The organism is Candidatus Ulvibacter alkanivorans, assembly GCF_003333325.1.
GTDB lineage: Bacteria > Bacteroidota > Bacteroidia > Flavobacteriales > Flavobacteriaceae > Ulvibacter_A > Ulvibacter_A alkanivorans.
This window is the reverse complement of the sequence record NZ_QOLC01000098.1, coordinates 1-57,671: the sequence shown is the minus strand read 5'-3', so window position 1 is coordinate 57,671 and position 57,671 is coordinate 1. Positions and strand designations below refer to the sequence as shown.

General features: G+C 40.7%; 60 protein-coding genes (1 of these 60 running past the window's edge). 31 read left to right on the top strand and 29 right to left on the bottom strand.

The features are described 5' to 3' along the window. The 18 genes from rplR to ctlX all read left to right on the top strand — a co-directional run. Positions 1-325, top strand: partial view of a 50S ribosomal protein L18 gene (gene rplR, locus DWA30_RS10965; RefSeq protein ID WP_114492587.1) — the 3' portion only. 32 nt of this gene lie to the left of the window's left edge; only the last 325 of its 357 coding nucleotides appear in the window; its start codon lies off the left edge, out of view; its stop codon occupies positions 323-325. Between the two features lie 5 nt (positions 326-330). Beyond that, positions 331-855 (top strand): 30S ribosomal protein S5, encoded by a 525-nt coding sequence (gene rpsE, locus DWA30_RS10960; RefSeq protein ID WP_114492586.1) that lies wholly within the window; start codon positions 331-333, stop codon positions 853-855. A gap of 12 nt (positions 856-867) precedes the next feature. Beyond that, positions 868-1,047: a 50S ribosomal protein L30 gene (gene rpmD, locus DWA30_RS10955; protein ID WP_114492585.1), complete on the top strand. Its 180-nt coding sequence runs from the start codon at positions 868-870 to the stop codon at positions 1,045-1,047. A 10-nt stretch (positions 1,048-1,057) separates the two neighbouring features. After that, entirely contained in the window at positions 1,058-1,510 is a 453-nt protein-coding gene (gene rplO, locus DWA30_RS10950; protein WP_114492584.1) for a 50S ribosomal protein L15, read from the top strand. Between the two features lie 13 nt (positions 1,511-1,523). Continuing rightward, positions 1,524-2,867 (top strand): preprotein translocase subunit SecY, encoded by a 1,344-nt coding sequence (gene secY, locus DWA30_RS10945; protein WP_114492583.1) that lies wholly within the window; start codon positions 1,524-1,526, stop codon positions 2,865-2,867. A 2-nt stretch (positions 2,868-2,869) separates the two neighbouring features. After that, positions 2,870-3,085 (top strand): translation initiation factor IF-1, encoded by a 216-nt coding sequence (infA, locus tag DWA30_RS10940; protein WP_034259287.1) that lies wholly within the window; start codon positions 2,870-2,872, stop codon positions 3,083-3,085. Positions 3,086-3,090: 5 nt separating this feature from the next. Next, positions 3,091-3,207, top strand: coding sequence for a type B 50S ribosomal protein L36 (ykgO, locus tag DWA30_RS10935; RefSeq protein WP_013305171.1), 117 nt, complete (start codon positions 3,091-3,093; stop codon positions 3,205-3,207). A 3-nt stretch (positions 3,208-3,210) separates the two neighbouring features. Further along, positions 3,211-3,585 carry a 30S ribosomal protein S13 gene (gene rpsM / locus DWA30_RS10930; protein WP_114492582.1) on the top strand — a complete coding sequence of 125 codons (375 nt, stop codon included), beginning with the start codon at positions 3,211-3,213 and terminating at the stop codon, positions 3,583-3,585. An 11-nt stretch (positions 3,586-3,596) separates the two neighbouring features. Beyond that, positions 3,597-4,007 (top strand): 30S ribosomal protein S11, encoded by a 411-nt coding sequence (gene rpsK, locus DWA30_RS10925; RefSeq protein WP_114492581.1) that lies wholly within the window; start codon positions 3,597-3,599, stop codon positions 4,005-4,007. A gap of 90 nt (positions 4,008-4,097) precedes the next feature. Next, the gene (gene rpsD, locus DWA30_RS10920; RefSeq protein ID WP_114492580.1) at positions 4,098-4,703 is read left to right on the top strand and encodes a 30S ribosomal protein S4; all 606 of its coding nucleotides are present in this window, start codon (positions 4,098-4,100) and stop codon (positions 4,701-4,703) included. 21 nt (positions 4,704-4,724) lie between these two features. Next, entirely contained in the window at positions 4,725-5,717 is a 993-nt protein-coding gene (locus DWA30_RS10915; RefSeq protein WP_114492579.1) for a DNA-directed RNA polymerase subunit alpha, read from the top strand. An 84-nt stretch (positions 5,718-5,801) separates the two neighbouring features. Next, entirely contained in the window at positions 5,802-6,278 is a 477-nt protein-coding gene (gene rplQ / locus DWA30_RS10910) for a 50S ribosomal protein L17 (RefSeq protein WP_114492578.1), read from the top strand. A 163-nt stretch (positions 6,279-6,441) separates the two neighbouring features. Next, positions 6,442-7,566: a glutamine-hydrolyzing carbamoyl-phosphate synthase small subunit gene (gene carA / locus DWA30_RS10905; RefSeq protein WP_114492577.1), complete on the top strand. Its 1,125-nt coding sequence runs from the start codon at positions 6,442-6,444 to the stop codon at positions 7,564-7,566. Between the two features lie 81 nt (positions 7,567-7,647). After that, the gene (eno, locus tag DWA30_RS10900) at positions 7,648-8,934 is read left to right on the top strand and encodes a phosphopyruvate hydratase (protein ID WP_114492576.1); all 1,287 of its coding nucleotides are present in this window, start codon (positions 7,648-7,650) and stop codon (positions 8,932-8,934) included. A gap of 152 nt (positions 8,935-9,086) precedes the next feature. Then, positions 9,087-10,373 (top strand): citrate synthase, encoded by a 1,287-nt coding sequence (locus DWA30_RS10895; protein ID WP_114492575.1) that lies wholly within the window; start codon positions 9,087-9,089, stop codon positions 10,371-10,373. A gap of 63 nt (positions 10,374-10,436) precedes the next feature. Continuing rightward, the gene (locus DWA30_RS10890; protein WP_114492574.1) at positions 10,437-11,351 is read left to right on the top strand and encodes a dimethylarginine dimethylaminohydrolase family protein; all 915 of its coding nucleotides are present in this window, start codon (positions 10,437-10,439) and stop codon (positions 11,349-11,351) included. Between the two features lie 54 nt (positions 11,352-11,405). Beyond that, positions 11,406-12,221, top strand: coding sequence for a transporter (locus DWA30_RS10885; protein WP_114492573.1), 816 nt, complete (start codon positions 11,406-11,408; stop codon positions 12,219-12,221). Positions 12,222-12,413: 192 nt separating this feature from the next. Next, positions 12,414-13,319: a citrulline utilization hydrolase CtlX gene (gene ctlX / locus DWA30_RS10880; protein ID WP_114492676.1), complete on the top strand. Its 906-nt coding sequence runs from the start codon at positions 12,414-12,416 to the stop codon at positions 13,317-13,319. Here ctlX and DWA30_RS10875 read toward each other — a convergent pair. Further along, a complete protein-coding gene (locus tag DWA30_RS10875; protein ID WP_114492572.1) occupies positions 13,316-14,740 on the bottom strand; it encodes an SDR family oxidoreductase in 1,425 nt (474 codons plus the stop codon). The genes ctlX and DWA30_RS10875 overlap by 4 nt on opposite strands. A 116-nt stretch (positions 14,741-14,856) precedes the next feature. Here DWA30_RS10875 and DWA30_RS10870 point away from each other — a divergent pair, with 116 nt between their 5' ends. Beyond that, positions 14,857-15,063 carry a hypothetical protein gene (locus DWA30_RS10870; RefSeq protein WP_114492571.1) on the top strand — a complete coding sequence of 69 codons (207 nt, stop codon included), beginning with the start codon at positions 14,857-14,859 and terminating at the stop codon, positions 15,061-15,063. Here the strand turns inward: DWA30_RS10870 and DWA30_RS10865 are convergent, their stop codons facing one another. Both DWA30_RS10865 and DWA30_RS10860 read right to left on the bottom strand, forming a co-directional pair. Beyond that, on the bottom strand, positions 15,064-15,495 hold the full coding sequence (locus DWA30_RS10865) for a hypothetical protein (RefSeq protein WP_114492570.1): 432 nt from the start codon (positions 15,493-15,495) through the stop codon (positions 15,064-15,066). It lies immediately after the preceding gene. Then, the gene (locus DWA30_RS10860; protein WP_210725405.1) at positions 15,496-15,849 is read right to left on the bottom strand and encodes a bleomycin resistance protein; all 354 of its coding nucleotides are present in this window, start codon (positions 15,847-15,849) and stop codon (positions 15,496-15,498) included. It abuts the gene before it with no gap. Positions 15,850-15,959: 110 nt separating this feature from the next. Between DWA30_RS10860 and argS the strand changes: the two genes are divergently transcribed. After that, complete coding sequence (gene argS / locus DWA30_RS10855) at positions 15,960-17,738, top strand: arginine--tRNA ligase (RefSeq protein WP_114492568.1); 1,779 nt, start codon at positions 15,960-15,962, stop codon at positions 17,736-17,738. A gap of 32 nt (positions 17,739-17,770) precedes the next feature. On the opposite strand, the gene DWA30_RS10850 is transcribed toward argS, so the two are convergent. The 3 genes from DWA30_RS10850 to DWA30_RS10840 are packed head-to-tail and all read right to left on the bottom strand — an operon-like array spanning position 17,771 to position 21,780. After that, on the bottom strand, positions 17,771-20,326 hold the full coding sequence (locus DWA30_RS10850; protein WP_114492567.1) for a TonB-dependent receptor domain-containing protein: 2,556 nt from the start codon (positions 20,324-20,326) through the stop codon (positions 17,771-17,773). After that, positions 20,307-21,215: a FecR family protein gene (locus DWA30_RS10845; RefSeq protein ID WP_114492566.1), complete on the bottom strand. Its 909-nt coding sequence runs from the start codon at positions 21,213-21,215 to the stop codon at positions 20,307-20,309. Before DWA30_RS10845 ends, DWA30_RS10850 begins: the two co-directional genes overlap by 20 nt. Positions 21,216-21,270: 55 nt before the next feature. Next, on the bottom strand, positions 21,271-21,780 hold the full coding sequence (locus DWA30_RS10840; protein WP_114492565.1) for an RNA polymerase sigma factor: 510 nt from the start codon (positions 21,778-21,780) through the stop codon (positions 21,271-21,273). A 114-nt stretch (positions 21,781-21,894) separates the two neighbouring features. Between DWA30_RS10840 and DWA30_RS10835 the strand changes: the two genes are divergently transcribed. Together DWA30_RS10835 and DWA30_RS10830 are read left to right on the top strand one after the other, a co-directional pair. Continuing rightward, a complete protein-coding gene (locus DWA30_RS10835) occupies positions 21,895-23,643 on the top strand; it encodes a hypothetical protein (protein WP_114492564.1) in 1,749 nt (582 codons plus the stop codon). 337 nt (positions 23,644-23,980) lie between these two features. Continuing rightward, entirely contained in the window at positions 23,981-25,516 is a 1,536-nt protein-coding gene (locus DWA30_RS10830; RefSeq protein ID WP_114492563.1) for a hypothetical protein, read from the top strand. Positions 25,517-25,822: 306 nt separating this feature from the next. Here the strand turns inward: DWA30_RS10830 and DWA30_RS10825 are convergent, their stop codons facing one another. The 7 genes from DWA30_RS10825 to DWA30_RS10795 form a co-directional block, all read right to left on the bottom strand. After that, a complete protein-coding gene (locus DWA30_RS10825; protein WP_114492562.1) occupies positions 25,823-27,295 on the bottom strand; it encodes a M28 family peptidase in 1,473 nt (490 codons plus the stop codon). Between the two features lie 46 nt (positions 27,296-27,341). Further along, complete coding sequence (locus tag DWA30_RS10820; protein WP_114492561.1) at positions 27,342-28,028, bottom strand: DUF4919 domain-containing protein; 687 nt, start codon at positions 28,026-28,028, stop codon at positions 27,342-27,344. A gap of 269 nt (positions 28,029-28,297) precedes the next feature. Further along, complete coding sequence (locus DWA30_RS10815) at positions 28,298-28,723, bottom strand: VOC family protein (RefSeq protein WP_114492560.1); 426 nt, start codon at positions 28,721-28,723, stop codon at positions 28,298-28,300. Between the two features lie 31 nt (positions 28,724-28,754). Next, a complete protein-coding gene (locus DWA30_RS10810; RefSeq protein WP_136073189.1) occupies positions 28,755-29,240 on the bottom strand; it encodes a hypothetical protein in 486 nt (161 codons plus the stop codon). 268 nt (positions 29,241-29,508) lie between these two features. Further along, entirely contained in the window at positions 29,509-29,859 is a 351-nt protein-coding gene (locus DWA30_RS10805) for a DUF2200 domain-containing protein (RefSeq protein ID WP_114492558.1), read from the bottom strand. A 126-nt stretch (positions 29,860-29,985) separates the two neighbouring features. Next, entirely contained in the window at positions 29,986-31,377 is a 1,392-nt protein-coding gene (locus DWA30_RS10800; protein ID WP_114492557.1) for an NAD-dependent succinate-semialdehyde dehydrogenase, read from the bottom strand. 13 nt (positions 31,378-31,390) lie between these two features. Then, positions 31,391-32,509 carry an alkene reductase gene (locus DWA30_RS10795; RefSeq protein ID WP_114492556.1) on the bottom strand — a complete coding sequence of 373 codons (1,119 nt, stop codon included), beginning with the start codon at positions 32,507-32,509 and terminating at the stop codon, positions 31,391-31,393. Between the two features lie 303 nt (positions 32,510-32,812). Here DWA30_RS10795 and ffh point away from each other — a divergent pair, with 303 nt between their 5' ends. After that, positions 32,813-34,141, top strand: a complete 1,329-nt coding sequence (gene ffh, locus DWA30_RS10790) for a signal recognition particle protein (RefSeq protein WP_114492555.1) — start codon at positions 32,813-32,815, stop codon at positions 34,139-34,141. 65 nt (positions 34,142-34,206) lie between these two features. Continuing rightward, on the top strand, positions 34,207-35,085 hold the full coding sequence (locus DWA30_RS10785) for a bifunctional 5,10-methylenetetrahydrofolate dehydrogenase/5,10-methenyltetrahydrofolate cyclohydrolase (RefSeq protein ID WP_114492554.1): 879 nt from the start codon (positions 34,207-34,209) through the stop codon (positions 35,083-35,085). 18 nt (positions 35,086-35,103) lie between these two features. Here the strand turns inward: DWA30_RS10785 and DWA30_RS10780 are convergent, their stop codons facing one another. The 10 genes from DWA30_RS10780 to DWA30_RS10735 form a co-directional block, all read right to left on the bottom strand. Continuing rightward, positions 35,104-35,541: a YkvA family protein gene (locus DWA30_RS10780; RefSeq protein ID WP_114492553.1), complete on the bottom strand. Its 438-nt coding sequence runs from the start codon at positions 35,539-35,541 to the stop codon at positions 35,104-35,106. Between the two features lie 62 nt (positions 35,542-35,603). Beyond that, positions 35,604-36,089 carry a thiol-disulfide oxidoreductase DCC family protein gene (locus DWA30_RS10775; RefSeq protein WP_114492552.1) on the bottom strand — a complete coding sequence of 162 codons (486 nt, stop codon included), beginning with the start codon at positions 36,087-36,089 and terminating at the stop codon, positions 35,604-35,606. A 2-nt stretch (positions 36,090-36,091) separates the two neighbouring features. Further along, entirely contained in the window at positions 36,092-37,111 is a 1,020-nt protein-coding gene (locus DWA30_RS10770) for an AI-2E family transporter (RefSeq protein WP_114492551.1), read from the bottom strand. 4 nt (positions 37,112-37,115) lie between these two features. Next, a complete protein-coding gene (locus DWA30_RS10765) occupies positions 37,116-37,544 on the bottom strand; it encodes a VOC family protein (protein WP_114492550.1) in 429 nt (142 codons plus the stop codon). 6 nt (positions 37,545-37,550) lie between these two features. Further along, on the bottom strand, positions 37,551-38,261 hold the full coding sequence (locus tag DWA30_RS10760; RefSeq protein WP_136073188.1) for a hypothetical protein: 711 nt from the start codon (positions 38,259-38,261) through the stop codon (positions 37,551-37,553). Positions 38,262-38,271: 10 nt separating this feature from the next. After that, positions 38,272-39,210, bottom strand: coding sequence for a YybH family protein (locus DWA30_RS10755; protein ID WP_114492548.1), 939 nt, complete (start codon positions 39,208-39,210; stop codon positions 38,272-38,274). A gap of 86 nt (positions 39,211-39,296) precedes the next feature. Further along, entirely contained in the window at positions 39,297-39,536 is a 240-nt protein-coding gene (locus tag DWA30_RS10750; protein ID WP_114492547.1) for a Rho termination factor N-terminal domain-containing protein, read from the bottom strand. 22 nt (positions 39,537-39,558) lie between these two features. Beyond that, positions 39,559-39,756: a hypothetical protein gene (locus tag DWA30_RS10745; protein WP_114492546.1), complete on the bottom strand. Its 198-nt coding sequence runs from the start codon at positions 39,754-39,756 to the stop codon at positions 39,559-39,561. A gap of 153 nt (positions 39,757-39,909) precedes the next feature. Beyond that, positions 39,910-40,476, bottom strand: coding sequence for a hypothetical protein (locus DWA30_RS10740; RefSeq protein ID WP_114492545.1), 567 nt, complete (start codon positions 40,474-40,476; stop codon positions 39,910-39,912). A gap of 8 nt (positions 40,477-40,484) precedes the next feature. Further along, entirely contained in the window at positions 40,485-42,017 is a 1,533-nt protein-coding gene (locus DWA30_RS10735) for a helicase HerA-like domain-containing protein (protein WP_114492544.1), read from the bottom strand. 91 nt (positions 42,018-42,108) lie between these two features. Here DWA30_RS10735 and DWA30_RS10730 point away from each other — a divergent pair, with 91 nt between their 5' ends. Together DWA30_RS10730 and DWA30_RS10725 are read left to right on the top strand one after the other, a co-directional pair. Next, the gene (locus tag DWA30_RS10730; RefSeq protein ID WP_114492543.1) at positions 42,109-42,615 is read left to right on the top strand and encodes a RidA family protein; all 507 of its coding nucleotides are present in this window, start codon (positions 42,109-42,111) and stop codon (positions 42,613-42,615) included. Between the two features lie 53 nt (positions 42,616-42,668). Further along, a complete protein-coding gene (locus DWA30_RS10725) occupies positions 42,669-43,298 on the top strand; it encodes a 7-carboxy-7-deazaguanine synthase QueE (RefSeq protein WP_114492542.1) in 630 nt (209 codons plus the stop codon). A 53-nt stretch (positions 43,299-43,351) separates the two neighbouring features. On the opposite strand, the gene DWA30_RS10720 is transcribed toward DWA30_RS10725, so the two are convergent. Then, positions 43,352-43,897: a DUF2911 domain-containing protein gene (locus DWA30_RS10720; protein ID WP_114492541.1), complete on the bottom strand. Its 546-nt coding sequence runs from the start codon at positions 43,895-43,897 to the stop codon at positions 43,352-43,354. Positions 43,898-44,124: 227 nt separating this feature from the next. Between DWA30_RS10720 and gyrB the strand changes: the two genes are divergently transcribed. The 4 genes from gyrB (at position 44,125) to secDF (ending at position 51,310) form a co-directional block, all read left to right on the top strand. Further along, complete coding sequence (gyrB, locus tag DWA30_RS10715; RefSeq protein WP_114492540.1) at positions 44,125-46,065, top strand: DNA topoisomerase (ATP-hydrolyzing) subunit B; 1,941 nt, start codon at positions 44,125-44,127, stop codon at positions 46,063-46,065. A 76-nt stretch (positions 46,066-46,141) separates the two neighbouring features. Further along, positions 46,142-47,158 (top strand): DUF6588 family protein, encoded by a 1,017-nt coding sequence (locus DWA30_RS10710; protein ID WP_114492539.1) that lies wholly within the window; start codon positions 46,142-46,144, stop codon positions 47,156-47,158. A gap of 78 nt (positions 47,159-47,236) precedes the next feature. Then, the gene (gene mdh, locus DWA30_RS10705) at positions 47,237-48,163 is read left to right on the top strand and encodes a malate dehydrogenase (protein ID WP_114492538.1); all 927 of its coding nucleotides are present in this window, start codon (positions 47,237-47,239) and stop codon (positions 48,161-48,163) included. A gap of 135 nt (positions 48,164-48,298) precedes the next feature. Further along, the gene (secDF, locus tag DWA30_RS10700) at positions 48,299-51,310 is read left to right on the top strand and encodes a protein translocase subunit SecDF (RefSeq protein ID WP_114492537.1); all 3,012 of its coding nucleotides are present in this window, start codon (positions 48,299-48,301) and stop codon (positions 51,308-51,310) included. Positions 51,311-51,384: 74 nt separating this feature from the next. Here secDF and DWA30_RS10695 read toward each other — a convergent pair whose 3' ends face one another. The 5 genes from DWA30_RS10695 to folE form a co-directional block, all read right to left on the bottom strand. After that, entirely contained in the window at positions 51,385-51,882 is a 498-nt protein-coding gene (locus tag DWA30_RS10695) for a DUF192 domain-containing protein (protein WP_114492536.1), read from the bottom strand. Then, on the bottom strand, positions 51,883-52,704 hold the full coding sequence (gene lgt / locus DWA30_RS10690) for a prolipoprotein diacylglyceryl transferase (protein WP_114492535.1): 822 nt from the start codon (positions 52,702-52,704) through the stop codon (positions 51,883-51,885). 94 nt (positions 52,705-52,798) lie between these two features. Continuing rightward, positions 52,799-53,044, bottom strand: coding sequence for a membrane protein insertion efficiency factor YidD (gene yidD / locus DWA30_RS10685; RefSeq protein WP_114492534.1), 246 nt, complete (start codon positions 53,042-53,044; stop codon positions 52,799-52,801). Between the two features lie 2 nt (positions 53,045-53,046). Beyond that, a complete protein-coding gene (gene cysS / locus DWA30_RS10680) occupies positions 53,047-54,531 on the bottom strand; it encodes a cysteine--tRNA ligase (protein ID WP_114492533.1) in 1,485 nt (494 codons plus the stop codon). Positions 54,532-54,551: 20 nt separating this feature from the next. Then, positions 54,552-55,229 (bottom strand): GTP cyclohydrolase I FolE, encoded by a 678-nt coding sequence (folE, locus tag DWA30_RS10675; RefSeq protein ID WP_114492532.1) that lies wholly within the window; start codon positions 55,227-55,229, stop codon positions 54,552-54,554. A 145-nt stretch (positions 55,230-55,374) separates the two neighbouring features. Here folE and DWA30_RS10670 point away from each other — a divergent pair. Next, a partial coding sequence (locus DWA30_RS10670) for an FIDD domain-containing protein (protein WP_498365827.1) occupies positions 55,375-57,671 on the top strand: 2,297 nt, incomplete at its 3' end.

Sequence of the window (57,671 nt, the reverse complement as noted above, 5' to 3'; positions counted from 1 at the left end):
ATTGCGTTTCAGAATACGTAAAACTATTTCAGGAACAGAACAACGTCCGCGTTTGGCTGTATTCCGAAGTAATAAAGAGATTTATGCGCAACTTATTGACGATGTAAATGGAAAGACCATTACCGCTGCATCTTCAAGAGATAAAGATATTGATGCTTCCAAAGCAAATAAGTCGGAAGCTGCAAAATTAGTTGGTAAGGCAATTGCTGAAAAGGCACAGAAAGCAGGGGTAGAAACTGTTGCTTTCGACCGAGGCGGTTACCTATACCATGGAAGAGTAAAATCATTAGCTGAAGGTGCACGTGAAGGTGGCCTCAAATTCTAAGTAGTATGTATCAAGATTATAAAAACGTAGAATTAGTAAAGCCAGGAGGTCTAGAATTAAAAGACCGTCTAGTAGGAGTACAACGTGTTACTAAGGTAACTAAAGGGGGTAGAGCCTTCGGATTTTCAGCTATTGTAGTTGTTGGTGACGAAAACGGAGTTGTTGGTCATGGACTAGGTAAATCGAAAGATGTTGCCAGTGCTATCGCCAAAGCGATCGAAGATGCGAAGAAGAACCTTGTTCGTATTCCATTGAGCAAAGCAACCCTTCCACACGAACAAAAAGGAAAATACGGTGGAGCCCGTGTAAATTTATTGCCAGCAGCACCTGGTACCGGAGTAATTGCCGGTGGTGCAGTTCGTGCAGTATTGGAAGCAGTAGGTGTTCACGATGTATTATCAAAATCACAAGGATCTTCGAACCCACACAACGTAGTAAAAGCTACTTTTGATGCACTATTGCAACTGCGTAGTGCACAAACTGTTGCTAAACAACGTGGAATTTCGTTAGAGAAGTTGTATAAAGGATAAAATACGTAAGAAATGGCAAAGATTAAAGTAACAAAGGTGAAGAGTGCTATTAACCGCTCTAAGAACCAAAAGAGAACGCTTGAGGCGTTAGGCCTTCGTAAAATTGGTCAAACAATCGAGCACGAAGACACGCCAAACATTCTTGGTATGATAACTAAAGTTAAACATTTGGTTTCTGTAGAAACCAATTAAGATATACACAATGGATTTAAGTAACTTAAAACCAGCCGAAGGATCGGTTAAATCAAAAGGGAAGCGCGTTGGTCGCGGGCAGGCATCTGGAAAAGGTGGAACTGCAACACGTGGTCATAAAGGAGCAAAGTCTCGTTCAGGGTATTCTAAGAAATTAGGATTTGAAGGTGGACAAATGCCATTGCAACGTCGTGTACCTAAGTTTGGGTTTACCAACATTAACCGTAAAGAATATCAAGGTATAAACATTGATACGCTTCAACAGTTGGTTGACGATAAGAAAATTAAAGATGCAATCGATTTTGATACGATGTTAAGCTTAGGCTTGGTAGATAAGAACGATATGGTGAAGATTTTAGGACGTGGAGAGTTAAAAGCAAAATTGAAAGTTTCAGCTCACAAGTTTACTGCCTCAGCAACAAAAGCGATTGAAGCTGCCGGTGGTGAAGTAGTAACATTGTAATACACGCAGACTAATGAAGTTTATTGATACCTTAAAAAATGTTTGGAAAATAGAGGAGCTGCGAAATCGTATCATGGTTACCTTGGGACTTTTATTAGTGTACCGTTTTGGAGCACAAGTAGTACTTCCAGGTATCGATGCATCAAAACTTGCTGAGTTTGCAGGAAAATTTGAAGGCGGTGGAATTGGCGCGTTACTAAATGCATTTACAGGAGGGGCGTTTGCCAATGCTTCTGTTTTTGCGTTGGGAATCATGCCTTATATCTCGGCTTCGATCGTGGTGCAGTTAATGCAAATAGCTGTTCCTTACCTTCAGAAATTACAGAAAGAAGGAGAAAGCGGAAGAAAGAAGATCAATCAAATAACACGATGGTTAACAATTGGAATCTGTTTGGTACAGGCGCCAAGTTACCTCGTAGGTTTGGAAGCTTTAGGTGTTCCTGCCGAAGCCTTTATATTAGGTAAGGACGCAATGTTCTATTTTTCATCGACCATTATCCTGGTAACAGGATGTATCTTCGCGATGTGGTTGGGAGAAAAAATTACCGACAAAGGAATTGGAAACGGTATCTCTATTTTAATTATGGTAGGTATCATTGCAACATTACCACAGTCGTTTATTCAAGAATTCGCGGCGAGAGTATTCGAATCTAATGGAGGATTGATCATGATCTTGATCGAATTGGTCATCTGGTTTGTAATTATATTGCTCTCTGTGTTGTTAGTAATGGCGGTTCGGAAGATCCCTGTTCAATACGCACGTAGAACAGCAAGTGGTGAGTACGAAAAGAACATTTTTGGCGCAAGACAGTTTATTCCATTAAAGCTGAACGCTTCTGGAGTAATGCCAATTATCTTTGCGCAGGCAATTATGTTTGTGCCGTCTGCAGTAGCCGGTCTATCAGATAGTGAATTCGCTAAAACGCTTCAAGCTAATTTTAGTGATATCTTCGGACTATGGTACAATATTGTATTCGCGATCTTGATTATTATCTTTACGTATTTTTATACGGCCATTACGGTTCCAACGAACAAAATGGCAGATGATCTTAAACGTAGCGGCGGATTTATTCCCGGAATCAAGCCTGGAACAGATACGGCAGAGTTTTTGGATAGAATCTTGTCCCAGATCACATTGCCCGGATCGATTTTCTTGGCATTGATCGCAGTGTTCCCTGCATTTGTTTTTCAATTGATGGGAATTCAGCAAGGCTGGGCACTATTTTACGGTGGTACCTCACTATTAATTATGGTAGGGGTAGCTATCGATACAATGCAACAAATTAATTCGTACTTATTAAACCGCCATTATGACGGTCTAATGAAGTCCGGTAAAAACAGAAAAGCAGTAGCATAATTATGGCAAAACAACCCGCAATAGAACAAGATGGAACTATAGTAGAAGCATTGTCGAATGCAATGTTTCGTGTAGAACTGGAAAACGGTCATATTGTGACTGCGCACATTTCGGGTAAGATGCGTATGCACTATATAAAACTATTACCCGGAGATAAAGTAAAATTGGAAATGAGCCCGTACGATTTAACAAAGGCTCGTATAACATACAGATACTAATAGCTATGAAAGTAAGAGCTTCAGTAAAAAAGAGAAGTGCCGACTGCAAGATTGTTCGCAGAAAAGGCAGATTATATGTAATTAACAAAAAGAACCCAAGGTTCAAACAAAGACAAGGATAAGTTATGGCAAGAATCGCAGGTGTAGATATCCCGAAACAAAAGAGGGGTGTAATCGCGTTAACGTATATCTTCGGAATCGGTAAAAGCCGAGCAGCTGATATACTTGAGAAAGCCGGAGTTGATCAAGACAAAAAGGTTAACGAATGGGACGATGATGAAATCGGAAAAATTCGTGAAGCCGTTGGGTCTTTCAAGATCGAAGGTGAGCTACGTAGTGAAGTTCAATTAAGCATTAAACGTCTTATGGACATTGGATGCTACAGAGGTATTCGTCATAGATCGGGTCTTCCGCTTCGAGGACAACGTACTAAGAATAACTCGAGAACTAGAAAAGGAAAACGTAAAACTGTTGCTAACAAGAAAAAAGCAACTAAATAATACCTAGAGATATGGCAAAAACTAGCTCAAAAGGCACTAAAGGTGCTAAAGGTTCAAAAAAGCGTAAAGTGAATGTGGAGTCTGTAGGTGAAGCACACGTAACAGCCTCTTTCAACAATATCATCATTTCGTTAACGAATAAGAATGGAGATGTGATCTCTTGGTCTTCAGCCGGAAAAATGGGCTTTAGAGGATCTAAAAAGAACACTCCTTATGCTGCACAGCTGGCAGCTGAAGATTGTGCCAAAGTTGCACATGAAGCAGGTCTTCGTAAAGTAAAGGTGTATGTAAAAGGTCCGGGGAACGGAAGAGAATCTGCGATTAGATCGATCCACAATTCAGGGATCGAAGTAACCGAGATCATCGATGTTACTCCAATGCCGCATAACGGATGTCGACCTCCAAAAAGAAGAAGAGTTTAATTATAATTAATATCAATCTGAAGGAGATATAGAACGCTAGAGGATTAACGTAAGACCTTAATTTAGTGTTCCCTTCAAAATCAATTTAAAATGGCAAGATATACTGGTCCAAAAACTAAAATCGCCCGTAAATTCGGTGAAGCGATCTTCGGAGAGGATAAATCCTTCGAAAAAAGAAATTACCCTCCAGGACAGCACGGAAACAACCGTCGTCGTGGGAAGAAATCTGAATACGCTATTCAGTTAGCTGAAAAGCAAAAAGCAAAGTATACGTACGGTATCCTTGAGCGTCAATTCAGAAATATGTTTAAAAAAGCAACAGCAGCGCCTGGAATTACAGGTGAGGTATTGCTTCAATTGTGTGAGTCACGTCTAGACAACGTAGTATACCGTATGGGTATTGCGTCTAGCCGCCCTGCTGCAAGACAGTTGGTGTCTCACCGTCATATCACCGTAAATGGTGAAAAAGTTAACATTCCTTCTTACCAATTAAAAGCAGGAGATGTGGTAGCAGTTCGCGAGAAATCAAAGTCGCTTGAGGCTATTCAGAATTCATTAGATAACGCAAGTCAGGTGTACGAATGGATCACTTGGAACGGTGATAAGAAAGAAGGAACCTTCGTTTCTGTCCCACAACGTATCCAAATTCCTGAGAACATCAACGAGCAGTTTATCGTCGAATTATATTCTAAATAATAAAAACACACGAGTCACACTATGGCAGTATTTAGTTTTCAAAAGCCTGATAAAGTTATAATGATTAATTCAACCGATTTTGAGGGGAAATTCGAATTTCGTCCCTTGGAACCTGGTTATGGATTAACAGTTGGTAACGCATTAAGACGAGTATTACTTTCTTCTTTGGAAGGATTCGCAATAACTTCGGTTCGTATCGAAGGTGTTGACCACGAGTTTTCAACCATCGCCGGTGTTGTGGAAGACGTAACCGAGATCATCCTAAACTTAAAACAAGTACGTTTTAAGAGACAGATTGATGAGATCGATAACGAAACCGTAACCGTATCGGTAAATGGAGCAGATCAATTAACAGCAGGAGATTTCCAGAAATTTATTTCCGGATTTCAAGTGTTAAACCCAGACTTAGTGATCTGTAATATGGATGCTAAGGTAAACCTTAACTTCGAGATCACTATCGAAAAAGGTAGAGGTTACGTTCCTGCAGAAGAAAACAAGAAAGCAAATGCTCCTTTGGGTACGATTTTTACAGATTCTATCTACACACCAATAAAAAATGTGAAGTATAGCATCGAGAATTTCCGTGTAGAACAAAAGACAGATTACGAAAAATTAGTTTTCGAAATCATCACCGACGGTTCTATTCACCCGAAAGACGCTTTGACAGAAGCTGCAAAGACGTTGATCCATCACTTCATGTTGTTCAGCGATGAGCGAATTACACTTGAAGCCGATGAGATCGCTCAAACTGAAACATACGACGAAGAATCGTTGCATATGCGACAGTTGCTTAAAACAAAATTAGTAGATATGGACCTTTCGGTACGTGCGCTAAATTGTTTGAAGGCTGCAGAAGTAGATACCTTAGGAGACCTTGTTTCATATAACAAGAACGACTTGATGAAGTTTAGAAACTTCGGAAAGAAATCCCTAACCGAATTAGAAGAATTAGTAAATGTGAAAGGCCTGAACTTCGGTATGGATCTTTCAAAATATAAATTAGATAAAGATTAATACATCATACCCCGCCTGTCGATATAGATAGGTTTTGCTCCTCAAAAAGGGTCGAAGCAAGATGATGATTAAAAACAAAACGTCATGAGACACGGAAAAAAATTCAATCACTTAGGTAGAAAAACAGCCCATAGAAAGTCTATGTTGGCAAATATGGCTTGTTCCCTAATCGAACACAAACGAATTAATACAACCGTTGCAAAAGCAAAAGCGTTGAAGCAATTCGTAGAGCCAATGATCACTAAGTCGAAAGAAGATACAACGCACAATCGTCGTATCGTCTACAGAAAATTACGTCAAAAAGAAGCAGTTGCAGAACTGTTTCGTGATGTAGCTGCCAAGGTGGGTGATCGTCCGGGAGGATATACACGAATCATTAAATTAGGAAACCGTTTAGGAGATAATGCCGACATGGCAATGATCGAATTGGTAGACTACAATGAGCTGTACAATGCCGGGAAAGCGACCAAAAAGAAGTCAACTCGTCGAAGTCGACGCGGTAGTGGTTCTAAATCAACTGCACCTGCAAAACAGACCGAAGCGAAAAAAGAAGAAGAATAAATGAAAATTTATTGCTAAAATATCAAAGGGATGAACTTTTAAAGTTTATCCCTTTTTTTTTGAAGTTTCATCAACAAACCGGATGCAAATTGTTGAGAATTTATTTTTCCTAAATTATTATAAACGCATCAATTAAAGTATTTTTGCCAAACATTTCAGCACTATGAAGTATCAAAAACGAAAGAAAGCCCTTATTTTATTAGCAGATGGTACTATTTTCCACGGTAAGGCCGTTGGAGGAAAAGAAGGGTCCGCCTTTGGAGAGGTGTGTTTCAATACCGGAATGACAGGATATCAGGAGATCTTTACCGATCCGTCTTATTACGGACAGCTAATGGTTACCACCAATGCACATATTGGAAATTACGGTACCAATAAGGATGAGGTAGAGTCGGAAGGAATTAAAATTGCCGGCCTTATTTGTCGTAATTTCAGTTATCAATATTCACGTCCGGCGGCAGATGATTCGCTAGAGGATTTTCTAGACCGAAACAACCTGCTTGCCATTAGCGATGTAGACACAAGAGCATTGGTGAGCTATATTCGAGACAATGGAGCGATGAACGCAGTGATCTCTACAAGAGTAGATGATATCGAAGGTCTTAAGAAAGAATTGGCAGCAGTGCCCGATATGAATGGTCTTGAGTTGGCTTCAAAAGTGTCAACAAAGGAGCCTTATTTCTTCGGAAATGAAAATGCTACCTATAAAATTTCAGCACTCGATATTGGAATCAAAAAGAATATACTTCGCAATCTTGCTGAAAGAGATTGTTACATAAAAGTATTTCCATACGATGCATCGCTTTCAGATTTAGAAGCATTCGAACCGGATGGCTATTTCTTGTCAAATGGGCCGGGAGATCCTCAACCGCTTAGCAATGCGATCGACCTTACAAAGCATATCATCGAAAAAGGAGCTCCTTTATTCGGAATTTGTTTGGGGCACCAAGTATTGGCCTTGGCAAACGGAATTTCTACGTATAAGATGCACCACGGTCATAGAGGGATAAATCATCCTATCATGAATTTGTTGACCGGGAAAGGAGAGATCACATCTCAAAATCACGGGTTTGCAATTAATAGAGAAGAAGCAGAAGCACATCCCGATATCGAGATCACACATCTACACTTAAACGATAAAACGGCAGCTGGGATTCGTATGAAGAATAAACCTGTGTTTTCGGTTCAGTATCACCCTGAAGCCAGTCCAGGTCCACACGATGCTACCTATTTATTTGACACCTTTATCGACAACATAAAGAAGCATAAGACCGAAACAGTTCATTAGTTAAAATAAGTATGAATGCTAACGCGCTCTTTTAGAAACAATACTGAAAAATAGCCTTGGCAACAACCATAAATAAATTTCATGAGTATCATTATAGACATCCGCGCCAGACAAATATTCGACTCTAGAGGTAACCCTACCGTAGAAGTCGATGTAATTACAGAACATGGGTATTTAGGTCGAGCAGCGGTGCCTTCGGGTGCTTCAACAGGTGAACACGAAGCAGTAGAACTACGTGATGGTGGTGATGACTATATGGGAAAAGGTGTGCTTACTGCTGTTGAAAATGTAAATGGAAAGATCGCGGGAACTTTGTTGGGAGTCTCTGTTTTTGAGCAAGCTTTGATTGATCAGATTATGATCGACCTTGACGGTACCCCTAACAAGTCGAATCTGGGCGCTAACGCAATCTTAGGGGTTTCCTTGGCGTGTGCTAAAGCTGCGGCTAACGAACTAGGCATGTCCTTGTATCGATATGTTGGCGGTGTAAGCGCTAAGACTTTACCGGTTCCTATGATGAACATCATTAACGGTGGTTCACATAGTGATGCTCCTATTGCATTTCAGGAGTTTATGGTGATGCCGGTCAAGGCAAACAGTTTTACTCATGCCTTGCAGATGGGGTCTGAGATCTTTCACAACCTAAAAAAAGTCCTGCACGATAGAGGTTTAAGTACCGCTGTTGGCGATGAGGGTGGATTTGCGCCAACATTAAAAGGAACCGAAGATGCATTAGATACCATTAAACAAGCCACCGAACTAGCAGGATATAGTTTGGGAGATGAAGTGTTGATCGCCTTAGATTGCGCAGCTGCTGAGTTCTATAAAGACGGGAAGTACGATTACACCATTTTTGAAGGCGAAAACGGTACAATTAGAACGTCTAAAGAACAAGCCGATTATCTAGCAGAACTTTGCGATTCGTATCCTATTATTTCCATAGAAGACGGGATGGATGAAAACGACTGGGACGGCTGGAAATATCTTACAGAAAAAGTGGGTGATAAAGTGCAGTTGGTTGGTGACGATCTGTTTGTTACTAATGTCGAACGACTTTCTAAAGGTATTTCTGAAAGCATTGCGAATTCCATTTTAATTAAAGTAAACCAAATTGGGACACTTACCGAGACCATATCAGCTGTAAATATGGCCCATAACGCAGGATATACGTCGGTAATGTCGCATCGTAGTGGTGAGACCGAAGATAACACCATAGCCGATCTTGCAGTAGCACTCAATTGTGGTCAGATCAAAACAGGATCTGCCTCTCGAAGTGATCGTATGGCAAAATACAATCAGTTATTGCGAATCGAAGAAGAATTAGATACCGTTGCTTACTATCCCCAACGCAACGCATTTAAAGTATAAAGGACGAAGTACATACAATTTTAAGAGTGTATTATTATTCGTTCGCATGATTTAAGGATTTTTTAACCTAACAAGCGTTCGTTCTTCCCTAAAAGATCGTCCAAGATTTTGTATCTTAGCGGTCCTGAAATTTATTAAACCAAATTGAATATATGTCTAGAATAGCAACCCTCGAGATCGACGGTAAAAAATACGAATTTCCTATTGTTGAAGGCACAGAAAACGAAATCGCCATTGATATTAAATCGCTGCGTGGTAGCACCGGCGGGATCACTACCTTGGACCCTGGATATAAGAACACAGGATCTTGTGAAAGTGCGATCACATTTTTAAATGGGGAAAAAGGAGTGTTACGCTACAGAGGCTATTCGATTGAAGAACTAGCCGAGAAGGCAAATTTTCTTGAAGTAGCGTATTTACTGATCTTTGGTGAATTACCTACCAGAGCACAATTAGATAAATTTCATTCAGACATAAAAGCACAGTCCCACGTAGATGAGGATGTGAAGAAAATATTAGACGGATTTCCAAAATCGGCACATCCAATGGGTGTGTTGTCTTCTCTAACATCTGCATTGGTTGCATTTAACCCTTCGTCTGTAAATGTAGATAGCGAAGAGGATATGTACAATGCTATTGTTCGTATTCTTGCAAAATTCCCAGTACTTACCGCATGGGCATACCGTAAGAGAGCCGGATTACCACTAGATTATGGTGACGACTCATTAGGATACGTCGATAATTTCTTGAAGATGATGTTCAAGAAACCGAATGGCGAGTATGCTTCAGACAAAAAAGTGGTAGATGCCTTAGACAAGCTGTTGATTCTACACGCAGATCACGAGCAAAATTGTTCCACGTCTACCGTGCGTATCGTTGGCTCATCACATGCAGGTTTATTCGCTTCACTTTCCGCAGGGATCAATGCACTATGGGGCCCTTTACATGGAGGTGCTAACCAAGCAGTGATCGAAATGTTGGAAGCAATTAAGGAAGATGGTGGAGATACTAAGAAATTTATGGCCAAGGCTAAAGACAAAGAGGATCCATTCCGCTTAATGGGCTTTGGGCATAGAGTGTACAAAAATTTCGATCCTCGTGCTAAGATTATTAAAAAATCGGCCGATGAGGTACTCGAGAGCTTGGGCATTCAAGATGAAGTATTAGACATTGCCAAGGGCTTAGAAAGAGAAGCCCTAGAAGATTCTTACTTCGTCGACAGAAAATTATATCCAAATGTAGACTTCTATTCGGGTATTATATATCGTGCATTAGGAATCCCAGTAGAAATGTTCACGCCAATGTTCGCATTGGGTAGACTTCCCGGATGGATCGCACAGTGGAGAGAAATGCGATTGCGTAAAGAACCAATTGGACGTCCGCGTCAAGTATATATTGGTGAAACGCAACGTTCTTTTAAGCCTATAGAGAACAGATAGGTTAGAAAACATTACTTGTAAGCATCCACCCTATCAGGTGGATGCTTTTTTTATATTTGTAGTATGATCAATTTGAATATCAACGACGAATTTTCACAACTTCAAGCGGTAATCTTAGGAACCGCCAAAAGCAATGGTGACACCCCCAGATTAGAAGACGCCTATGATCCTAAATCGGCAGAACACATAAAAGCCGGAACCTATCCGTTAGAAGACGATATGATTAGAGAGATGGACGCGGTGAACGCTGTATTCGAAAAATATGGGGTAACCGTCTATCGACCTAAAATAATTGAAGACTACAATCAGATATTTACACGCGATATTGCCTTTGTGATAGAGGATAAGTTCTTTAAAGCAAATATCTTACCTGACCGCGAGAATGAATTTGAAGCCATAGAGCATATTTGGTCCCAAGTTCCAAAAGAAAAACGCATACGTTTTCCCGAAGATGCGCATATCGAGGGTGGTGACGTGATGCCTTATGGCGATCATATTTTTGTAGGGACGTATTATGGTGATGATTACTCTAATTTTATCACAGCGCGAACCAATATGAAAGCAGTTCGTCATTTACAATCTCTTTTTCCGAATAAGAAAGTAAAGTCTTTTAACCTTCGAAAATCGAATACAGTGGCGCAAGATAATGCGTTGCATCTCGATTGTTGCTTTCAGCCTATTGGTCATGGCCGTGCGATTATCCACAAGGAGGGATTCTTAAATGAGGATGAATATGAATGGTTGGTGAATTTCTTCGGAAAAGAAAATTGTTTTCATATTAGCAAACTGGAAATGTATCATATGTTCAGTAATATCTTTTCTATTTCTGAAGATGTCATTGTTTCAGAAAAGAATTTTACCCGACTCAACAATTGGCTACGCGAAAAAGGGTATACCGTGGAGGAGGTGCCTTACTATGAAATTTCCAAACAAGAAGGACTGTTGCGTTGTACAACGATGCCGTTGCGACGTGCGTAATGTAAGTTTCATGCGCTTTTCTCGTTCTAACCATGTACCTAATTCGTGGATCAAATGAAATACACGCTAGCGCTAGTAACTGTTTTATTTTCAACCTTCTCATCCTATTCTCAAGGCAGGATCGATGGATTTTACAACCCAAAAGGAGCTGCTACTTTCGTTCTTGGTGCGGGACAGGAAGACACCAATCATTATTATGCAGGCACTACTAAGACCGATATAGAACGCCAATTGCAATATATTAGCGTGTATGCCGCCTATGGAATAATTGATAATGTTGAGGTATCAATAGCGATTCCGTACCTTAAGAGTGATGAGAATACCAATTTTCAAGACCTGTCGGTTTTTCTGAAATACCAGTTCGCTAACCGTGATTTTTCGAACAGCCAGTTGGCGTTTTCGGGAGCTATTGGAATGTCGACACCCATAAGCGAATATGCGATTGGAGGTCTTAATGACATTGGCCAACAAGCTACCATCATAGAAACTCGGTTGATGACGCATTATAAACTAGACTCAGGATGGTTCGCTACTTTGCAAAGCGGATTTTCGTTTAAATTGGAAGAAGTTCCAAACAGCATTCCTGTCGTGTTTAAAGCAGGTAAAGCCCTGTCTAAATACTACTTCGATATTTATTACGACTTTCAACATTCCTTTGGGGGGATCGATTATTTAGGAACACCACCGCCTCAAAATTTTAGAAGGTTTGGTGTTGATTATCACAAAATTGGAGGTACGTTCTATTTCGTCCTTTTTAAAGATTTTGGCGCGTATGTAAGCGGTTCTTACGTGCTTGGAGGTCGAAATGTCTTTGCCGGGCCGGGATATGGCGTCGGATTGGTTTATTCGCTTCGGAAGCAGGATCTATAAAAGTTAAGATCTTTCCGAAGTTATAAAAATGAAAAGAATAGTGCGCTTTAGATTCATTTTAAAACTGTTAATAAACTTTAACTTCGACCTAAAATTTCCACTTTCAAGAGTCGTTATTGAGACAAAAAAACCAGTACATTTACAGTCCAAAATTTAACCACATTGACAAGACAAATTACCGATACTATTTTAATGATTCGACCCGTTGCCTTTCGTATGAACGAAGAGACGGCCGTGAATAATTATTTTCAAGAAGACTTAAATTTAAAGAATGCAGAGATCAATGCCAAGGCTCAAGAAGAGTTCGATCGCTTTGTAGAGAAACTTCGAGGAGTAGGGGTTAATGTGATTGTTGAAAATGACGATAAGAAGATGGACACCCCAGATTCGATCTTTCCTAACAATTGGATCACGACGCATGAAAATGGAGACATCGCCATCTATCCACTATTTGCAGAGAACAGACGAAAAGAACGAAGAGAGGAAGTATTAGATCGTTTTGAAAAAGAAGGGTTTAAAATAGCCAATATTGTAGATTATACGGCTGCTGAGGAGGAAGGGTTGTTTCTAGAATCGACCGGTAGTTTATTGTTAGATCGGGTAAATCAGAAGGCCTATTGCGCCTTATCACCAAGAGCCGACGAAGAATTGTTGATCGAATTCTGTGAAGATTTTGAATTCACACCGGTGATCTTTACCGCCAATCAAACTGTAAATGGAAAACGGATGCCTATTTATCACACCAATGTCATGATGTGTTTGGCAGAAGATTTTTGTGTGATCTGTTTGGACAGTATAGATGATAAAAAAGAAAAACAAAACGTCGTACAACATCTAAAAGCCGACGGAAAGGAGATCATCAAGATCACCGAGGGACAAATGCATCATTTTGCCGGTAATATGCTACAAGTACAAGGCAAGGATGCGAAGTATCTTGTAATGAGTGCGGCTGCTCATGCAAGTTTGACGAACGATCAATCTAAGGCAATCGAAAAACATTGTAAAATCCTAAGTAGCGATCTGGAGACCATCGAAACTTGTGGTGGTGGTAGTGCACGCTGTATGATGGCCGAGGTATTCTTGCCTAGAATCAATTAATTTGTTTTCGCAATATTCCGTATCATTCCGCCAAAAATAAAATAGTGAAACGGTAACATGGTGTACCAATATATACGTCCCCATAGACCTAGCGGTCGAAAGGTCGCTGTTTGATGTAGTACATTGTTATCATCGATACAGAATTCTAACCAGGCCTCGCCAGGAAGTTTCATTTCGGCAAATAACAACAGTCTCCGATCCTCTTTATTGGCATAAATTACACGCCAAAAATCTAAGGCATCTCCTGCATAGATCTTATCGGGATGCGTTCTGCCTCTTCTTAATCCAACCCCTCCTACCAGTTGGTCCATAAATCCTCTCAGTTTCCACAGCCAATTGCCATAATACCAGCCTTTGGTACCACCAATTGACCAAACATTTTGAATTACTTGGGTTGGATTCGATACTTTTATTTTTTTATCGTCTTTTAAACACCCGTAAGACGGCACCTGTATGTAGCCCTTTAAATTTGAAAATCGGCCCGCTACCAACGAATCCTTCCAACTAGAGGTTACGAGATTCTGTTCGATCTTAATAAAAGCCTTACGTATGGATTCTTCGTACGAAATTGGCTCGATTTCAATGATCTCTTGTATTCTGTTATCGCTGGCAACCACTTCCATTTTCATGCTGTCCACTAAATTCACCGCCAATTTGTAGGTAGTGGAAGTGACAAAATACAGCCAGTAAGAAGATAGTCTCGGCGACATGACCGGTACCGAAATGATCCATAACTTCAATTTACGAACCTTTGCATAGGTAAGTAACATTTGTTTGTAGGTAAGAATATCCGGTCCGCCAATATCAAATGATTGGTTATAACATCGCTCGTTGAGCATGACACCCGATAGATATGAGATCACGTCGCGAATGGCGATTGGTTGAATCTTTGTTTTAAGCCACTTAGGAGCGATCATAATTGGTAGTTTCTCACAGAGGTCGCGAATAATCTCAAACGATGAACTACCACTTCCAACTACGATTCCTGCTCGTAAGACCGTAAGTTTGTAATCTCCCTCGTACAATATTTCTTCAACTTTCTTGCGTGACGATAGGTGTTTCGATAACTGTTCTTCATTCACAATACCACTTAAATAAATTACTTGTTGAACCGAAGTTTCTTGTAAGTAGGTGTTGAAATTTTTCGCTGCTTTTGCTTCGAGTTCCTCAAAATTGCTCGTAGATACACTCATCGAGTGAATAAGATAATAGGCAACATCGAACTCCTTAGGAAAATTAGCCGTGTCAACTTCCTTGACAAAATCGACCTCTACAATTTCCACTCGTTTTAAGGTGTCGGCGTCTAAGGGAATTCGGTTCTTGTCTCGAACACAACAAATTACTTCATGCCCCTGCTCTAATAAAGCAGGTAACAATCGCATACCAATATATCCGTTTGCGCCGGTGAGTAGTACTTTCAATATTTTTTGTTTAAAGATAACTATTAAAGATTAAACGTAGGTTAAAATGCCGTTAATCCTTCAATGGGGTTGCTGTTATATTGACTACATTTAAATTTCAACGAAACTTAAAAATTATGAAAGTTCTAAAATTTGTGTTACTGCTGGTAGGTGTCATCTTGATTGCAGTTGGTTTGTACAATGCATTTGTTCCACAACAGGTATTAGATATTGGTCCGGTGGAAGTTTCAGCTAAAGAAGGTTTAAGCAATCAAACGTTAGGAATGATTGGTCTTGGCGTACTTGCACTCATAGCAGGCGTATTTATAAAGAACCGAAAATAACTATAGATCTTCGGGTCGTATAGGCGTCTGCTCGGCTTTGGCCGAAAGTACTTTCGACATGAATCTATGAATCGAACCATCTTTAGCACCTGCCTCGATCTTTATATAATAATCATCTTTATAGATGGAATATTCCTCCGCCTTTCCTTTATAAAGCACCAATTTATAATAGGGAATTACCAGAGCATACGACTCTAACAACGATCTAAATCCTACGATTATCCCTTTAGGTCGCATTTCTATATTACACTGGTTTCGATTGTTATCTAAGATCAATAGATTATTGATCTGAACACTGGTATCGGTAATAATTAGCTTGGTCGAACCAATGCCGCGCATCTTAAAACGTGTAGCCAAACTAAAAGGAGGACCTACCTCCGCATCAATTTTTTGCTTTATCTGCTTATTGTTATACGAGACGTTCAGTAGCATTTATAGTTCTTTTCCAAATTTTATCATATTGCCATCTGCATCCAATACCGCAAATTCTCGCATACCCCAAGGTTTGTCCTCTAAACTGCCATTAGGGTGGATTACATCGGTTTTTTGCAACTCTTTGTAAAGCGCGTCTATATGCTCGACATGAATATAACAACTTGTATTTTCGGGATGGATCTTATCATCACATTTCCAAAAATGTAGTTCTATAGCGTCACGACCTACTATGGCGTAATTTTCATCAGTATACCCTTGTTTGTCAAAACCTAATCGATCTTTATAAAAGGCAACGGTCTTAGTAATATTTAAAGAGGCTAGAACAGGAACGGCACGCACTAAGTGTTTCACTTTTTTCTTTTAAAGATACGCATTTGCAATGAAGTCAGACTTTAAAATTCTCGTATCTTTGCCAACGCTTTTCAGAAGCAATTATATACGTATAAAACCGGTAAACTACTATGAATTTGCAGCAAACGCTTTCAGAAAAAATTATTAAAGCGGTACAGGATCGATTCGATGCCACCTTAGAAACGGTAGAGTTTCAAGCGACACGGAAAGACTTCGAAGGCGATATTACCGTTGTGGTTTTCCCAATGTTGCGAGTGGTGAAAGGCAATCCGGTGCAGATTGGTGAAACCATTGGAGCCTATCTGGTAGAACATGTGGACGCGGTAGCCGATTTTAATGTAGTAAAAGGATTTTTAAACTTGGTGTTAAGTGATGCGTATTACTTGACATTCTTTAATTCTGTAACCGATTTTTCTCACTTCGGAAGGCATTCGCAAGCTGATGGAGCTGTTATGGTCGAATTTTCCTCTCCCAACACGAATAAGCCACTGCATTTAGGGCACATTCGAAACATTTTGCTGGGGCATAGTGTTTCACAAATAGTGGAAGCCGCCGGTAAAAAAGTGTACAAAACTCAGATCATCAACGATAGAGGGATCCATATCTGTAAAAGTATGTTGGCTTGGAAACGCTTCGGAAACGGAGAAACTCCAGATTCAACCGGGTTAAAAGGTGACAAGCTGGTAGGAAACTACTATGTAAAGTTCGATCAAGTATATAAAGAAGAAGTAGCACAAGCCATCGCGCAAGGCACACCCGAAGAGGAAGCCAAAACTACAGCACCATCCTTAGTAGAAGCTCAAGAAATGCTCCGCAAATGGGAAGCCGGAGATCCGGAAACTGTGGCGCTGTGGAGCAAAATGAATAGTTGGGTGTACGACGGATTCGCAACTACCTACGATTCTTTAGGGGTTGATTTTGATAGTTATTACTATGAGAGTCAGACGTATTTACTAGGGAAAGACAATATTGAAGAAGGGCTCGCCAATGGTGTGTTCTTTAAAAAAGATGACGGTTCTGTATGGTGTGATCTTACCGATGAAGGCTTGGATGAAAAACTGGTCTTAAGAAGTGATGGTACTGCGGTCTATATGACACAGGATATAGGAACGGCCATTCAGCGCGTAAAGGATCACCCCGATGTAACGGGAATGATCTATACCGTTGGGAACGAGCAAGATTATCACTTTAAAGTGTTATTCTTGATTTTAAAAAAATTAGGCTACGCCTGGGCCGAGCACCTCTATCATCTTAGTTATGGAATGGTGGACCTGCCTTCGGGTAAAATGAAAAGCCGTGAAGGTACAGTGGTCGATGCCGACGATCTAATTAGCGAGATGGCGAATACAGCCGGAGCTATTTCCGAAGAGCTTGGAAAGATCGACGACTTTTCCGAAGAAGAAAAACAAAAACTCTACCACACCATTGGGTTAGGGGCTTTAAAATATTATATACTTAAGGTCGACCCAAAGAAGAGGATTCTCTTTAACCCGGAAGAAAGTGTAGACTTTCAAGGGAATACCGGTCCATTTATTCAATATACCTACGCACGTATTCAATCAATTTTACGTAAGGCCGATGAAACTTCAGTTTCATTTGAGACACATAAAGCTGTAGACCTACATCAAAAGGAGAAGGAGCTGTTAAAGCAGTTGCAGCTTTTTCCGGAGACCATACAGCTGGCTGCCGAAAACTACAGCCCGGCATTGATCGCAAATTATACCTACGATCTTGTAAAGGAATTTAATTCGTTCTATCAAAATGTGCCAATTTTCGCGGCAGAAACAGAAGAAGAAAAACAGTTTCGTATACGGTTATCGGGCGCAGTTGGGGAAGTGATTAAAACGGCCTTTTCATTGTTGGGTATCGACGTGCCCGAACGTATGTAATCAACATTTTTACCTACCATTAAAAGCGCGAATTAGAACAATACCTGAACCGATACGTTGGGCGTTAGTCCAAGCGATTTTTGTTCAATTTGGTTGATGCGTGTAGAACCGTTTTCATTTTCTAAGCGCGCGTACCGAATGTTCAAGGTGTTGTCGGTATCCAGGATATTTAGAATTGCCACGTTGATCTTGGCGTCTATTTTTTCTGAAACATTCCAACGATATTCGGCAGAGAGGTCGGTTCTAAAATAATCGGGTAAGCGTTTGCTATTTGGGGTGTCGTACAAGATAGGATCTGCTGGTTCATTCGAAGCATTTTGTCCGTCAGACAATGGAAGCGTAAATGGTTTCCCGGTATGCCAATTTATACCCAAGGCCACCTTAAACCGGTCTAGCGTATACGATCCGGCCAGTGATGCTGCATGACGAATGTCTAAGTTATTTGGAAATTCACTGGGAACAAGAGATGGAAATTCATAATCGTTTTGTGCATAGGTATAACTGATCCATGAACTAAAATCCCCCCATTTTTTGTTTACCGCCAATTCGAGTCCATAGTTGGTGTAACTTCCAATCGCTTCTACAAACTGAAATTGATTCTGAAATCCCTGATTTCTACTGGAGATTCCGTTCACAAATTTATAATAGGCCGTTGTTTCAATAAACCACTTTTTACGTTGATAGATAACTCCAAAACTACCTTGTTTGCTCTGTAAAACCGGTATCTCGTCTCCCGTAGCTAGAACCCATCTCCTTTTTTCAACCCCTAAGAAATCACTTTCAAAATCGATACGTTGAGTGGTGGTCTGACTCTTAAATTCTCCCAGAAGTTCTATGGCGAGTCCGTTGCTTATTTTTTGATGCACGCTCAATCGGGGTTCTACTAAGACCTGATCAAGTTTGGTGAAATAGTTTAAACGAAGTCCGGCATTAATGATCGTGTTCTTTTCTTCGGAAGTGTAAGTAGTTCGGCCAAAAACGGAATGGGTTCGCAACACGTCTTTTTCAAAATTTCGAAAGCGTGGTAAATTCACATCCTGGGTATTGGCAATGCCTGTTTCGGTAAAATGATATCCCGACCGTAACTGAAACTTTTTAGAAATAGCATACAAGCCTTCTACTTTTACTCCGGTTTCTATTACTTCGTTCTCTTGACGTAACTCTTGAGTAGTAAAAATGTCACGATTGAGCGCATCTAAGGCATAATACGTTCCATAGGTCATGAGGTAACTCTTAAAAGAGTCATTCCAGTTTCGTTCCCAGTTCACTCCGCCCACCAAGCTACGTTGTGATAAACTACTTGTTTCAGATTGCTGCGAGTTTGCAATGGTTTCGGTAAAATCTAAGCGATTGTCGATGGTTAAAAAGTTAAACCGAACTCGATCTTTTTCCGAAGCATCCCATAACAATTTGGTGCTAAAATCGTAGAATCTAAAATCTTCATCGGCCGTGATCATAGTGGCATCGTTCGAACTGTTAAAGATCTCTGTATCTTGAAAAATTCGTGAGGAGTAGGTGTCGTAAACAGGTGTTTCTAACAGGTCGTTCAACGAGCGTCTTCCACTAATTTGCAACCCTACCTTCTTAGAGATGGGCATACGTACAAAAGCGCTTCCATTTATAAAGTTAAAACCAGCTCCTGCGGTAAGATCGCGCGTAATGGTGTCATCAGACTTCATGTGGATCACACTGCTTACACTTTCTCCATACCTGGGTAGTGTTCCATTTTTATAGATCGAAACGCTTTGCGTTAGATCAGGATTAAATGCGGAAATAAGTCCGAAGAAATGACCGCTTTGGTACATTTTGATATCATCCCAAAGAATAAGGTTTTCTGCATGTGTTCCCCCTCGAATGTTTATGTTCGAAATAGTTTCATCCACACTTTCTACACCCGGCAACGCCTGCACAATTTGTAAAATATCGTTGTCCACCTGCCCGGGAATAAGTCCGAAGTCGGAACTATTTAAGACGATAGAACCATCGTTCAACTTATCGATACCTTTGGTAAAATAGCTTGTAATTAGCACCTCGTCTAATGTAGCGATGGTGGGCAGCATGAGCAAGGAAGTACACTCTTTAGTTAGCGTCCCCACCGGGATAGTTAGGGGCGTAAACCCAATAAAAGTAACGGTGAAGGCTTTGGTCCTGGCTGCTTCAGGTATAAAGAACTCACCTTCAGTATTAGTAGTCGTTGCAAAATCGTTCGTATCGGCAATTACGGTAGCTCCAACCATTGGTAATCCGGTGGAGGCATCGATGATCTTTCCGCAGTACAAATTAGCTGTAGGGGTTTTAACTACGGTTATATAACGCGTGTCTATTGCGGTAAATTGAAAGGGCGTAGTGCTGTTGAGGTAAGCGATCGCTTCGGTTAAAGACAGGGCGTCAGACGGGGTAGCTACCAGCACATTCTGGATATCATTAGGAGCATACGAAAAGCTTACACCATAAGTGTCTTCAAGCAATTTAATAATATCGATGAGAGGTTCTAAAGTCGTATTTTGGCAATAGGAGACCGGTCCACTAAGAAATGTGAAAAAAAGAAACGCAGCAATAATTGCGTGCTTACGGGCTGCCTTTTGCATAAATTGTTACTTCCCCTTCATTTATACTATATGTTAATTGTAGTGGGTCGCAAACCGATGTGAGTGCCAGCTCGAGATCGGAATGGGTAAAACTCCCTGTAAATCGTTTGTTGGTTCCTTGTAATTGTGTGTTTATTGTAATTGGGTATTGGTGTTCCAACTCGCTAATCACAGTTTGTAAGGTTGCATTTTCGAACGAACTTTCGTTCTTGGTCCAGTTTGGAACCGTATTACTGGTGGTATTGTACATAACTAACGTACCCTCTTCCACTTTTAGTTTAGTGCCGGCCGGTAATTTTATCAAAGTGTCATTAAATGCCACACTTACCAAACCTTCGTAACAACTTACATTAAAAAAACGATCTCGTGAATATACGTTAAATTGAGTTCCCAATACACGAACATCGCCCAGCGAGGTACTTACTTGAAATGTACTTCCCTTATTTACTTTAAAGAATGCTTCTCCGTTGAGCGTAACGTTTCGCTCATTCTCCCAATTACCCTTAGAATAGGTGATCTCTGAATTTGCATTTAAAATTACTTCGGAAGCGTCTGGAAGCGAAACAGAAATTTTTTCTCCAATCCCGGTGCTCATGGAAGTGTCCATGGTGCTTATAAACCAATACCCAACAGCTAGTACGGCGATCGCAGCAGCTACTTTAAGGAATGTTCTCACTGGGTTTAAATTGCGCACCTTGCTTGCACCGGCAATACCGGCTTCGATCTTGTTCTTGTTTTTTTCGAAATTGAACGCAGGTGTATCGAATGTTTTCGCTGTATCTGCAATTCGTACATAGGCGGCGTATTCGGGATCTGCTTTCAATGCAGCGATCTCGTCTTTGGTGGCCTTGCCGTTTAAATAACTATGTAGTAAGTATTTTTTTTCCATGATGTGGTCTATTCATGCTTAAAACAGTTCTATAGCTGTTTACCCTACTTTTATTTTAAATTGAATCGATCTCTTTCCGAAGAGAGGCCAATGCTAAACTCATTCGTTTTTCCACTGCCTTTACCGAAATATCTAATAATTCTGCGATCTCACGATATTTTTTTCCTTCAATCCTGTTGAGCAAAAATGCAGTGCGTTGCGCTTCTGTGAGATTGGCGATCGCATTCTGAAGTTTATCTTGAAATTGCTTTTCTTCCAGAATAAACTCGGGCGATTGGTGGTTGTATTTGTCGGGCTGTTGTTTGGCATGTTTTAACACTACCTTTTTGTGTGCTACTTCATTTAAAAATGCATTGTTGGTAATGGTGTACAAAAACGATTTCGATTTTTGAACCGTTACCTTAGCACAATGTTGCCATAATTTTATAAAGGCATCTTGAACCAGATCATCGGCTTGCGCTTCGTTTCCACATTTAAAGAAAATAAAACGCCACAACGATTGTCCGTGATCGTCGTAAATTTTATTAAAGATTTGTTCTTCGCAAACGTTTTCTTTTTCTTTCATACATTAGCAATGGTCAGGGTCCAAATATAAACGAAAAACTTTTTATCAATTTAGGTAGGGGATTTTTAATTATAACTGTTTTATTAGTGACCAAGGCTTCAAATAGCCACTACAATGAAACAAAATAGACACTTAATCACTTTATTACTGCTCTTTTTTATGGTGCTACTCGCTGGTTGCCAAAAGGAAGAAGAAGAGTTTATAGACGAAACAGATGATGAAACGATCACTGCAAATTCTGTCTTGGGCGACCTGTTGGTGCGTAGTGCCTTACAAGCAGGGGAATTAGACAATATTATAGATGGCAGCGATTGTGTCACCGTGGTGCTTCCAATCACCGTTTTTGCGAACGGCCAAGAGGTGCTCATTCAGGATGAAGATGATATCGAGCAAGTCGAAGCGATTTTCGATCAATTTCCAAATGATACCGATACCTTAGAAATACAATTTCCAATTACCGTTATATTGGCCGATTTCTCTCAGGTCGAAATAAATTCTCAAACCGAACTGGATACGGTCATCGCGAATTGCGAAACCGATTTTGATGAAGCCATTGCGTGTGTCGATTTTGTTTACCCCATTACTTTTTTCACCTACAATCAGGCGCAAGAACAAACGGGTACGGTAACGATTAATAGTCAGCCACAATTGTACGATTTTTTAAACAATTTAGACGATGACGATTTTATTGCTGTCGATTTTCCAATTACAGTGCTGGTTAACGAGCAGTCGGTTCAAGTAACAACCAATGCCGAATTGCTTACCGTTCTTTCCGAAGCAAATTGTGAAGACGACGATGATCCAATCGATACCACACAACTTGAAGATGACCTAACCACAGGTGTTTGGTATATCACATATTATTTTGACGATACCGACCAAACCGATGCATTTCAAGGGTATGAATTTAGTTTTGCTGCAAATAACACAGCTCAGGCCTCATCCGATACGAACACGGTGAACGGTTCGTGGATGTTTACTTCGGAAACACCCGTAGAATTAACACTGTTCTTCGGAAACAATGCTCCTTTCGATGAACTGGATGAAGACTGGGAGATCTTGGAAGCAACCGATGAAATATTCCAACTTCGTGATCTAAGCGGCGATGGCAGCACCGATTTCCTAACTTTTGAACGCACTCCAAATAACGACGGTTCTAATGAAGAAGTAAACGAATTTATTCAAGATCTAACCACCGGTACGTGGTTTGTAACACTGTTTGATGATAGCGGCGACGATGAAACTTCAAATTACGAAGGTTTTGAGTTTACCTACTTTGCTAATGGAACAGCGATCGCAGAAAATGGGAACAACAGCATCGATGGTTTTTGGAGCGTGGAGAACGACAATGGTAATTTAGCCTTGGTGCTTAATTTCGACAGTTCAGGTAGTGGAAATCCATTGGGAGACCTAAATGACGATTGGGATGTGTTAGAATCGAATGATAGTATAATTAGGCTACGAGACAACGATGACTTTTTAACTTTTGAACGTGAACCAACGGGCGGTGGTTCAACGCCAGATCCACAAGAATTGCGTACAGTTATGGAAGCGGGAACTTGGTACGTAGATACCTTTTTAGATGATGGCGATGATGAAACTTCCGATTTTAACGGATTTGATTTTACGTTCAATACAAATGAAACAGTGAGTGCGACAAATGGTAGCGAGACGGTCACGGGAATTTGGATCGTTACCGTAGTAGGAGAAGAACTCAATTTCGAGTTCGACATGGATAGTCCGCTAAACGGAGCAGATGATGATGCCTATAAGGTGCTACAGTTTAACGATACTTCGGTCACTTTTATCATTCGCGATAGTAATGGTAATATTGAAGACACCCTAATTATAAAGAAAAACTAAAGAACATACCTATGAAAAAGAGTATGATGTTGTTTTGTTGATGACCTGTGTGTTGCTTTTTGCTGCGTGTACTAGCGTGGATAATCTTAATCCCCAACCCAACAACACGAATGCAAATATTATTTGCAGCAATTGCAAGAAGCGGCACATGGGAAATTACGCAATTATAGCGCATCAATAAAATGTAACTCCCTTATTTTATCTTTAGTTGTAAGTCCGATGTATCCTATATATCGGACTTTTTTCTTCGGAAACTTTTTCTTAAATAAAGTCGCTGGCAAGGTAGGGTTTTTTACATCTGGATTGTTTTATACATACAAACCCAAAAAATATGAAAATGAAAACCAAACTAACAAAAAGCATTATATATTGCTTCCTATTAAGTGTCGCGATAGTGCTTTCATCTTGCACTAGAAATGAAGATGATTTTACCGATCAAGATCAAACTGTTGAAACCATAGCAACAGGATCGCAGTTGTACAATCTATTAGTAAGTGTGTCACAGGACACTTCAGAAAATGAAAATGCGATAGACTGTGCAGGCTTCGATTATCCAATCACTATACTAATCTACGATGAGAACGGAGACCAAACCGGTACCGAAACTATTATAAGTGATTCGGATTTGTTTCAATTCCTATCAGGACTTGGTGACAACCAGTCCATTTCACTACAGTTCCCTGTGTCGATTATATTAAACGACGGTACAACTGTGGAAGTGACAGATAATTCAGAATTGCAAAATATCATCACTAGCTGTACCGAAGATGAAACTAGTAATACCATAGATACACAACAACTCGAGACCGATCTTACGACGGGTGTTTGGTATGTTACTTATTATTTTGATGACGTAGAAGAAACCGACAATTTTGGAGGCTACGAATTTACTTTTAATACCGATCAAACGGCCCAAGCAACCAATGGCTCCAACACGGTATCCGGAAATTGGAGTATAAACGATGACGATACACCGGACCTTGTACTATTCTTTGGTGAAACAGACCCTTTCGATGAATTGGACGAAGATTGGGAAATCCTAGAAGCCACCGATGAGATCATTCGATTGCAAGATATAAGTGGTGATGGCACCACAGACCTACTTACCTTCGAACGTACACCAACTACGGGTGGCGGAAACAATGACGTAGATCAATTTAGCCAAACGATCACAGACGGTGCATGGTATGTAAATGTATCTAACGACGACGGTGATGACGAAACCTGCGATTATGCAGCCTATGAATTTAATTTCAATGCAGACGGAAGCACTACGGCAGTTAGCAATACAGATACGGTTAATGGAACGTGGAGCGCAATTATAGATGACAATCAATTAAAACTAGTATTGAGTTACGAGTTTTCCGGACAAGATGATCCTTTTGAAGATCTGAACGACGATTGGGATGTACTTGAGTTTGATACGCAGCATTTTAACCTACGAGATATTAGTGGCGGTAATGGTGGAACTCATTTGTTGAACTTCGGAAGACAACCCGTTACAGGATGCAACGGTGGAGGAGGAAACGATGTTCAGGATCTAATGGATACCTTGGAAGACGGTGAGTGGAAAGTGGCAAGTTACGTAGACGACGGTAACGACCAGACGGCAGATTACACCGATTTCGTTTTCGATTTTAACTCCGATGGTACTGCCACGGCAACTGATAGCAATGGTACGACCAATGGAACATGGAGCGTGATCATTGACGATAATGAACTGAATTTGGTCCTGAACTTTGGTACGGCCTTCCCATTAGATGAACTCGAAGATGATTGGGATGTACTCAATTTCACCGATGTGCTTGTTGAATTGCAAGATATAAGTGGTGGAAACGGAGGAACCGATTCACTAACATTCGAAAAATTGTAACAAAGTATTGGGCATTCAACAACAAGGATTCATTGCAGTTGCTCAACATAGTTGAAATAAATCGCTAAAGCGGTTATAGCTAACAAAAACTAATAAACTGCCTTGGAAGAGATCTGTCTTGAATGCCTTATCTAATTAGATTGGTTAGTAATAGAGCAATTCACTTTTGCTCCAAATAAAAAGCCGACTGAGAATAACTCAGTCGGCTTTGTTTGTTTAACTCCTTGCTTATCGTGTAAAAAGCAAGTCGTTACTTTCCTTGTGTTTTTTCTGTAGGGAATAGTTGGTAATTCGTAGCGCTTGTGATTAGTTACTATATAATTTTTTACCGGTCGCTTCGTACTTGTCTCCTTTGGTCCAAGTAGGTGTTTCCGGATTATTGGCTATGGTTCTCCCTGCCAACACATAGGCGCGAAAAAATTGAAGCATATAGTCATAATCAATACTATCTGCATGATCTCCCGGCCTGTGGTAATATTTTGTCACATCTCCGTTAAAGGCTGTAAAACCAAGCGAAAATGTGGGCGCCGGAATTCCTTTGGCTGCGAAATGTACGTTATCACTTCGGTCAAAAAGTCCTTGTTCCGGTGCAGGATCATCCACGGCAGTGAGTCCGAAGGCAGTGGCTGCATTCTTAATAGACTGCTCGGCCGTGGTACGAGGTAACCCTATGATAGTTGCCAAAGAGGTGTCGTTGTAGCCGGCATTGTCGCTGTTAAAACAATACACCATCTGCTTTAGGGGAAGTACCGGGTTTTCGACATAGTATTTGCTACCTAGTAAGCCTTTTTCTTCCGCAGTAAATAGTATAAATAGTGCCGAACGTTTGGTAGGATATTTGGCTAGATTTTCTGCCATACTTAAAACGGTGGTTACGCCTACGGCATTGTCACGAGCGCCGTTATAGATGGTGTCACCCGTTGCGTCCGGCTGTCCTACGCCAACGTGGTCGTAATGGGCGGAGTATATAATGTATTCGTTCTTTAATTTTGGATCGGTACCTTCTACGATTCCAATTACATTTTGAGAACTTGTGCGTGTTTTCATTTCACCACTCGACATAAGATCTGCGGTGATGCTTCGTGTCGTCTCTAGTTCTTTTGCATAACTTCCATATTCGTCATGTACCCAGATATGGGTAAAACCGTTAGATTTTTGCTTTTCGTTAGACGCTATTTCAATTCGATCTGCATTAAAATTATGATCGATAAAGTTCCAAATATTCGCATCGGCTTTTAGAAGCTCAACGATCCCGATCGCTCCCGCTTTTTTTGCTAAGGCAGCCTTCTGCTCACGTAATGCATACGCCGCTTGTGCGTCTTTTGTGTCCGGTCCGCCTGCTTTTATAATAATTAGTTTTTTGGCTACCTCTTTTCCATTGTAATCGTCCTCAAGGCCATAACCAAGGAATACTGCCTCGCCTTTGTAAGTGATGCGTTGTCCTTCTAATGCAACTTTTTTCTTATAAGAAGTCCCATTTACGGAAAGTGAAAATTGCTTTGCCGGTGATACTTTCTGAAGGTCAAATCTTTGATAATAGGTGCCTGTTTCCGGATTTGGTTGTACACCATAACTGCGAAGTGTATTGGCCAAATAGGAGGCTGCGATCTTATTCTCTTGGGTGCCGGTTTCTCGTCCTTTTAAAAGGTCGTCTGCTAAAAAGTAAATATGACCTTTAATGTTATTTTTGTCTACGGTGGCCTCTACTAACTCTTTATCAGATTGGCCGAATAGGGTAGTACATCCTATTAAAAATGCAAGGGTAAAAAGGTATTTCATGTTTTTAAGTTTAAGTGTGAAGATAACGAATAAATGAAGGTGATCATTACTCATCGAACATCTGGTTAAGGTGATTTAGACAGGGGGTTACATCAAAATATAGTGCTTCTACCCCTTGCTCATTCTCAGCAAGTGTGAGTCGGTCGTAATGTTCTATAAGACTTTGCTCGCCACCAAACTGAAAACCAAATACATTCAATAATTGATATTCATGAGATGTGTTTATGACATAAAATGCTGTTTCTTTACTCACTCCATTACCGCTACTCATTAATGTTTCCACTATCATTCCTGCTTTTTGGCTCAAATTAGTAACTGCAGCATTGTTGTTCAACATGTCGTTGGCGAAGAGCTGCATATTCATAGCTTCAAGCGAAAATGGATCTTGTTTTAATAGGGAGTCAGAGAATTTCAATATAGTGCGATAATCACTTTCGTTTAAACTGTCCTTGCTCCACATGGGACGAAGACTGTCTTCATAACCAGAGCGACCGTATGGGTCGTATTCGGGCTGAAATGTATAGCCATAATACAAATGCCGGCGCTGTTCCATGGTCAAAGTCGTGTCAGCCGCAGTAAATCGATCCATAAGATCGGAATAGTAGAAATCTGAACTCTCTTTTTTGATATTCTTTTCGATCTTTTTGTAATCGGGTTTTTCAAAATCCCAGGACTGGGCATGAACGCCTAAAAAACTACTTAATAACACAAGTAGCGTGAACTTTTTAATCATAGTAAATAGTATCTAAATAAAATTTCGAGTAATATACTATTTCTTTCCTAAAGGTTTAAGAAACCTGAACAGTCTCTTTTAGTGAATTGTATGTTATGCGATCACTTCAATATAGAGACATGTACAATTTGAAATTATAAGTTGCTTTTGCACAAGCAACTAAAACGAGAATTCGTTGTCCTTGTTTCTAGTTGTTAAGTAGTTTGTTTTTTTCTGAAAGCTTGCCGCAAATACAATTAATTTGTTTGTCAATACAGACAAGCGTAATACTACGAAGGATCTGCACTTACCATCCACTGAACTCCAAAACGATCGGTACACATTCCGAAGTAAGATTCCCAAAAAGTGTTCTCCATAGGCATAGTTGCTTTTCCCTCCTCGCTTAATTGAGCATAGAGTTTATCTGCTTCTGCCTTACTTTCCGCAGTAATGCTTAAAGTTACATTTGTGCCGAAAACTGCTTTTCCGTAATGCTCACTCGTATCGCTACCCATAAGTGTATACCCTTTTTTAATGGGTAGGCTTACGTGCATTATTTTTTGTTTATCGGAGTCTGACATGTTGAAGTCTGCACTTTGTGGCATCTCACCAAACCTACTCAAGGTTTCAAATTCGCCACCAAAGACGCTTTTATAAAAATTAAAGGCAGTTTCACAATTGCCGTTAAAGGTCAAGTAAGGATGTATAGCAATCATAAAGTTCTATTTTAGTAGATGCCCTCAAATCTCATAATTTTCGGATCATTTTCCGAATTTCTTTATCGCTCGTGTAAATAGTGATACGTGAACAGGCCTCCTGCTCGAAGGTGTTTCGTTTGTTCTCTTCATATTCATAGAGCGTAATGCGATCTACGTTGTCAACATTTAATGCCTCGATAAGCAGTTCCACATCCGGATTTTCATTTAGATCTAACACCAACCATTTGGTCTTAGAATAGATCAAGCCGAATTGTATAGGACAACCGCACAACTTGCGATCGGTGCTTGTTCCGGGAGTTATAGATGCTTCTGCGTTCGACAAAAATTTTGAATCTTCATGGATCTTATCCTTGATCTGCACCAATTGATCATCCATGGTTGCTGCTTTCTTGTATTTTTTTATCCAAGCCTTGTTCATTTCACGCAAGTCACAATCTGACGAATGTATTGCTTGCCCGAAACTGCTTCCGAAGAAAAAAACCGATAAAAAAAGGATTAGTAATTTTGTTTTCACCCCAACTATGTTTTTAATGGACCGGTATTCCCCCGTACCGGTTTTACAGGAAACGCATGCACATAGTAGGTGATTGGAAATCAATAGGGTATATCAAATATAGTTAAAAATTAGATTGCTTGTAGGAATGTTCGTAAAAAAAATATGTTAAGACGCATCTGTGCGCATGCAAATGAATATCAATGGGTTACATAAACTCCCGTGAATTTTACAAAACAGCAAGAAAATGTTTGCGCTCTAAAAAGTAAAACAGTCGATTAGGAAATTGTTACGAGCGTAGAATTTTTTCCATGGCCTTACCTCTTGCAAGTTCATCAACCAGCTTGTCGAGGTATCGGATCTTTTGCATGAGCTCATCTTCGATCTCTTCCACACGATGGCCACAAATAACTCCTGTGATCTTAGTGACGTTCGGATTTAATTGTGGTGCTTCTGCAAAAAAGGTTTCAAAGTCTACTTTAGTGTCTAATTGTTTCTGAAAAGACTGTTGGTCGTAGCCCGTAAGCCAAAAAATTATCGTGTCCACTTCCGCTTTGGTCTTTCCTTTTTTTTCCGCTTTCTGAACATAATAAGGATAGACACTTGCAAAAGAGGTTGTGAAGATGCGATGTTTGGCCATGTTAGTGAACATTTAAGCGTTACTAAGGTATTAAAACATTTTAAGGAAATAAAGAGTTGACCTGTCTTTTAAACTAAAAAAGCCACCTTCATCCAGGTAGCTTTTTTTTAAATCCTTAGACTTACACTAACCGTTTAACGCCATAACAGCTTTTACGTTTACGAATTCTTTAATTCCGAAACCGCCGTGCTCTCGACCGTAGCCTGAATTCTTAACCCCTCCAAACGGCATATTGGGTTGCGCCAGTCCGAATGAATTTATAAAAACCATCCCTGTGTCAAAGTACTTTTGAGCCAGTTCGAAGGCTTTATCGGTGTCTTCACTAAAGATACCCCCGCCAAGACCATACCTGCTGTCATTAGCAATTCGCATCGCATCCTCACTGTCCTTAGCACGTATCAAAGAAGCTACCGGTCCAAACAACTCATCGTCATAGGCAGGTTGTCCGGGGGTCACATCGGCTAGTACGGTTGCCGGATAAAAGAAACCTTTCCCATCCGGAATTTCACCTCCGCATAAGATAGTAGCACCTTTTTCCACGCTTTTAGTTACTTGTTCATGCAGGTCTTTCCGAAGGTCTTCGCGCGCCATTGGGCCCAAACGAGTATTTGGGTCGGTGGGATCCCCGTAGGTAACGCCTTGCATCCGTTTTACAAATGCTTCCTTAAACTCGTTGAATACCTTGTCTACCACAATAAAGCGTTTGGCGGCTACACAGGTTTCACCGTTATTATAGACTCGTCCTGTTACGCACTGTTTTACAGCCTTGTCGATATTCGCATCTTCTAATACGATATAGGCATCATTACTTCCCAGTTCTAATACCGCTTTCTTTAAATTTTCTCCAGCTTTTTTACCTATGATGCGTCCTGCATCGGGACTTCCGGTAAGAGTAACTCCGCGAACTAACTCGTGCTCGATTATTGCATCCGATTGATCATGACTAATAATGAGTACTGTGAACAAGTGTTCTGGCAGCCCAGCTTCCTTAAAGATCTTTTCTAATAATTTTGCGCAGCCTGTTACACTTTCGGCATGTTTTAATAAAACTCCGTTTCCGGCCATTAAATTGGCAATTGCATAACGAACTACTTGATAGGTTGGAAAGTTCCAAGGTTGTATGCCGTAAATTACACCAATCGGCGAATAGGTAATGATACCTTTTCCGCCGTCAGGAAGTTCACGTTCTTCATCGATCAATTCTTCAACACCTGTTTGAGCTGTGTAATCACAAATACCCGCACATAGGTCAACCTCTTGTTCACTCTGTTTTAACAGCTTTCCCATTTCTTTGGTCATAAGCTGTACCAATTCTTCTTTGTTCGCTTTTAAGGCATTTCCCACTGCTTGAATACGTTCTCCTCTATCTTTTAACGACTTGTGTCGCCATTCTAAAAAAGCTTTATGACAATTTCGTACCGCTGTATTGGCTTCTTCTTGCGTCATATAGGCATAGGTTTCAATAGGTTCGCCGGTGGTCGGATTTATCGTAGTTATTTCTTTTTCTTTTGTTTTCATAGTTTTTAATTTTTTAGGCTTGTGGAACGGATGCTTCACTAGCCTTTGGTTCGTAATCTAAATACCCTTCTTTGCCTTGTGTGTAAAAAGTATCCTTATCCCAAGCACTAATAGGGGCGTCTGTCTTAAACCGCTCTACTAGATCCGGGTTTGATATAAAGAGTTTTCCGAAGGCAACAAGATCGGCATCTCCTCTGTTGATGACCGCATTTCCTTTTTCTTGATCAAATCCGCTGTTTATCATCAAGGTGCCTTTATAGATAGGGCGATAGCGTTTTGCGATCTCTGTTTCGGCATGAGGAACATCATTCACATCGTTAAACGGTTCGCTTAGATGTAGGTAGGCGAGGTCGTAGGTGTTTAACTTTTCGATTATGTAATCGAAGGTAGGGATGGTCTCGTCATCGAGGGTCATTCCGAAGATACCATGTAGCGAAGGGTTCATGCGAATTCCGATTCTATTCGTCGGAATTTCCTTTTTCATTGCGTCGAGTACTTCAAATAAAAATCGGCCTCTGTTTTCAATAGACCCGCCGTATTTATCGGTTCGTTGGTTTGACGTTCTATTGAAGAATTGGTGAAACAAATAGCCGTTACTTGCGTGAATCTCAACACCGTCAAAACCTGCCTTAACAGCATTTCGTGCTCCGCGAGCAAATTCGGCAATGGTTTCGTCAATTTCTTTCTGCGTCATTTCCTTTGGCGTAACAGTATCTTTCATGCCTTCCGGTGTGAACGATTCAGCATTCGGATTGATGGCCGAAGGTCCTATCGGCTTGTCTCCGTCGTGAAAATAAGGATGAGACATACGTCCAACATGCCAAAGTTGTATAAATATTCGTCCACCGGCCTCATGCACTGCCTCGGTCACTTTTTTCCAGCCGTTCACTTGAGCTTCGCTATGTATTCCCGGCGTATGAATATACCCGACACCCCGTGGCGATACCTGCGATCCTTCAGTAATGATGAGCCCGGCTGAAGCACGTTGTTTGTAGTATATTGCATGCATGTCGGCGGTAGGCGATTTTTCAGCATTCGTGGCTCGACTTCTTGTCATTGGGGCCATGATAACGCGATTTGGTAATTCGATTTCACCAAGTGTATAAGGGGTCAGCAGGGATTGTTCTTTCATAGATCTTGTATTTTTAATTTTTCTTTTAAAGGTACTGCTATACTTCGGTATTTAGCCTATACTGCGGCTTAAGCCTTTGTTAAAGAATGGTAAGTTTTTCATAAAAGTAAGTTTTGATCAAGTCGATCTATGTGAATAAACATCATGAAAATAAGTGTGCTTTGGGACAAGATATTTCACAGGTTTTTTTCTGAAAGTTATTAGTTGTTTCAACACTAAATTCTTCTTTGTTACTCCCTCTTCAATTAGTATCTTTGCGCTTTGGGCGTGAACGCCTGAATTCTAAAAAACTGTAGTAAGCATATGTTCGATAATTTAAGCGATAAATTAGACAAAGCGTTACATGTTCTTAAGGGGCATGGTAGTATAACAGAAGTAAACGTAGCAGAAACGTTAAAAGAAGTGCGCCGTGCACTTTTAGATGCCGATGTTAATTTTAAAATTGCCAAAGAGTTTACCAATACGGTAAAAGAAAAAGCCTTAGGTCAAGATGTATTGACCACGCTTCAGCCTGGACAGCTTATGGTAAAATTGGTCAAGGATGAATTGACCGAGCTTATGGGAGGTGAGACTGCCGGTATTAATTTAAGTGGTGCTCCAACGGTCATTTTAATGGCTGGTCTACAGGGTAGTGGTAAGACCACCTTCTCCGGAAAACTTGCGAACTTCCTAAAAAGTAAAAAATCGAAAAAGCCTTTATTGGTTGCGTGTGATGTATATCGTCCGGCAGCGATCAATCAGTTGCATGTTGTTGGTGACCAGATCAATGTTGAGGTGTATAGCGAAGAAGGGAATATGAATCCTGTCGAGATCGCAACCAATGCTATTGCTTATGCAAATGAAAATGGTCATAATGTGGTGATCGTCGATACAGCGGGACGCCTTGCGGTCGATGAAGAAATGATGACCGAGATATCGAATGTGCACTCGGCAATAGAGCCTCATGAAACCTTATTCGTCGTGGATTCGATGACGGGTCAAGATGCGGTGAATACAGCAAAAGCGTTTAACGACCGACTTAATTTTGAAGGCGTTGTGCTGACCAAATTAGATGGAGATACTCGTGGTGGAGCGGCGATATCGATTAAAAGTGTTGTAGATAAGCCCATTAAATTTATTGGTACAGGGGAGAAGATGGACGCCATCGATGTGTTCCACCCAGCTCGTATGGCAGATCGTATCCTTGGGATGGGGGATGTGGTTTCCTTAGTAGAGCGTGCGCAAGAACAATTTGATGAAGAGGAGGCGCGAAAGCTTCAGAAGAAAATAGCAAAGAACCAATTTGGGTTCGACGATTTTATAAAACAGATCCAGCAAGTTAAGAAGATGGGTAGCATGAAGGATCTCGTCGGAATGATCCCTGGTGCCGGAAAAGCGCTAAAAGGAGTTGATATTGACGATGATGCCTTTAAAGGGATTGAAGCGATTATCCATAGTATGACGCCTCAAGAACGATCAGAACCCTCTGTTATTAACGGAAGCAGAAAGAAGCGTATCGCCAAAGGAAGCGGTACTTCGGTACAAGAGGTAAATCAGTTGCTAAAACAGTTCAATCAAATGAGCAAGATGATGAAGATGATGCAAGGTGGCGGTGGTCGTAAGATGATGCAAATGATGAATAAGATGCGTTAATCATTCCGAAGAAAAAACAACAAACCAAGAATAAACGAATAGCACAAATCGACAAACCTAGCCACATGACAATTCTCGACGGTAAAAAAGTAAGCAACGATATTAAGAATGAGATCAAGGCGGAAGTCGATAAAATGAGAGATCGTGGCGAGAAAGTTCCACATTTGGCTGCAGTAATTGTGGGTGATGACGGAGCGAGCCTAACCTATGTAGGGAGCAAGGTTCGTGCCTGTGAACGTGTGGGGTTCGAGTCTACTATGGTGCGCTTGCCTCATACGACGAGTGAAGTTGAGCTACTCCATAAGATCAAAGAATTAAATGCCAATGACGATATCGACGGATTTATCGTACAATTGCCCTTACCCCCACAAATAAATACGCAAAAAGTATTAATGGCCGTAGACCCAAGTAAAGATGTGGATGGTTTTCATCCCGAAAACTTCGGAAAGATGGCTTTAGATATGACCACCTTTATTCCTGCTACGCCTTTCGGGATCTTGGAATTATTAGAGCGATACGATGTGGATACCAAAGGAAAACACACCGTGGTCATTGGTAGAAGCCATATCGTTGGACGACCTATGAGCATATTGATGAGTCGTAAGGGATGGCCGGGTAATAGTACTGTAACCTTGACTCACAGCAATACTAAGAACATAACACAAATCACCTCTCAAGCCGATATTGTGATTTCGGCCCTGGGTGTCCCAAATTTCTTAAAAGCTGAAATGGTAAAAGATGATGCTGTGATCATAGACGTAGGAATTACGCGTGTTACAGACGAAGATCATCCAAAAGGATATGTGATTACCGGAGATGTAGATTTTGAAAATGTTAGTAAGAAAGCTAGTTTCATTACTCCTGTACCGGGAGGTGTTGGACCAATGACCATTGCTATGCTCCTAAAAAATACCTTGCTCGCGCGCGAACAACGCAGGGCATAATAGTATTAGGTGTTACTCTTAAATACCTTGACCTTGTTCGACCTTCCAATCTAAATAGCGGTGCAAATCGCTTTCTATCCAACCAACGCCAATCGTTAGGATCGCAATATCGTCTATATACCCAATGCCCGGAATAAAATCGGGAACAATGTCCATTGGATTTAAAATATATAAGAAGGCCATTACAATAGTGGCGATGGTAAACCATGGTACTTGTTTGTAGTTGCCTTTTTTGGTGTCCTTTAACATTTGCATCATGATCTTACCTAGCTGAACATATTTTGAAAGACTGTTGCTGCCGCTAAATTTCTTATCGATGTCTTCTTCACTATTAAGAACCACTTCTACATCGGCCTCATCTATTTTGTCTACTTCTTCGGAAGCATACGATTCGGAGACACCGGTATCTCGGTTTCCTGGGTTAAAGTGAAGTTTGTTTTTCTTTTTTCCGAACATGCGTTAGATTTTTAGATGCTTAAAGATAGGAATAGCGCTTCAGAAATTATTTTAAAGTTTTGTTATAAAACAATCCATAGCACACAAAGTATTGCTAAAATGAGCAATACGTAGTACAACCAATAGGGTCGACTATTTTTTGGATCCTTTCCGAAGCAAAAAACAGTGAGTTTATAGAAGAAGGAGCGATGTTTGGCAATAAAGTTATAACTGTGATCGCTTAACTTGGTAAACACGGGAAATCGTTCGTACCAATCGTGCCAAGGCCAATGTTTTTCTTCGGAATAGGCAAAACTGCGATAGGCCGAATCGGGACCGCTATAGACGCTGCCGTTCGGTTCAATTAGTCGCGAAGCCTTTTTAAATTCTTTTAATGGAATGTCCTTGAATTGGGACGCAACTTCTTGATAGGTCTTGTAGGTAATGCGATCGCCAGTGTACATTTTCCAACGTGTTACCCAATATTTGCAAAACCCACATTCGCCATCCCAAACCATCATTGGTTTCTCGGTAGGAGGGTAGTTGGTCCTGTTGAACTTAGTGAACATCCTTACACCTTGTTGTTCTCTTTGCCGTATTCCTTGCGATAAATGCGTAAAACGATTAAGAAGAGACTAATTAGTAAGGGCCCAAAAATCAATCCGATAAACCCAAACAGCGGTACACCAACGATCACACCTATAAGGGTGATAAGTGGATGTACATTGTCGAGTTTCTTTAATACGTAGAGTCGTATAATATTATCGGTGGAGCCAACAACTACAAATCCGTACAATAGTATTCCCCATGCTTGAAATGTATTGCCGGCAGAAAGCGTTAATATAAAAACGGGTAAGATCCCCACGAGGGTTCCCACAAAAGGGATCATCGACCCAATGGTAACAATGACGAACCAAAAGAAGGGGTCTTTAATTCCAAAAATAAAGAAACCGATAAGAGCGATGATACCTTGCGCCAAGGCTACTAATGGAATTCCCAACGCATTTGACCGAACCATTGCTTGCGATTCGTCGCCTATAATTTTTAGATTATCTTTGTCTATGGGTATATAGTCCTGCAGTGATTCTCGTAATTCTCTTCTATTGGTAAACATATAGTACAACATAAAGTACATAAGTCCAATTGCAATAAACATATTAAAGGTGCCTCCGGCAAAGCTTTGCAAATTGCTTGACAACCAACTAGAAACTGCTCCTGCATCTATTTGTGATGTAAGATCGTAGCCTATCTCACTCTCGATCTGTCCCAACTGATCTTTGGTTGCTTTCACTACTTTTTCTGAATTTTGAACCGCAGCTCCTATCTTATTGCCTAGCATAAGCACAATTCCTGTGACTGGCACCAGTATTCCAATAAAGGAGGCCAGCATTAGCAGTGCCGCAGCCAGATCAGGATTCCAACCTCGCTTTACCAATTTCACCATCCACTTTCGCATCAATACGTAAATAGTGATAGCGCCAAGCACACCCGATAAGTACGGAAGCATTTCTCTAAAGATCAATGTTCCCATTAAAAGGATGAGTAGCAACACGAACATTTGCCGGATTATTTTGGGTGGGATGGTCTTCATAAAATTAGGTAGCGAATAATTGATTTCGGTCGGCAAAAGCCTTAAACTCTAATGCATTTCCAGACGGGTCTTTAAAGAACATGGTGGCTTGTTCGCCAGGGAGTCCTTTAAACCGAATGTAAGGTTCGATGATAAAGGTAACGTTTTGCTTTTTTAATTTTTCTGAAAATTTTGTAAAAGTATCCATGTCTAAAACGACTCCGAAATGAGGAATTGGTACTTGTTTTCCATCTACCGGGTTGGCGTCTGCTTTTGCGGAAGTAGCACCATTTTCCGATAGGTGTATAACCAATTGATGTCCAAAAAGATCGAAATCGACCCAGTGGTCGCTACTGCGACCTTCCGAACAACCAATGATATCACGATAAAAATCACGACATTTTTCAAGATCGTGGACAGGAATAGCGAGGTGAAAAGGATATTTGTTTTCCATATAATTTTAGCTGTTAACTTTATAGAATTCTTTTAGGAAGTTACTGTTGTTTTCTTTTAACTGTTCGATCGATGCTTGGCCGTTATAGTCTAAGTAGTGTGCCATAAAGACTAGACGGTCCTTTACAAGTAATACGTTCATTGCGATTGCCATAACCTTATCCACCGTATCTGTTGTTAGACCCATAAGGACGATGGCTGTACTACTGTTATTGTACCCTTCGTATTTTTCTACCAATGTGGGCTGTCCAATTTCGAGCGGTTTGTTCGAGTTTTTGAAATCTTCATTTACTTCGGCTACGGTGCTGTTCATCATACCTCCGGTCATACCACGCATTACCTCTTGTACCTCGACGGGTTTCATCTCGTAATTTTTAGCCATATTAGAAGTGTAGACCTTGTAATAATTATCGTAGGTGATAAATGCGAGACTATCCCGTTGTTTAAAAACGGCGGTTGGCACATAATAGGCAAGTATAGTATTTTGAGGATCATCAAATTCATCGGCTTTGGCCTTTATAATAGGATCGTCATAGCCTTGGGTCATACCTTCTATTTTTGGTAAACAAAATGTGGTGTCTCCAAATGCTACCGTATCTACACAATCTGTGGTATCGCTAGCAGCAACCAATTGGTTATCGGTCTCTTGGGAGGACTTGGTGTCTTTACATCCAAAGCAAAGAAGAATGGTAAGTGTAAGCAGGAGTATATTTTTCATAATTTGTGTTTTATAATGAGTTCCAAATGTCGAGATATATTTTCCAATCGCCATCCACCTTTTTCCAAATAACAACGTATTTTCCTTTAAATGATTTCTCCTCACCTGTAGATCGGTTACTGCCTTCGTAATAGCCATAGTCATAGGCATAATTATCAATAATTGTAATTTCTTTGGCGGTAAACGTATGAGCGATGGGTGTCGTGTGTTCAGGTAGGGTCCATCGTGCTTCAATTGCGGCGGTTCCGGTAATAATGTCAGTGTTGTTTGGAAAGATTTTAGCGTCGCTCGTGTAGAAGCTTGCAATAGCATTGGCATCTTTCCGAAGATATGCTTCGGAAAAAGCCGTTGCTTTTTTCATAATCTCCATTTTATCTGAATCTGATGTGCGCTTGGTACAATTTATTTTCCAAGTGGGGTAACTGAAGCCCTCTCCTAGATCAACCCATTCCCCGATCCAATTGAAGCCGTTCTCGCTAATGTCGTTGAAAGTGAGTCGGTAGTATCCATCGGTGCCATTAGGCGCTTTTTGTTCTCGATAAAGGACAATGCTGTCACCGCGTTTTGTTCCTTCCCAAGTAGGAAGGGAAGGCGTATTCCCGGTGTTGGAGTAATAGTGAACATACCATTTACTGCTATCGGCATTAAACTGTCTAATGCTTCCAGAATGGCTTCCATCTTCTTTTAGTGTTTCATCCTGAACCGCATGACCGTTCATGATATACTTGAAGGTCCATGTCATTTTTTGAGGTTCTCCCCAAGTTTGATCGGGCTTTCGTGCTGTAGAGATGCAATCACAAACCCCAATTAAGGGGGCAAAATCGGCTACTTGTTTTGGTGCTTTCGGATTTAACGTTCCGAAGGGATGCTCGGTATTAGGTTCATATTTTACATACTCTTGTGCGCACAACAAGCTGGAAGCTAACACGAACACTGTTAGTATTTTCATTTTGGTTGGTTTGGAAAATTAAGATACTACTATTCCGCTAATTAAAAAATTAACGGTTGTTCGCATGATAGCTTTTCTTTGAATCATTAGTTGGATCGCAGTGCAGAAATAAGCTCATCCTTATTCATGCTAGAACGACCGTCTATACCAACATTTTTTGCTTGTTCGTATAGTTCCTCTTTGGTCCACTCTTCATAAGGTGGAGCTGTCCCTCCTTTTTTGCCGGAATCTGGAGTATTGGCGATTCTAGCTGCCTTCTCTTTGCTATATCCTTTGTCTCTAAGAGCTTCGTATTGCGATTCATTTTTTATTCTTGGATCTGGCATAATAGTAATTTTTGTGTTTAATTTAGCCGTCAGATTCGGCTGTATCTGTGTCTTTGCGGTATTTTAGAAGGCCGATTCCTGCAAAAAAGAACACAACCCCTAAAATTATTAAAGCCCATGGGCTTAATCCTATTTCAAAACTACCAAAGGCTCCTAATACGCCCATAATTAAGGCGATGGCGCCTCCAATCGTTAAAATAAACCCTAAGATCTTTATCATAATACTGGTTTTTAGTGTTGTTAGTACCCTAAAATTAAATGATAGGGTTCAATATCCTGAGACACTTAACAAAACCTTGATACAGTTTTTTGATAAAATTATAAATCCCGCACTATGGCGGGATCTACAATGTATTAATATGTGAGAATAAGATTACTCTAGCTCTTGATCCCAACCAATCATAAAATACTTGAATGTGGCATCATCGGGAATTTGAGTGGCTTCAATTGTTGCGCTCGGGTCGTATCTTAGGTTTTCGGGCAATTCTTTTTTAGATATGGTTAGGTAGATGTTGCTGTCTTTTAAGAACACTACAATAGAGTTGATCGTGGATTCAACACCGTCTATTGTATAATTCGCTTTTACATCTTTAAAGGTACTGCCTAAATGCAACCCTTTTTCAGTTTTATAACGTTCATCAAAAACTTGAATATTAGTAATTAGTGCATTGGGATCACTTTCATCCTCTGGAGATAAAAGCAACAGTTTGTTTCCTCCTTTTTCATAGATCTCCACTTCACCTTGAGTGCCAAGTGCATTTTCGATCGGATTCAATTTTACGATTGAATCTTCTGCATAGATGGAGTCGATCTGTTTCATTTGAACTTTTTTGGTGAGCGGTCCAATACTTGAATCTGTAATTAGGTATGGGTCGCTATCGGTACCACATTGGGTAAAAAGTAGTGCGGTAATCGCACCTAGTACTATTGTTTTTTTCATAATTGTTATTATCGCATTAATTTGGTTAAAATGCCCAGTACACTCCGTATTACCGTTGGACTGGATAAGGCTTTAACAAACGGATTCTGTTTGCTTCTTCGTCTTCTCGATGTAGTTCTTCTTGAGCTACTCTGTTTTACGGCCTCTTTTTCTTCTTTTGCTTTTTGTATTGCTTCTTCTTTTTCGGCTGTTTCAATTTTTTCGGTTAACAATTCATAGGCGCTTTCACGATCTATGTTTTCATTGTATTTGTTTGCAAGTTTGGAGGTATCAATAAGCTCGGTAAGTTCCTTGTCTTCTAATACATCCATCCTGCTCATAGGCGCTCGCAACATAGTAGCCGCAAGTGGTGTTGGAATTCCTTTTTCATTTAAGGCAGTAATCAACGCTTCTCCAATTCCGAGCGAAGTTAATACTTCTGACGTCTTATAATAATCGGATAACGGATAATTTTCTGCGGTAAGCTTAATGGCTTTTCGATCCTTGGCAGTAAACGCACGTAACGCATGCTGAACTTTTAATCCTAACTGACTTAGTACCTCGTCCGGCACATCGGTAGGGTTTTGAGTCACGAAATAGAGCCCCACACCTTTAGAACGAATTAATTTTACGATACTTTCAATTTGGTCGAGCAATGCATCGCTGGCTTCCTTAAATATTAGGTGGGCCTCGTCTATAAAGATGACTAGCTCGGGTCGGCCGCTGTCCCCTTGTTCGGGAAAGGTGGTATAGATCTCGGCTAACAAGGATAGCATGAAAGTGGAGAACAATTTTGGTCGATCTTGAATATCGGTAAGGCGTACAATATTAATATATCCCATTCCCTCATCATTTACGCGAAGCAAGTCGTCTGTATCGAACGACTTCTCGCCAAAGAAAAGATCACCTCCTTGTTGTTCTAATTCTACCACTCTTCTAAGAATAGCACCTGTGGAAGCAGGAGAGATGCGACCGTATTCTTTCGCTATGGCTGCTTTCCCTTCATTTGTGGAATACTGTAATACTTTTTTAAAATCTTTTAGGTCCAATAACGGAAGCTTGTTATCGTCACAATATTTAAAGATGACAGAGATAATGCCGGCTTGGGTTTCACTCACATTTAAGATTCGCGATAGCAATACCGGCCCAAATTCACTAACCGTTGCTCGCAATCGTACACCGTTCTGTTCTGAAAGTGTTAGGATTTCTACCGGAAATTTTTTGGCTTCAAACGGAATTCCAATTTTTTCATGACGCTCATCGATCTTCGGATGCCCCGGACTGGGTTGGGCGATCCCACTCAAGTCGCCTTTCATATCCATTAATAGCACAGGAACACCTTTTTCTGAAAGGTTTTCGGCCAAAACTTGTAAGGTCTTTGTCTTCCCCGTCCCGGTGGCCCCTGCAATTAGACCGTGTCGATTTAACGTTTTCAATGGAACTTTTACCAGCGCGTCGGTTATGGTTTCTCCATCTAACATAGCGGCTCCTAGGGTAATAGAATCTCCTTTAAATGTGTTTCCCGAAGTGATATGATCGAAAAAAGCCTGGGTGTCTGCCATCGTTTAAATTTTTGCTAAAAATAACAATTGTAATAATGCTACTGAAATATTCCGTACTTTAAAATCGTAATTCTCTTAAAGGCGATCTCTTATGGCACCATTCATTAAAATCCTGGTAATCTTTATTTTCTGCTTCGGAAGCATTTGTTGTACCGACACTGTTACTACTACCGAAACAGCTTCCGAAGTAAATAAACTAGATAGTACAGCTGTTAAGACACCAATTTTTCATAGATCGCACGAGCCGAGAAAGCAATCGGCGCCCTTTAGTGATGTGGTTCAAATAGGGGAGCTGTATCTATTATCGGGACAAATTGGTATGGATCACAGCACCAGAGAATTGGTGACTGGAGGCATAGAAGCAGAGACCAGACAAACCTTAGAGAATATCAAGTCGGTGCTTCAGCAGCACAATCTCGACATGCGAGATGTGGTCAAGGCTACTGTGATCTTAGAAAGTATCACCGATTTTGAAGCCTTCAATGCGATTTATACAACCTATTTCCCCCAACGACCCGCGCGCACTACTTTTGCTGCTAAAGGACTAGCAAAAGGAGCTAAGATCGAGATCGAAGTAATGGCGATACGTTCTAAGTAGATTAAGCGAAAAGAACACGGCAGCACTTACTTAATTATTGTATTTTTGCAGCTATGCAAAAAGAGATTGAAACGTTGGTGGATAAAGGTGAGATGCTTCCTTTAATGGAAGAATTCTACACTATTCAGGGAGAAGGATATCATAAAGGCACTGCAGCTTACTTTGTTCGAATTGGAGGTTGTGATGTGGGTTGCCATTGGTGCGACGTAAAAGAAAGTTGGAATGCCAAGTTACACCCACCCACCGAAACCAATGCTATTGTTGCTAATGCCGCGGCATCTTCAAAAACAATTGTAATTACAGGCGGTGAACCATTAACGTGGGATATGGGCCCTCTTACGTCCAAGTTGAAAGACAAAGGAATGCAGGTGCATATTGAAACCTCGGGAGCATATCCGCTAACCGGAACTTGGGATTGGATCTGTCTATCACCAAAGAAAATAAAACTGCCAACACCCGAGATCTATTCGGTTGCCAATGAATTAAAGGTGATCGTCTACAACAACGATGATTTTCGATTTGCCGAAGAGCAGGCAGAAAAGGTAAATAAAGATTGCATCTTATACTTACAACCGGAATGGAGTAAACGAGAAACTGTCATTCCGAAGATAGTGGAATATGTAATGAAAAACCCAAAGTGGAAAGTTTCGTTACAAACCCATAAATACCTGAATATCCCATAAAAAAAGATGCTTTTTAGCATCTTTTTCCATTTAGTCTTGCGATGTTTAAGAGCTTAAATGCTTTTAAAAGGGATTTCTACATAGGTAGAGTCCCATCCTATCATGAGCGTGGTGCCATCGTTCTCGGGACGAAACACCATCGATAAGGATTCGGTAGGTGCTGCTGCATTTCGAGTTTCTACCGTCATGCGTGCAATGTCTTTTTCTTTTTTATAGGAGTAGCTTCCCCATACATTAGTATCTCCATTTATGATTATAACCCATTCATCTTTCTTCGGAATGGTATAAAGTGTATACGTACCGGGATCAAGTTTGGTGTCGCCAAATAGCATTGGCTTGTATAAAGTGAGTTCGGTGGCTTCATTGGCACCGGTGCGCCATACTTGATCGTAAGGAACTAATTCGCCAAAGATCTCGCGGCCTTTTTTTGAAGGTCTACTATAAATGACACGAGCTACCGGAGGTGTGTTTCTGTCGGCTCGAGCCATCGCGAGGTCCATCGGACTTGCATCCATGGTAGGGAAGGATTGTGCCAAGGTTGCATCGGTTGATAATAGAATGGTAAGGGTGATTGCAATACAAGTATATACTGTTTTCATAGCGTATTTTTTAGCTTAATTGTGCTTAACTAACGAATTAATGGTCGCGTTTAGTGTATTATTCTTACAAGGGAATACTGAATCTCGAAAGTACGAGTTAAAACCTAATTTTTTTCACAAAAATTTGTTAATAACTTCACAGCTATAAAATGCCGAAACCCTATATTTTATAAGGGGTTTTGTTATATTTGTTCGTTACGAAATTATAGCAAAACAACCTATTTTATATGAAGGACGAAAAAGATATTAAAGTGTACGGCGCCGATAGTATTCAGGCACTGGAGGGGATGGAGCATGTGCGCATGCGACCATCTATGTATATTGGAGATGTTGGAGTGCGTGGACTGCATCATTTGGTCTATGAGGTGGTAGATAATTCTATCGATGAGGCCATGGGTGGATATTGTGATACCATCGATGTTTGGATCAACGAAGACAATTCTATTACCGTTAAGGATAACGGTCGTGGAATTCCGGTCGATCTTCACAAAAAAGAAGGCGTTTCAGCATTAGAAGTGGTTATGACCAAGATTGGTGCTGGTGGTAAATTTGATAAAGATTCGTACAAAGTATCCGGTGGTTTGCACGGGGTGGGTGTTTCTGTAGTGAATGCCTTATCTGAAAGTCTAAAAGCAACAGTCCATCGAGATGGTAAGATTTGGGAACAAGCCTACGAAAGAGGTAAGACCTTATATCCGGTTAAGTCGGTTGGAGAAACCGATTACCGTGGTACCGTGGTTACATTTAAACCGGATTCTGAAATATTTAAACAGTCTCGAGAGTACAACTATGATACCTTAGCCAGTAGATTGCGCGAGTTATCCTTCTTGAACAAAGGCGTGACCATTAGTTTGACCGACAAACGTGAAACTGATGAAAAAGGAGAGCATCCTAGAGAAACTTTTCATAGCGACGAGGGATTAAAAGAGTTTATTCGTTTCTTAGACAGCAACAGAGAACCACTTATCACCGATGTCATTGCGATGGAAGGGGAGAAGAACGACATTCCGGTTGAGGTGGCTATGATCTATAACACTTCGTTTAACGAGAACCTACATTCGTACGTAAATAATATCAACACTCATGAAGGTGGAACTCACCTATCCGGTTTTCGACGCGGACTTACCACGACACTAAAGAAGTATGCAGATGCTTCAGGGATGTTGGATAAGTTAAAGTTCGATATTGCCGGAGATGACTTCCGAGAGGGACTTACAGCTATCGTATCCGTAAAAGTAGCCGAACCGCAATTTGAGGGGCAAACCAAGACCAAGCTAGGGAACCGTGAGGTGACTTCTGCCGTAAGTCAGGCTGTTTCTGAAATGCTTGAGATCTATTTGGAGGAGAATCCGAATGATGCGAAAACCATTGTTCAAAAAGTGATCCTAGCTGCACAAGCACGACATGCCGCACGAAAAGCACGAGAAATGGTGCAACGTAAGACGGTTATGAGTGGTGGCGGATTACCTGGAAAATTAAGTGACTGCTCTGAGCAAGACCCGCAAAAATGTGAAGTATTCCTGGTCGAGGGTGACTCGGCAGGAGGTACGGCCAAGCAAGGACGTGACCGAAACTTTCAAGCGATCTTGCCACTACGAGGAAAGATATTAAATGTTGAGAAAGCCATGCAACACAAGGTGTTCGAAAATGAAGAGATTCGAAATATCTTTACGGCACTAGGTGTAACCATTGGTACAGAAGAAGACAGCAAAGCATTGAATCTTGAAAAACTTAGATACCACAAGGTGGTGATTATGTGTGATGCCGATGTTGATGGTAGCCATATTGCTACGTTGATCTTGACATTCTTCTTCCGTTATATGAAAGATCTTATTGAGGCCGGTTATGTGTATATAGCAACACCTCCACTATACCTTATAAAGAAAGGTGCTAAAAAGGAATACGCATGGAGCGATAAAGAACGAGATGCGCTAAATGAGCAATTTGGAGGAAGTGCCAGCATTCAACGTTATAAGGGTCTTGGTGAGATGAACGCAGAACAACTGTGGGATACCACTATGAATCCTGAGTTTAGAACTTTGCGACAAGTTACTATTGACAATGGAACAGAAGCCGATCGTATCTTCTCTATGTTAATGGGAGACGAGGTGCCGCCACGTCGTGAGTTTATAGAAAAGAACGCAGTTTACGCGAATATCGACGCATAAGATTATTCGTTAAATATTATATAAAAACCCGCAACAGTCGTTGCGGGTTTTTTATTTTGTCCTTAAAAATTGACCCATGAAGAAGATATCTTTATTTTTAATGGCAGCCGTAGTGCTACCATTAACCGCCCAAGAAAACCTTGAAGATCTCTTGGCAGCAGGTGTGGAAGATGCCAAGCGCTTTTCTACAGCGTATATTTCACCGGCAGCCGAAGGAATGATGTATAACACAGCCAATGGCTGGGTACAGTCGGCACAAGTTAAGAAACCACTCAAATTTGAATTTTCAATAATTGGTAATGCAACCCTTATCAACGACTCGCAACGATCCTTCACCTTAAACACGGCCGATTATAACAATTTACAGTTTCGCGATGGTAGCAATAGTAAGGAAGTGGCTACCGCCTTTGGCGAAAATGACCCGGATATTGTAGTGTTTTCTGAAGTAAATAATGGAGTGTTCAATGAAGAAGTTGAATTTGTCTTACCACAGGGGTTAGCTTCAGTAAATGTGAATGCGCTTCCTTCGGCTTTCTTGCAAGCGAGATTAGGCTTGTTTAAAGCAACTGAAGTTAAAGTAAGGTACTTTCCGAAGATAGAACAGGAAGATGTAAAGACTGGATTATTTGGTGTTGGACTAAAAGTGGAATTTACTGAATGGTTGCCTGCCGAATCGGTCTTTCCGGTAGCGATCGCAGGAGTGGTCGCCTATACCAACCTGACTGCGAATTACGACTTTACAGACGATATGATTATAGAAGGTGAAAATCAGCAGTTCGATGTGCGACAAAACAGTTATTTGCTCCAATTACAAGCCTCGACAAAATTACCGGTTATAAACTTCTATGGTGGAATTGGGTACGTGGCCGGTACTTCCGATTTTGATGTACTGGGAACCTATCGCGTTCGTGCAGGAGTACCGCTGTTTGAAACTACCAATGAATTTAACGATCCGTTTTCAATTCGAAATAAGATATCCGGAGTTAGAGGAACCGTGGGCGCAAAGCTTACGTTGGGTTTCTTCGGAATGCACGCCGATTACAATTTAGCCGAGTACGACAATATTTCGTTGGGCGTCCATTTCGGAATTTAATAGGCTAATTAGCATATAATTAATGCATATAATTGTATTTTTGCAACTCGAAAAATTAATCATTCAAAAATAGATATAATGAAAATTACCGTAGTAGGAGCAGGTGCTGTAGGTGCAAGTTGCGCCGAGTACATTGCTATTAAAAATTTTGCAAGTGAAGTAGTGTTACTGGACATTAAAGAAGGATATGCTGAAGGAAAGGCGATGGACTTAATGCAAACTGCTTCGTTAAATGGTTTCGATACGCGTATAGTTGGAACTACTGGAGACTATTCGAAAACGGCAAACAGCGACATTTGCGTAATCACTAGTGGAATTCCAAGAAAACCAGGAATGACACGTGAAGAGCTCATTGGTATTAATGCCGGAATTGTAAAAGAAGTGTCTTCTAACTTGGTTAAAAATTCACCCGATACAATCATCATAGTCGTGAGTAATCCTATGGATACCATGACGTATCTGGTGCACAAAACAACCGATCTTCCGAAGCACAGAATCATTGGAATGGGCGGCGCGCTAGATAGTGCTCGTTTTAAATACCGTTTGGCAGAAGCCTTAGAAGCGCCAATAAGTGATGTTGACGGTATGGTGATTGGTGGACATAGCGATAAAGGTATGGTACCCCTAACACGATTGGCGACTCGTAACAGTGTGCCTGTTACCGAGTTTATTTCCGAAGAGCGTTTATCTCAAGTAAAAGAAGATACCAAAGTTGGAGGTGCAACGCTTACGAAATTGTTAGGAACATCGGCATGGTACGCACCCGGAGCAGCAGTATCAGGTTTAGTGCAAGCTATCGCTTGCGACCAAAAGAAAATATTTCCTTGTTCAACGATGTTAGAGGGTGAATACGGCTTAAACGATATTTGTATTGGAGTGCCTGTAGTACTTGGACGCAACGGTATAGAAAAGATCGTAGCGATCGAGTTAAACGATGCCGAAAAAGAACACATGAAAGAAAGTGCTGAAGGGGTAAGTAAAACCAATGGATTGTTAAGCATATAGCAGTCATTCTTATCATATTGAAAAAGGCCGCCTTGTGCGGCCTTTTTTTGTTAAACTTTTCAAAAGAAAATAATTGTCATTTCCTTTTTGAAAACCTATATTTGCACGTTTTTAAAATTATCTAAACAAGCTAGCATGCAAAATAAAGGACTCATTACAGTATTTGCGATCCTCTTCGGATTGGTAAGTTTGTACCAATTATCGTTTACATATATCGCAAACAAGGTAGAAGATGATGCAAAGGCGTTTGCAAAGAATGCATATCCTGAAACTCAGCCCGATGCGCGGGCGGCAGCCGAGGCTAGATACCTCGATTCGATTAGTGGAGAAGAAATCTTGCTGGGAATCGATTACAAGACTGCAAAAGAAAAAGAATTAAACAAAGGGCTCGATCTTAAAGGTGGTGTGAACGTGATTCTTCAGGTGTCTGTTCAGGACATCCTAAGAGGGTTGGCAAACAATACCAAGGATCCTGCGTTTAATCAAGCATTACAAAATGCAGAAGAGCTTCAGAAAAATTCGCAAGAAACCTACCTAGAGTTGTTTTTTCAGGCTTTTGAAGAATTGCCGGGTGAAAATAAACTAGCTTCTTCAAATATCTTTTTTAATAAGAATTTAGAAGAGGATATTAATTCTTCAATGACCAATGAAGAAGTACAGCCAATTATTTCAAGAAAAATAGATGAGTCTATTACCTCGGCTTTCGAAGTGCTTAGAAAGCGTATCGATAAGTTTGGAGTAACACAACCAAACATTCAGCGTTTAGGAAATTCGGCCCGTATCTTGGTCGAACTGCCTGGAGCAAAAGATGTAGAGCGTGTGGTTAACTTAGTAACTAGTACTGCTCAATTGGAATTTTGGGAAGTGTATAAGTTCGATGAGATCCAAAACTTTTTATTTGAGGCAGACCAAAAACTAAAAAATTTAGTAAAAGAAGAAACTCAGGAAGAAGTAGCACAAGATTCTACGCAAACTGAAGATGAAGAGATCAACGCACTGTTAGACGGAGAAGATGCAGAAGATGCGTCACTAGATGCAGAAGTTGCAAACCCGATCTTTTCGTTGATGGTATCACCCGGAGCACCGGGTCAACCTGTATTGGCAACCTTTGCGGTCCAGGACACAGCTAAGATCAATAGTTATTTACGTATGCCGGAAGTACGATCATTACTTCCAAACGATCAGCGCTATACAAAGTTTGTATGGGGCCTTTCAGAATACAATGAAGAATTAGAAGAAGAACTTACAAGTCTATATGCTTTACGTGTTGAAAATCGTGACGCCGAACCGCCATTAGGTGGTGGTGTCGTTGTAGATGCACAGCAAAGCTTCGACCAAGTAGGTCGCGTGGTAGTCGATATGCAAATGAATGGAGTTGGAGCACGTATCTGGGAAGACATGACCGGAAAGGCCTACAACAACCAAAGTCAGATCGCAATTGTTCTTGACGACATCGTATATTCTGCTCCTGGTGTGACCACAGGTCCTATCGCCGGAGGAAGAAGTCAGATCTCTGGAGATTTTACCATTACCGAAGGTCAAGATCTTGCAAATGTATTACGTGCAGGTAAGTTACCTGCTTCTGCCGATATTATTCAGGCGGAAGTAGTAGGACCAACCTTAGGTCAAGAAGCGATCAATAGTGGTATTTTATCGTTTGCAATTGCCTTAGGCTTTGTGCTAATATGGATGATCTTCTACTACGGTAGAGCCGGTTTGTTTGCCGATGTGGCTCTTGTGGTGAATATTGTGTTTATCTTCGGAATCCTTGCTGGTCTAGGTGCAGTATTAACGCTACCTGGTATTGCAGGTATCGTATTGACGATTGGTATTTCGGTCGATGCGAACGTGCTTATTTTTGAGCGAATTCGCGAAGAACTTGCCAAAGGAAAAGCACAAAAAGACGCTATCAAGGACGGATTTAATAATGCCTTGTCATCAATTCTCGATGCGAACATTACAACCGGTCTTACAGGTCTTATTTTATTGGTCTTCGGAACGGGTCCTATTAAAGGATTCGCAACGACCTTATTGATTGGTATTGCAACCTCATTGTTTACAGCGATCTTTATTACGCGTCTGTTCATCGATAGCTATACTAAAAACGGAAAATCATTACCATGTTCTACGGCTGTTACCAAGAACTTGTTCAAGAATGTAAATATCAATTTCCTCGGAAAGCGTAAAATAGCCTACGTGATTTCAGGTATCTTATTGGTATTGAGTATTGGTTCTTTATTTACTGTTGGTCTTAACCAAGGGGTTGATTTCGTTGGTGGACGTACATATACTGTTCGATTCGACAAGGACGTAAACGCACTTAATGTGCAAAATGACCTAATTGAAGTGTATGGAAGTGCCGAAGCGAAAACCTACGGTGGGGACAATCAATTAAAGATTACTACAAAATACAAAGTTGAAGAAAGCGGAACTGAGGTTGATAATGAGATCGAACAAATGTTGTATGACGGATTAAAACCTTACTTGCCATCCGGTATGACCTTCGAAGACTTTAAAGAAGATGACGATAGCAAGGTTGCTGGTCGAATGGAATATTATAAAGTAAGTCCAACCATTGCCGATGATATTAAAAAAGCATCGTTCTGGGCCGTATTAGGTTCCTTAATCGTGGTATTCTTATACATCCTCCTTCGATTTAGAAGATGGCAGTTCAGTTTGGGTGCGGTAGCCGCCGTATTCCACGATGTGTTGATCGTATTGGGAATCTTCTCCCTTACACACAATATCATGCCGTTTAGTATGGAGATCGACCAGTCATTTATTGCTGCGATCTTGACCGTTATTGGTTATTCCTTGAACGATACGGTGGTTGTATTCGATAGGATTCGAGAATTCTTTAACGAACACAGCAGTTGGAAAATGAACCGTATAATCAACAGTGCATTAAACAGCACCTTAAGTCGAACCTTGAATACTTCGATCACGACATTGATCGTATTGTTGTGTATCTTCTTTATTGGTGCAGAATCGATTCGCGGACTTATTTTCGCATTGATCGTTGGTGTACTTGTAGGTACCTACTCATCGTTGTTCATCGCAACGCCGGTGTTCTACGATACAGTTAGAAAAAGAGGAATCGATCTTTCAGAAAAGAAAGAAGAAGAATTAGAAGAAGCTGTTAAATAAGCAGTTCTTCGGAAATAAAAAAAAACGCCGGGTCATCTGATCCGGCGTTTTTTTTTATGTCTAACTTTTAATTTTTATTCTGAAGTATTGGTCCAAGTTATATAATCACCCTTTTCCAAGCCCCATGCATCACTTAAGCCTGCGTTAACTTCTAATACATACTGCGCGGGTCCTTCCGAAGGTAAAGATGTAGGGTCGAAAGGCTTGGCATTTTTTTGAATATTTACGATCTCCTTGTCTTTGTTAAAGAAAATTATATCTATCGAAAACTCGGTGTTCTTCATATAAAATCCACGGGTAAGTTCCTCGTCGAAAATAAATAACATGCCTTGGTTGTTTGGCATCGATTTTCGATACATCAAGCCCGTTTCGGTTTCATAGGCATCATCTGCGATCTCAATATCAAGTTGCGCGACGATCGAATCGGTTTGTGCTTTTTTAAGGGTAAGTTCCCCTTCTTTAGTAAAAGTTACCTCTTTGGTTAGTACGGGGCGTTCTTGCTGCTTGTCTTTACAGCTTATAACACCGCAACATAGAGCTGCGACTGCAGCCGAAATTATTAGTTTCTTCATTTATACATAATGTTTTTTGGAAGCACGTACCATTAAATAAATTCCTATTAGTATAAACGGAATACTTAGCCACTGTCCGGTATTCAGTGCCCATTCGGCACGTTCTTCTACTTGTGCTTCTTTTACAAATTCTACCAAAAAGCGTACCAGCCAAAGCAATACCAAGAAGACACCAAAAAGATATCCTAAGTAGTTCCTTTTGTTCGTTTTCCAATATATAAACCAGACGATAAGGAATACGATGATATACCCTGCCGATTCGTACAATTGTGCAGGATGGCGTGGAAAATCTTCTCCTAATTGTTTAAAGATGACGCCATAATCACTGCCTGTTGGTTTGCCAATGATTTCTGAATTTATAAAGTTGCCAATTCGAACGAAAATTCCGCCACAGGCCACAGCGATAATAATACGGTCTAAGATCCAAAGTACGGGTTTCTTTAATACCCTTTTACTGTAAATGAACATCGCGATTATAATGGCGATAGCCGCTCCATGACTCGCTAATCCTTGAAAGCCTGTAAATTCAAATTCCGGTTTGGTTTGTATGGGTAGAAAAATGGATAGTGGGTCTTGTGTGATCAATTCCGATTGGTAGAATAACACATGTCCTAAGCGGGCCCCAACCAAGGTAGCTACGACCATATAAATAAACAAACTATCTAATTTCTCTAAGGATTCGCCTTCATTCTTAAAGATACGTTTCATGATAAACCACCCTAAGACAAAGGCGATCACAAACATCAAGCTGTAATAACGAATAATAAAAAAACCAAGATCGATTCCTTCCGAAGGATCCCAAACAAAACTTAAATAGTGCATACTGTGTTTTTATAGACGAGGTAAAGATAACAAAATACCTCCCGCGAGCATCGACCACTTTCTTACTTTTCCGAAGTAGATGCAAAAGTAGGTGCTAACTTGTTGGTTTTTCATCATTTTCGGGTACGGGATCGTAACCGGAACCGCCCCAAGGATGACAACTGCCAATTCTTTTTACTGCTAACCATCCCCCTTTAAAAAGCCCGTGTTTTTGAAGTGCCTCAACCGTGTAATGTGAGCATGTTGGTGTATAGCGACATGTGGAGGGTGTAAGAGGAGAAATAACGATTTGATAAAAACGTACCAACAAAATAAAAGGGTATGTAAGTATCTTTTTCAACCTTAATGTAATGAGTAGGTCGTCCCTTCTTTTCCGTCTTTCAATTGAATACCCACCTCTTGCAAGGCATCGCGAATACGATCACTAGTAGTGAAGTCCTTGTTGGCTCGAGCCTGATCTCGAAGTTCGATTAGTAATTCTACCGCACTACTTAGTTTGTTCCCGTCTTCTGAAGTTTCATTTATCGTATCGGTAAGCCCTAGCACCTCAAAGATAAAATCATGCATAGTAGTCTTTAAAAGCGTTTTGTCTTTTTCTGAAATTGCTTCAGTACCCTCTTTCAGCCCATTGATCCATTTGGTAGCTTCAAATAACTGCGCGATCAAAATAGGGCTGTTAAAATCGTCGTTCATGGCATCATAACATGATTGTCGCCAAGCCGCAACGTCTACTGTGCTTTTTTCCGAAGTAATTAAACCATCGATACTACTATACGAATCCATGAGTCGGTTAAATCCTTTTTCTGAAGCGACCAGTGCATCATTCGAAAAATCGAGTATGCTTCTGTAATGTGCCTGATACATAAAGAATTTTGTCACAGTAGGAGAGAAGGCCTTACTAAGAATATTGTTGTCACCGGTGAACATCTCATTTGGGAGGATAAAATTCCCGGTCGATTTAGACATTTTCTTACCGTTCAGCGTTAGCATATTGGCGTGCATCCAGTAATTAACCGGCGATTGTTTGTTAGATGCTTCTGCTTGAGCGATCTCACATTCGTGGTGTGGAAATTTAAGGTCCATTCCACCGCCATGAATATCGAACTGGTTGCCCAAGTATTTTGTGCTCATCGCAGTACATTCGAGATGCCAACCCGGAAAACCATCACTCCAAGGTGAAGGCCAACGCATAATATGTTGGGGCTCAGCTTTTTTCCACAGTGCAAAATCTTGTGGATTCTTCTTTTCACTTTGAGCGGCAAGTTCTCGTGTATTGGTGATCATGTCTTCGAGATTCCTACCACTTAATTTGCCGTAAGCATTATCCTCATTAAACTTCATAACATCAAAATAAACCGAGCCATTTTTTACGTAGGCATATCCTTCAGCAATAATAGACTCCACAATAGCAATTTGTTCGAAGATGTGTCCTGTTGCTGTTGGTTCGATACTTGGAGATAATGCATTGAACTTATCCATAGTTGTATGGAAATCGACCGTGTATTTTTGAACCACTTCCATAGGTTCGAGTTGTTCGATACGCGCTTTCTTTAAGATAGGGTCATCGCCGCTCTCGCCATCATTCTCTAAATGACCGGCATCGGTAATATTCCGAACATAGCGAACTTTAAATCCCAAATGCTTTAGATAACGAAACACCAAATCGAACGACAAGAATGTACGACAGTTTCCTAAGTGTACGTTGCTGTATACCGTGGGTCCACACACATACATGCCAATTGCTCCTTCATTTATAGGAGTAAATTTTTCTTTAGACTTCGTAAGGGAATTATAAATCGTGAGTTCCTGCTGTTCGAATAATTTCATGAGTGTTTCAGAAATAAGTATTAAAAATCGGTATCGAGATTGATGTAGTCCAAAAATTCTCGGCGCGTTTCAGGCTCCTTGAATTTACCGCCAAACTCACTCGTTACCGTGCTGCTGTCTATATCGCGAATTCCTCGCGAATTGACGCAAAGATGCTTGGCATCGATCACGCAGGCAACATCGTCTGTATTCAATACTTGTTGTAATTCTTTTACGATCTGCATCGTTAAACGTTCTTGAACCTGTGGTCTTTTTGCGAAGTAGTCGACCACGCGGTTCATTTTACTAAGGCCTACCACCGTGCCGTTCGAAATATAGGCGATATGAGCCTTTCCAACGATAGGTAATAAGTGGTGTTCGCAAGTAGAGTATAGTGTGATGTTCTTTTCTACCAACATCTCACCATACTTGTATTTATTGTCGAAAGTAGAAGCCTTAGGTTTGCGATCGGGATGAAGACCACCGAAGATTTCTTGCACGAACATCTTGGCTACACGTGTAGGGGTTCCTTTCAAACTGTCATCTGTGAGGTCAAGCCCTAAGGTGTGCATTATACTTTTTACATCCTCTTTGATGCTCGCAATTTTTTCTATATCGCTAAGGTCAAAAGCATCTGTTCTTAAGGGCGTGTCGGTTGCAGTACCAACATGGTCATTTCCCAATGCTTCTATTTCCTTTAATTGTTTCTCTAAATCCATAATTATTAAGTGTGTATTGTTACATACAGGCTGCAAAGATACGGATTCGTGATATGCCATGAAAAAATGGTGTCACTATTTTTAAAGGCAATGTTATACCGATTTCATAAAAAATTCTTAAATTTCGCGCACATACCTATGAATTATGAAGAAAAATTCCCCCTACATTGCCTTAGTAATCCTACTTATTGTTCCATTTCTAGCCTTGGCACAAGGTCCAGGTTCACTCTTTGTTGATGCCGGACCCGATGTAACAATCGACTGTACTTCAGGTAGTTGTACAAATATTACAGCGACCTTTTTAGAGACATTCGATACTTCCGGCTCGAATTACACAGTGGATGCTGTGCCTTACAATCCTCCCTTTCCATTTGACGGATTGGCGAACCAATTGAACCCAAATCAAGACGATCGCTGGTCGGTAGTCGATAATTTGCCTTTCGATTTTTGTTTCTTCGGAAACTTGGAAACCGAATTTCAAGTTGGCTCGAACGGAGTACTTCGATTTGACGTGGATCCGGGAGATACTTCCAACGGTTGGTCTTTCTCTGAGAACCTTCCCAATAATACCAATCCAACACTAGGAGAAGCCAATGTGTTTACACCTGTGCACGATATCGATCCATCGGTGGGAACTACCGAAGAGATTGGGTATGAAGTGCTAGGGACTTTCCCAAACCGCGTTTTAGTGGTTTCATACTTTAACGTACCCTATTTTAGTTGTAATAACTTGACCGCGACCCATATGGCCGTGTTCTATGAATTTTCTAATGTAATTGAGATCTACATTCAGGATAAGCCTGTATGTACGACTTGGAATAGTGGAAATGCAGCTGTAGGTATCCAAAATGATGCAGGAGATACTGCTTATGTACCACCGGGAAGAAACACTTCCGATTCACCATGGACAACGAACAATGAAGCTTGGAGCTTTAGTCCTGTAGGACCTCCAACATATGTTTTTGAATGGTTAGACTCTACGGGAACTGTTATTGGTACTTCACCTACATTAAATGTATGTGTATCCGGGACCGAAACATTTACTGCCCGTGTTACCTATACGAATACTTGTAACGGAGATGTTGTTGTACTTACCGATGATGTGAATGTGAGCTCTGTGGCGCCTTTTAGCGTTGATCTTGGGCCGGACATTGATACTTGTGACGATTCGGATATAGTGTTAAACGCTGATGCCGGAATGCCGGGTATTTCTTATGAGTGGTTCTATAACGGAGTGTCGCAAGGACCTAGTACAATAGACGATTTTACATTTACGGTTACGGCTCCAAATTCGGGAACTTATACAGTTGAAGCCTTTGATCCGGCAGATCCTACTTGTCTTATTTCAGATAGTATAGAAATCAACTTTTTTCCACAACCGGTAGCCAATCAGCCTGACGATCTGTTCCAATGTGACGATGGTACCAATATGGGCATATTCGATCTGACGCTAAATAATCCTGTAGTTCTAGGAGCTCAGAATTCGGCGCAATTCAATATTACGTATCACAATTCTGCAGCAGACGCCGGTACCGGGAATGCACCTATCACTCCCGACAATGCGTATCCAATAGCGACACCACCTCAGGAAGAGATATTTGTGCGAATTGAAGATTTATCGGGTAACTGTTTCGATACAAATTCGTTCTTTATAAGATTTGAACCTGCAACCGCAGGTCCAATGACCGACATTGATGATCTTTGTGATGAAGATTCTGACGGATTCGTATCTTTAAACTTACCTTTGTTAAAGGATGCTGAAGCGCTTAACGGACAGCCGGCATCTCAGTTTACAGTGACCTATCATAATTCTCAAATGGAAGCTGATTCAGGAGCAAATCCATTGCCTACACCTTATGATGTAGCGGCTCCTTCGGAAACAATTTTCGTACGAGTGGAGAATACAATGAGTCCTGGAGCTTGTTTTGCGACCGATAGTTTTGTCGTAACTATTTTTGTGGCTCCAAATGCTAATGTGCCAACACCTTATGAAATATGTGATGACATTCCATATGACGGGTTTGCAGAATTCGACCTAACCACAAAGGATAACGAGATCACCGGTGGTGATCCAAACGCAGTTGTTATCTATTACGAAACATTTGCGTTAGCACAAGCAGGAACAATTGCAATTGCGAACCCTACCACTTATACTAATGGAGTAGCCGGTCAAGATTCGGTTTTTGCACGTGTGGAAAATATAAACAGTCCGGATTGTTTTAATATCGTTGAACTTATACTGCGAGTCAACCAATCTCCTGAGATTTCAGATCCTATTTCTGATTATTTTATTTGTGACAATGATCAGGATGGTGTTGAGGAGTTTGATTTAACGAGTAAGGATTCGGAGATTTTGGGTACGTTGGTCAATGTAGATTTGACCTATCACACCTCTCAGGCTGATGCTGAGGGAGGAGTTGGTGCGATCATGCCTGCCAACAT

What these genes read in the sequence shown, in the direction of transcription:
- rpsE (WP_114492586.1), top strand. Translation starts at nt 331, where the DNA reads ATGTATCAAGATTATAAAAACGTAGAATTAGTAAAGCCAGGAGGTCTA.
- rpmD (WP_114492585.1), top strand. Translation starts at nt 868, where the DNA reads ATGGCAAAGATTAAAGTAACAAAGGTGAAGAGTGCTATTAACCGCTCT.
- rplO (WP_114492584.1), top strand. Translation starts at nt 1,058, where the DNA reads ATGGATTTAAGTAACTTAAAACCAGCCGAAGGATCGGTTAAATCAAAA.
- secY (WP_114492583.1), top strand. Translation starts at nt 1,524, where the DNA reads ATGAAGTTTATTGATACCTTAAAAAATGTTTGGAAAATAGAGGAGCTG.
- infA (WP_034259287.1), top strand. Translation starts at nt 2,870, where the DNA reads ATGGCAAAACAACCCGCAATAGAACAAGATGGAACTATAGTAGAAGCA.
- ykgO (WP_013305171.1), top strand. Translation starts at nt 3,091, where the DNA reads ATGAAAGTAAGAGCTTCAGTAAAAAAGAGAAGTGCCGACTGCAAGATT.
- rpsM (WP_114492582.1), top strand. Translation starts at nt 3,211, where the DNA reads ATGGCAAGAATCGCAGGTGTAGATATCCCGAAACAAAAGAGGGGTGTA.
- rpsK (WP_114492581.1), top strand. Translation starts at nt 3,597, where the DNA reads ATGGCAAAAACTAGCTCAAAAGGCACTAAAGGTGCTAAAGGTTCAAAA.
- rpsD (WP_114492580.1), top strand. Translation starts at nt 4,098, where the DNA reads ATGGCAAGATATACTGGTCCAAAAACTAAAATCGCCCGTAAATTCGGT.
- DWA30_RS10915 (WP_114492579.1), top strand. Translation starts at nt 4,725, where the DNA reads ATGGCAGTATTTAGTTTTCAAAAGCCTGATAAAGTTATAATGATTAAT.
- rplQ (WP_114492578.1), top strand. Translation starts at nt 5,802, where the DNA reads ATGAGACACGGAAAAAAATTCAATCACTTAGGTAGAAAAACAGCCCAT.
- carA (WP_114492577.1), top strand. Translation starts at nt 6,442, where the DNA reads ATGAAGTATCAAAAACGAAAGAAAGCCCTTATTTTATTAGCAGATGGT.
- eno (WP_114492576.1), top strand. Translation starts at nt 7,648, where the DNA reads ATGAGTATCATTATAGACATCCGCGCCAGACAAATATTCGACTCTAGA.
- DWA30_RS10895 (WP_114492575.1), top strand. Translation starts at nt 9,087, where the DNA reads ATGTCTAGAATAGCAACCCTCGAGATCGACGGTAAAAAATACGAATTT.
- DWA30_RS10890 (WP_114492574.1), top strand. Translation starts at nt 10,437, where the DNA reads ATGATCAATTTGAATATCAACGACGAATTTTCACAACTTCAAGCGGTA.
- DWA30_RS10885 (WP_114492573.1), top strand. Translation starts at nt 11,406, where the DNA reads ATGAAATACACGCTAGCGCTAGTAACTGTTTTATTTTCAACCTTCTCA.
- ctlX (WP_114492676.1), top strand. Translation starts at nt 12,414, where the DNA reads ATGATTCGACCCGTTGCCTTTCGTATGAACGAAGAGACGGCCGTGAAT.
- DWA30_RS10870 (WP_114492571.1), top strand. Translation starts at nt 14,857, where the DNA reads ATGAAAGTTCTAAAATTTGTGTTACTGCTGGTAGGTGTCATCTTGATT.
- DWA30_RS10865 (WP_114492570.1), bottom strand. Translation starts at nt 15,495, where the DNA reads ATGCTACTGAACGTCTCGTATAACAATAAGCAGATAAAGCAAAAAATT.
- argS (WP_114492568.1), top strand. Translation starts at nt 15,960, where the DNA reads ATGAATTTGCAGCAAACGCTTTCAGAAAAAATTATTAAAGCGGTACAG.
- DWA30_RS10850 (WP_114492567.1), bottom strand. Translation starts at nt 20,326, where the DNA reads ATGCAAAAGGCAGCCCGTAAGCACGCAATTATTGCTGCGTTTCTTTTT.
- DWA30_RS10845 (WP_114492566.1), bottom strand. Translation starts at nt 21,215, where the DNA reads ATGGAAAAAAAATACTTACTACATAGTTATTTAAACGGCAAGGCCACC.
- DWA30_RS10840 (WP_114492565.1), bottom strand. Translation starts at nt 21,780, where the DNA reads ATGAAAGAAAAAGAAAACGTTTGCGAAGAACAAATCTTTAATAAAATT.
- DWA30_RS10835 (WP_114492564.1), top strand. Translation starts at nt 21,895, where the DNA reads ATGAAACAAAATAGACACTTAATCACTTTATTACTGCTCTTTTTTATG.
- DWA30_RS10830 (WP_114492563.1), top strand. Translation starts at nt 23,981, where the DNA reads ATGAAAACCAAACTAACAAAAAGCATTATATATTGCTTCCTATTAAGT.
- DWA30_RS10825 (WP_114492562.1), bottom strand. Translation starts at nt 27,295, where the DNA reads ATGAAATACCTTTTTACCCTTGCATTTTTAATAGGATGTACTACCCTA.
- DWA30_RS10820 (WP_114492561.1), bottom strand. Translation starts at nt 28,028, where the DNA reads ATGATTAAAAAGTTCACGCTACTTGTGTTATTAAGTAGTTTTTTAGGC.
- DWA30_RS10815 (WP_114492560.1), bottom strand. Translation starts at nt 28,723, where the DNA reads ATGATTGCTATACATCCTTACTTGACCTTTAACGGCAATTGTGAAACT.
- DWA30_RS10805 (WP_114492558.1), bottom strand. Translation starts at nt 29,859, where the DNA reads ATGGCCAAACATCGCATCTTCACAACCTCTTTTGCAAGTGTCTATCCT.
- DWA30_RS10800 (WP_114492557.1), bottom strand. Translation starts at nt 31,377, where the DNA reads ATGAAAACAAAAGAAAAAGAAATAACTACGATAAATCCGACCACCGGC.
- DWA30_RS10795 (WP_114492556.1), bottom strand. Translation starts at nt 32,509, where the DNA reads ATGAAAGAACAATCCCTGCTGACCCCTTATACACTTGGTGAAATCGAA.
- ffh (WP_114492555.1), top strand. Translation starts at nt 32,813, where the DNA reads ATGTTCGATAATTTAAGCGATAAATTAGACAAAGCGTTACATGTTCTT.
- DWA30_RS10785 (WP_114492554.1), top strand. Translation starts at nt 34,207, where the DNA reads ATGACAATTCTCGACGGTAAAAAAGTAAGCAACGATATTAAGAATGAG.
- DWA30_RS10780 (WP_114492553.1), bottom strand. Translation starts at nt 35,541, where the DNA reads ATGTTCGGAAAAAAGAAAAACAAACTTCACTTTAACCCAGGAAACCGA.
- DWA30_RS10775 (WP_114492552.1), bottom strand. Translation starts at nt 36,089, where the DNA reads ATGTTCACTAAGTTCAACAGGACCAACTACCCTCCTACCGAGAAACCA.
- DWA30_RS10770 (WP_114492551.1), bottom strand. Translation starts at nt 37,111, where the DNA reads ATGAAGACCATCCCACCCAAAATAATCCGGCAAATGTTCGTGTTGCTA.
- DWA30_RS10765 (WP_114492550.1), bottom strand. Translation starts at nt 37,544, where the DNA reads ATGGAAAACAAATATCCTTTTCACCTCGCTATTCCTGTCCACGATCTT.
- DWA30_RS10760 (WP_136073188.1), bottom strand. Translation starts at nt 38,261, where the DNA reads ATGAAAAATATACTCCTGCTTACACTTACCATTCTTCTTTGCTTTGGA.
- DWA30_RS10755 (WP_114492548.1), bottom strand. Translation starts at nt 39,210, where the DNA reads ATGAAAATACTAACAGTGTTCGTGTTAGCTTCCAGCTTGTTGTGCGCA.
- DWA30_RS10750 (WP_114492547.1), bottom strand. Translation starts at nt 39,536, where the DNA reads ATGCCAGATCCAAGAATAAAAAATGAATCGCAATACGAAGCTCTTAGA.
- DWA30_RS10745 (WP_114492546.1), bottom strand. Translation starts at nt 39,756, where the DNA reads ATGATAAAGATCTTAGGGTTTATTTTAACGATTGGAGGCGCCATCGCC.
- DWA30_RS10740 (WP_114492545.1), bottom strand. Translation starts at nt 40,476, where the DNA reads ATGAAAAAAACAATAGTACTAGGTGCGATTACCGCACTACTTTTTACC.
- DWA30_RS10735 (WP_114492544.1), bottom strand. Translation starts at nt 42,017, where the DNA reads ATGGCAGACACCCAGGCTTTTTTCGATCATATCACTTCGGGAAACACA.
- DWA30_RS10730 (WP_114492543.1), top strand. Translation starts at nt 42,109, where the DNA reads ATGGCACCATTCATTAAAATCCTGGTAATCTTTATTTTCTGCTTCGGA.
- DWA30_RS10725 (WP_114492542.1), top strand. Translation starts at nt 42,669, where the DNA reads ATGCAAAAAGAGATTGAAACGTTGGTGGATAAAGGTGAGATGCTTCCT.
- DWA30_RS10720 (WP_114492541.1), bottom strand. Translation starts at nt 43,897, where the DNA reads ATGAAAACAGTATATACTTGTATTGCAATCACCCTTACCATTCTATTA.
- gyrB (WP_114492540.1), top strand. Translation starts at nt 44,125, where the DNA reads ATGAAGGACGAAAAAGATATTAAAGTGTACGGCGCCGATAGTATTCAG.
- DWA30_RS10710 (WP_114492539.1), top strand. Translation starts at nt 46,142, where the DNA reads ATGAAGAAGATATCTTTATTTTTAATGGCAGCCGTAGTGCTACCATTA.
- mdh (WP_114492538.1), top strand. Translation starts at nt 47,237, where the DNA reads ATGAAAATTACCGTAGTAGGAGCAGGTGCTGTAGGTGCAAGTTGCGCC.
- secDF (WP_114492537.1), top strand. Translation starts at nt 48,299, where the DNA reads ATGCAAAATAAAGGACTCATTACAGTATTTGCGATCCTCTTCGGATTG.
- DWA30_RS10695 (WP_114492536.1), bottom strand. Translation starts at nt 51,882, where the DNA reads ATGAAGAAACTAATAATTTCGGCTGCAGTCGCAGCTCTATGTTGCGGT.
- lgt (WP_114492535.1), bottom strand. Translation starts at nt 52,704, where the DNA reads ATGCACTATTTAAGTTTTGTTTGGGATCCTTCGGAAGGAATCGATCTT.
- cysS (WP_114492533.1), bottom strand. Translation starts at nt 54,531, where the DNA reads ATGAAATTATTCGAACAGCAGGAACTCACGATTTATAATTCCCTTACG.
- folE (WP_114492532.1), bottom strand. Translation starts at nt 55,229, where the DNA reads ATGGATTTAGAGAAACAATTAAAGGAAATAGAAGCATTGGGAAATGAC.